We start from the raw sequence: 57,671 nt of genomic DNA, 5'->3' as shown, positions 1-57,671 counted from the left end.
CGCGATCCGGTGGAGCGGTTGCAGTCGATGGTGCGGATGAGCTTCCGCGACCGCAAGATCCACCCCAGCTATGAGCAGGAAACCAGCATGATGCGGCGCAAGCTGGCCACGCCGGGCGAACAGCTGCGGTCGGACTATGCCCATACGATCCGCATGCTGGATACGGTGTTCGGCACCGAGGCGTTTTACGAATTCTACGAACGGCTGTTCGCGGATGCGTCGATCCGGCGGTTGTGCGACCATCTGGGCATTGCCTGGCGCACGGCGGATTTCGACACCCGCAAGAATGTCAGCCGCACCGAGAACGACCTGACGCCGGAAGACCGGCAGGTCTTTGCCCACCGCTATCGCAAGGTCTATGGCTTTTGCGGCCAGCGTTTCGGCCAGGGTCTGATCGACATGGTCTGGCAGCCGCCTGAACCCGGCGCGGGCAAGCGGGCCGGGCGGCTCAGGCAGGCAGCAGCCGCAGAAGATAGCGGCCATAATCGTTCTTCTGCAACCTGAGCGCTTCGGCGCGCAGGGATTCGGCGGTGATCCAGCCTTTCTGAAAGGCGATCTCCTCGGGGCAGCCCATTTGCAGGCCCTGACGGTCCTGCAAGGTGCGCACGAAATTGCCCGCATCCAGCAGGCTGCCATGGGTGCCGGTGTCCAGCCAGGCATAGCCACGGCCCAGCCGTTCCACCGCCAGCGCGCCCTCGTCCAGATAGCTTTGCAGCAGGTCGGCGATTTCCAGTTCGCCCCGCGCCGAGGGGCGCACGGCGCGGGCGCGGTCCGGTGCGCTGGCATCAAGGAAATACAGCCCCGTCACCGCGAAATGCGACGGGGGGCGTTCGGGCTTTTCCACGATGGCGCGCACCGTGCCATCGGGGGCGAAATCGACGACGCCATAGCGTTCGGGATCGGCCACGCGATAGCCAAAGACCGTGCCGCCCGTGGCCCGCGCATCGGCCGCCGCCAGCGCATCGGGCAGGCCATGGCCGAAAAAGATGTTGTCGCCCAGCACCATGGCCGACGGGGCCCCGGCCAGGAAGTCTTCGGCCAGCAGATAGGCCTGGGCCAGCCCGTCGGGGCTGGGCTGCACGATGAAGGTAAAGGACAGGCCCCAGCGCGCGCCATCCCCCAGCAGGCGGCGGAACTGCGGCTGATCCTCGGGGGTGGTGATGATGGCAATCTCGCGGATACCGGCCAGCATCAGCACCGTGACCGGGTAATAGATCATCGGCTTGTCATAGATCGGCAAAAGCTGCTTGGACACGCCCAGCGTGATCGGATGCAGCCGCGTGCCGGTGCCCCCGGCCAGGATGATCCCCTTGCGTGTGGTCATGCGCGCAACTCCTGTAGTACCGCGGCCAGCCCGGCCTGCCAGTCGGGCGGTGTAATGCCGAAATCCGCCGTCAATGTGGCACAGTCCAGCCGGGAATTCAGCGGACGGCGGGCGGGCGTGGGGTAATCGGCGGTGGCGATCCCCTCGACCGCGCAGGACACATGCGCCAGGCGGAATGTTTCGCGCGCGAAACGCGCCCAGGTGGTGGGGGGCTGACCGGCAAAATGGTAGGTGCCGCCTGTCACGCCATCGGCCAGCGCACGGGCGGCCCCCAGCAGCGCATCGGCAATGGCCGCCGCCGGGGTCGGCCCGCCCCATTGGTCATCGACCACCCGCAGCGCGGGACGCTCTGCCCCAAGGCGCAGCATGGTTTTCACGAAATTCTGGCCATGGGCCGAATAGACCCAGGAGGTGCGCAGGATCAGATGCGCCCCCCCGGCGGCCCGGACCGCCTGTTCGCCCGCCAGTTTGGACCGGCCATAGGCATTGAGCGGCGCCACCGCATCGGTCGGCTGCCAGGGTGCATCGCCCGAACCGTCAAAGACGTAATCGGTCGAGACATGCAGGAACGGCAGGCCAAGATCGGCACAGGCCTGTGCCATGGCACCGGGGGCCGCCGCGTTGATCGTGGTGGCCAGCGCCTCCTCGGTCTCGGCCCGGTCCACGGCAGTATAGGCGGCGGCATTGATCACCGCCGCGCAGGGCGTTGCAGCAATGGCCGCGGCACAGGCGGCCGGATCGGCCAGATCAGTCTCTGTTCGGCCCAGTGTCACGATATCCAGCCCCGGCCCGGCCCGCCGCGCCAGTTCGGTCGCCACCTGCCCGGTCCGGCCGAAAACCAGAACCCTCATGCCTTGATCCCCAGCCGCTGGCCCACGCCCTGGCGGTCCAGCAGCGGGCGCCACCAGTCCTCGTTGTCGAGATACCAGCGCACGGTCCGCTCCAGCCCCTGTTCCACCGTCACCGAAGGGCGCCAGCCCAGTTCGGCGCCGATGCGCGACGGGTCGATGGCATAGCGCGCATCATGGCCCGGCCGGTCGGCGACAAAGGCGATCTGGTCGGCATAGCTGCCCGCCGCCTTGGGGTGCAGCCGGTCCAGAATGGCGCAGAGCGTGCGGACCAGATCCAGATTGCTGCGCTCGTTCTCGCCGCCGATGTTGTAGCTGCGCCCCAGCGCGCCCTGCGTCAGCACCAGCAACAGCGCATCGGCGTGATCCTCGACATAAAGCCAGTCGCGGATATTGGCGCCGGTGCCATAGATCGGCAGCGGTTTCCCGGCCAGCGCGTTCAGGATCACCACCGGGATCAGCTTTTCGGGAAAGTGATAGGGCCCGTAATTGTTGGAACAGTTCGACAGCACCACCGGCAGGCCATAGGTTTCCCCCCAGGCCCGCACCAGATGGTCCGACGCCGCCTTGGAGGCCGAATAGGGACTGCGCGGGTCATAGGGCGTGTCCTCGGTGAACCGCACCGCCGGATCGGGCGGCAACGAGCCGAACACCTCGTCGGTCGAGACATGGTGAAAGCGGAACTCCGCAGGCTTGCCCTGGCCAGTCCAGTATTTCCGCGCGGCCTCCAGCAGGTGAAAGGTGCCGGTCACATTGGTGGATACGAAATCGCCCGGCCCGTCGATGCTGCGATCGACATGGGATTCCGCGGCCAGATGCATCACCGCATCGGGGGCATGGCGGGCAAGGATGCGGTCCAGCGCCGCGCGGTCGCGGATGTCGGCCTGTTCAAAGGCATAGGCCGGATGGCCCGCCACCATGGCCACATTGGCCAGATTGGCCGCATAGGTCAGCGCATCCAGGTTCACCACCTGATGCCCGCGCGCGATGGCCAGCCGCACCACCGCGGATCCGATGAACCCCGCGCCACCCGTGACAAGGATCTTCACGCTCCGGCCTCCATGGTGAAGGGCGAGGGCCAGTCGGCCAGCCGGGGTGCGGCGGCATCCTTGGCGGAAACCACCGCCCGATCGGGCGCGATCCCCCAGTCGATGGCCAGATCGGGATCGGCGAAATGCACCGCACCTTCGGTGTCGGGGGCATAGATGTCGGTGCATTTGTAGGCGATTTCGGTCTCGGCCTCGCGGGTGACAAAGCCATGCAGGAATCCAGGCGGGATCCACAACTGGCGGCCATTCTCGAAGCTGAGCTCGACCCCGACCCATTGGCCAAAGGTCGCCGAGCCGCGCCGCACATCCACCGCCACATCCCACAGCCGCCCGCGCCCGCAGCGCACCAGCTTGCCCTGCGCATGGGGCGGCGCCTGGCAATGCAGGCCCCGTATCGTGCCGGGAACGGCGCTGAAGGAATGGTTGTCCTGCACGAATTCGGGCAGATGCAGCCCCGCCGCCTGCAAGGTGGCGCGGTTCCAGGTTTCGGCAAAGAAGCCGCGCGCATCGCCAAACCGGCGCGGCGTAAGGATCAGCACACCCGGCAAGGCGGTTTGTTCAATCTGCACGTCCTGCTCCCTGGATCGACCGGCATTGCGCCGCCCAAGCTACGGATCCGCCGCCCTGTTCACAATGCTTCAACAGACACCGGCGGGGGCTTTTTCGGCAGCGTGGCGCGGCCCCTGGCGGCGCGGCCCCTGTCCCGAGGGGGGGCACCGATACAGCCGGGCGGCGCCATGGCCCTGCACGCTCAGGGCCTCTCCTCCTGGGTGGTCCGGTCCGGCGCCCCGCCAAGATGCCGCAAGACCCTGTCGAGGTGATGGCGCAGCCTGTCCCCTCCCGGATCGGCCCGCAAGGCCTGTTCCAGCGCCCCGGACAGGCCCGGATCCTCCGTCAGGCGGCGCGCGGCCGAGCCCGGATCCCGCAAAAGCTCTGCCGCCAGCCACAGCGGCAGGCCGGGGCCGTGCACCGGGGCAGGCAGGTCGCGCAGCAGCAGGCGCAGCCGGTTGCGGCCATCGGGCCGCGCATCGGCAGGCACGAACGGCAGGCCGAAACGCTGCGACCAGCACTGCGCCAGATCCGCCGAGGCCACCAGCCGCCGCGCCGCCAGATGCAGCATGTCAGCCAGCAGGGTCGCCGCGTCGTCCGGCGGTGGCCCCTCCAGCCACAGGACAAGCGGCAGATCACAGGCGCGGGCCATCGCCAGATCGGAGGCCGCAGGCTGCACGCCGGCCGGCAGGTGCCAGACCAGCATCTCGGCCCCTGTACGCGCTGCGGCCCCGGCATCCTGCGGCGCCAGCCGCACCAGCGCCGCCTCGGGCCAGGGGGCCGGCAGGCCGGGCCCGATCAGCGCCAGCCGGGGAAACCCCGCCCCCTCCCCTGGCAGGGGCAGGCGCGGGTCCAGCGCCGCCAGCGCCGCCTGCTGGGCCGGGCGGCAATGCAGGATATGGGTGTCGGGGCTGTCCCGCCGCAGCCGGTCGGGCAGGTCGGGGTCAGGCCGGGCCAGATCGCGCCTTGCCGCGATATTCTGGATGTAATCGCTGTACCGGAAGCGATGGGCGCTGCGCTTCCACAGGGCAAGGCTGTCGGCATCGGTCTCGAGGTTGGTGTCGGAAAACAGGATCTCCAGGATGCAGTCATAGGCCAGGCGCTTGTCGCGCACGCGCACCAGATGCCAGGTCTGGGGCTCCCAGACATCGGCGGCAAAGGTCTGGAACCCCGGATCCCCCGCCGCATAGACCGCATTGCCGTTGATATGGCGGATATAGTCGCGCGCCAGCCGCACCTCGCCGCGATAGGGGCTGCCCATCACCCAGAACGGCTCTGCCCCCGCGACGATCGCCTGCAACCGCGACAGCCAGCCCCGGCGGATCGGCAGGCAATCGGCCTCCATCAGAAAGGCATAGCGGCCGAACCGCGCCACGCGGCGCAGCGCCTCGAACACCTGGGTGTTCGGCCCGGCCTTGTAGCCCAGATCCCCCACCGGCAGGGAATGGTCGCGGATATAGACATCCCGCGCGCCTTCCAGGTCGAGGCATTCGAACTGCACCCCGTCAAAGAACCGCGCCATGCCCGCCTCGGCAAAGGCCGCGGCGATCTCGGGGGCGCGGGCGGCGGCGGTGGCATTGTTGAACACCACCGCCAGCACCGGGGCGGGCTCGGCGACCGGACCATCGCATGGCAGGCAGGCCGCCGTGGCCCATAGCCGGAAATTGCCCAGGATGTCGTCGATATCCCCTGCCGTGCAGGGTATGAACACGCATCCCAGCGGGCTGAGGCCCAGCACCCGGTCCGGATCCGCCTGGCCCAGGATCCCCCCCGCCGTCAGCGCCTCCTGCGGCCCCAGGCTGTCCACGCGGCAGGGCAGATCCTGCGCGGCGCGGTCCAGCAGCGGGGCCAGGGCCGGATCGGCCAGCCCCGCCAGCACAACCCGCGCCGCCCCCAATCCCGCCGCCCAGTCCAGCGCCGCAAGGGCCGAGGGCCGGGCCACCGGGGACGCCAGGAACCGCGGATCGGTCCGCCGGTGGGGGTACAGGTCGAAAAAGGCCGGATGCACCAGAAAATCCTGCACCAGACCGCAGGCGGCCAGCCGTTCGATCCCGGCATGACAGGCCTGTATCAGCACCGGATCGGTGCAGACATGGCGCCACGGATACCAGCCCGCCCCGTCCCAGACACGGAACCCATCGTCCAGCCCGATACAGTCCTGCGACCGCAGACGCCACAGATCGACGCCCGCAGGCAAGGGTCCGGGACCAAGGACGACACAGGCCGCGCCCTGCAACGGCCGGGAATCGCGGGCGACGGACACAGGACGGCGCAACACGTTCCCCTTCATGGCAGGGTGCCGGGCGCGCCTTGCGCCCGGACCGTTGCGGGGCCGCTCAGCGGACCGGCGGCGCCATCAGATAGGCCGGGTCATACCCAAGCGCCCGGCATTCGTCGCCCCGGTACTTCAGGAAGGTGGCGATCTGGTCTTCGCGCAGGAAGTTGTAATAGTTCTTTTCTTCCTGCCGCCAGTAGAACTTGCCGTCCTTCTTGGTGCCCTTGCCCGCCCGCTCCAGCATGGTGTTCAGATCTTCGTCGGTGATGCCGATCCAGTCCTTCAGGAACCCCAGCGTGGGCAGCGGCGCGTTCAACAGATCCTCGTAGCGCAGACGCACGATCGGCTTGGCGTTGAACTTCATCCAATAGGCATTGTGGGCAAAGTAATCGCCCGTCTCGAGCGAAAAACGCGGCGCGATATGGCCCGTGATGGTGAAGGAGCTGAAATAGAGATCGAACAGATCCGTTCCCACGATGGATTCGACCGAGTCAAAGGGGATCGACGCGGTATTCGTCACATTGGCGGAAATGAAATTCAGATAGGACAAGAACACATCCAGCGGGTTGCGGCGGATATGTATGATATGGGTCGAAGGCACATCCTGCCCCTGCCACTTCGTCACATCACGCCCGCCATGATGCTTGAAGAACCGGAAACCGCGAAATTCCTTGGCCTCGCTCAAGGGTTGCTCGTGCAAATCGGGAATGGCCTTTGCAGAGGCATTCATGGCACCGGCAATGATCCCGCGCACCCAGGTGTTGCCGGATTTCGGGTAGGAATAGACACCAACGAGAGCCAAGTTATATCCTCACAGTCCTGGTTGTTCTTGAAAGCCAAAATATGTCTTGCGGAGATCGGGGCACTGTCGGGCCGCAGCGCGCACGTGCCGACGATGGCGCCGGACCGTATCCGCACACCAACATCTGCTGGCACACAGGGCCTGCATCAAGACCATTCGTCGTCCGACCATCGCCACCTAGGAAGTGATCCCTGAACATATGGCAGGGCCACGATCACGCCTGCTGTTTCAAGGCTGCTCATGTATCCTGACTATGACTGTCCCTGTCAACGAGGAAACCGCCCGGCCTGTCGGTCGAGAAACCCTGTGACATTCCTCCGGGCCTTTCCTATGTAGAGGGCAGCAAACCCTTTTCGGGCCCTGGCCCCAGCCGATCACCACGGAACGTTTCATGACCGGAACCGCATCCTCGTTCACCCTGCTGCATATCGGGACCGGAGGCGCCGGGCGGCTGGAGGACTATCTGGCAACCGCGGCACAGCGGATCGTGCTGGTCGAGCCCGACCCCGCCGCGGCCGCCGCGCTGGACGAGGTGGCCGCCGGGCAGCCCCGGCTGCGGGTGCTGCACGCCGGGCTGGGGGCCCAGGCCGGAACCGCCGAATTCCGCATGGCCAACCTGCCGGAACTGAGCAGTTTTCATCCGGCCACCCCCGATCTGCGGGCCTTGTTTCCCGGCCTGCGGGTGACCGCCCGTCACGATGTGCCGATGCTGGATGCCGCCGGGCTGTTCGGCCGTCTGGGCGGCGTGCCCGAGGCGCTGTGGCTGGTGCTGGAGGCCGCAGGCTCGGAAGCCGCGATCCTGGACAGCCTGCAGGCCTGCGGCGCGATGGACCGGGTGGACCGGCTGGAACTGCACTGCGGCGAGGAGATGTTCTTTGAAGGCGCCCAGCCCCGGCAGGTCTTGCAGGACCGGCTGAGCGCCGCCCATTTCACGCTCGACCGGCTGGATACGACCGACCCCGACTGGCCTGTCCTGCATATGCGCGCCAATACGGCGCAACGCGGCCTTGTGGCCGCAGCGGCGCGGATCGCCGATCTGGAATCCGCCCTCGAAACCGCCCGGACCGCGACCGGGGCCGCAACGCAGCAGGCTCAGGCCATGGAGGCCCGCGCCACACAGGCGGAAACCGCCCTGGCCGAAGCACAGGCCCGGATCGCCGAAGGCGACCGCGTGCTGAACGACACACGCCACCACGCCCAGGCCATGGAGACCCGCGCCGCACAGGCGGAAACGGCGCTGGCCGAGGCCGAAGCCCGGATCGTCGAACGCGACCAGGCGCTGGACAGCGCGCGCCACGACACCCGGATCGCGCAAGACCAGGCAAAGGGCCTGGAGGCGGCCCTGGCCGAAACACGCCAGTTGATCGGAGAGCGGAACCGCGCGCTGGAAGAGGCCAAGCTCCAGCTCCGCGCCGCCCAGGACAGCGCCGCACAACTGGAAACCACGCTGACCGAGGCACATGTCCAGGTTGCCGAACGCGACCGCGTGCTGAAAGACACACGCCACCACGCCCAGGCCATGGAAGACCGCGCCGCACAGGCGGAAACCGCCCTGGCCGAAGCACAGGCCCAGATCGCCGAACGTGACCGCGTGCTGAACGACACACGCCACCACGCCCAGGCCATGGAAGACCGCGCCGCACAGGCGGAAACCGCCCTGGCCGAGGCACAGGCCCGGATCGCCGAACGTGACCGCGTGCTGAACGACACACGCCACCACGCCCAGGCCATGGAGACCCGCGCCGCACAGGCGGAAACCGTCCTGACCGAGGCGCAAGGTGTGGCCGAAAGTGCCCGTACGGCCCTGGCAACCGCCACCGCCGCACAGGAACGGGCGCAGGCCGATGCGGGGATCGCGCTGCGCGGCCAGCTTCTGGCCCGCAACGATCTGCAAGAGCTTCAGGACCGCTTCGCCCGCAGCGAGGCGCTGTGCCGCAGGCAGGACGACCTGCTGCGCAAACTTGCAGCGCGTTTGCAGGATGCCGCCGCCCATCTGCAGGACAGCGCCGCAGAGCAGGCGGCCAGAACCTTGCCGGTTCCGGCGGCCACACCCCTTGCCGCCCCCGGCAAGACCCCGAAAAAGAAAAAGAAGAAATCCTGAGGGGCGCCCAGATGCAGAACAGGACCGGGATCGGCCCCCTTCAGTCCGCCATCGACGAGGCGCTGGATCTGCTGGCCGGCGATCCCCGCCCCCTGCCCGAGGCCGCTGTGGTCGAACCGCTGCCCAGCCTGCTGGCGCAATGCCAGGATCTGATCGCGGCGCTGCCCGCCTGCCCGGTGATCCGCACGCTGCACCACTTTGCCTGTACCGGCGGTACGCTGATCGCCAAATGCGTCGCCGCCCTGCCCAACACGGTCCTGCTGAGCGAGATCGACCCGCTGAGCACACTGGTCATCCCGCAGGACCGCCCCGTCTTTGCCCCGACCGATGTGCTGCTGAACATGCGCCAGACCACACGCCCCCTGCCCGAGGAGATGCTGGCCGATGTGTTCGTGGCGGCCATCGGGCGGCTGGCCGCGCGGCTGGCAGACCGGGGCCAGCATCTGGTGCTGCGCGATCATGCCCATTCGCACTATTGCACCCACCGCGATCCCAGCACCCGCCCGAGCCTGCGCCGCATCCTGGCGCCCGAATTCGACATCCGCGCGATCGTGACGGTGCGCGACCCGGTGGAATCCTATCTCTCGCTGCGCGCCAATGGCTGGCATACCCATATGGCGCCCCAGACCCCTGCGGAATATGCCCGCCGCTATCGGCTGTTCCTGGACGACCACCGCGACCTGCCCGTGCTGAAATACGAGGAGTTCACCCAGGATCCGGAACCGGCGCTGCGCCGGATCGCCGATGCACTGGATCTGGGCTGGAGCGACGATGCGCTGCACCTGTTCCCGATGATGCGCCTGACCGGCGACAGCGGCCGCAAGGGCGACAGCATCGCGCCGCGTCCGCGCAAACCCGTGGCCCCCGCCTTGCTGGACCAGTTGCGCGACTGCCCCGATTTCCTGTCGCTGCGCGCCGGGATGGGCTACGAAGACACGCTCTGACACCTGCTTGCGCCCGGATCGCCGGCCCTGCGTGACAGCCGCAGGGTTTCATGACACAGCAATGACACGGCACCGAAATCCTGGGAGGGGGCACCGGACGATGACAGACAAGGGCGCGGATCCGGGCAGCATGATCGAGCTGCTGTCCCGACAGATCGTCGAGCTGGAAACCACGCTGACCGCCTTGGCAGCGCGGGCCGAGGCGGCCGAAAGCCGCGCCCGGCGGCTGACACCCGCCCCGGCCACGCCCGATCAGGCCGACCGTCTGGCCCTGCTGCTCCATGCCTCGGATCTGCTGCTGGGTGGCACGGCCCCCGCACCCAAGGCGATCGGCGCCACGGCGAAACGGCTGGGCCCCGACGATCCGGTGGCCGCGCATCTGGCACGGGTGCGCAAACGGCTGAAAGCCGGTGGATCGCCGCCCGCCTGATCCCCGCATGGCCTGATCCGCTGGCCGTCCCGTCTTGTGCGCCATCTGCCGAAAGTCGCTGCACCGGCACGTGGATGTGCTGCCGGACGGAACAGTCCCGGCCCCCCGGTTGCGCGGCCTGGCAATGCGCACAACTCTGCCTTGAAGCGGTTGCCGGGATCGCTCACGATATCGTCGGCCCCCGGCCAGCCCCGTGCAGGATGCGCACGGCGTGCCCCTTGCGTAAATGGAAAGCTCTCCCGATGACTGCCCCGAATGCGGAACTGCTGCGCCTTGGCGAGCTTCTCAGGCTGCAAAAGCTGGACGAGGCCAGGGCATTGGTCGACCGCCTGCTGGACACCGCCCCAGAGGCCCCTGCCGTTCTGCTTGCCGCGGCGGATCTTGCGCTGCGAAGCCGGAAAACGGCAAGCGTGCCCGCACTGCTGGCACGTGCCGAGACGGCCGGTGCGAACCGCTTCGAGATGCTGGTGCTGCGCCGCCGCCATGCCGAACAGTCCAGGGATACCCCCGCCCTGATCGCCTGCCTGACAGAACTTGTGGCCCTGCGCCCCAACCGTCACGATCTGCGCGCAGCACTTGCTGCGGCGCATTGGCAGGCAGGAGAGGCGCCCCAGGCCCGGACCCTGGCACAGCTAGTCCGCAGCCGGGCGCCGGATCTGGCCCTGCCCTATCGCGTGCTGTTCGAGATCGCCTATGCCGAGCGGGATCTGGAGGAGATGCGCCGCATCGTCGAGGCCGCCATCGCCAGTGCCGCCCCCTTTCCCCGCTTTCCCGAGCTTGTCGAGTTCAGCTTTCTGATCCCGGCCCATGAACGGGCGGGGTTCATCCGCCGCCTGTGCAACAGGTGGCCGGAATATCTGCAGGATGCCGGGGCGCAGGGGCTGCGCCCGGTGGCCGACACCGCCGCCGAAGAGGCCCTGCAACACGAGGCCATCACCCTTGCCATCCAGGGCGATGCCGTGGCGGCCCAGGCCGCGATTGCCAGACTTCCGGAGGGAAATGCGGTTGTGCGGGGGATCCGCAAATCCGAATTGCCGGACATGCTGGCCAAGGTTCCCGCAGCCGCCGACCGCAAGAGGCCGGTGATCCGGGACACGCCCGACGACATGCTGTGCAGCGCGCCAGGGGAATCAGGGTCACGGTCCTGTTCTTCACCGGGCTGATCGACCGGGCCATGGGCGATGTCGCCCTGACCGATTGCTTCGTCGCGCAGGCCGGGGCCACCAGCGTCTTTCTGCGCGATTACCAGCGGAGGTTCTTTCTGCTCGGGGTCGAAAGCCTCGGGGCGGATATGGACAGCACCCTGGCCAGCCTGCGCATCCGGCTGGCAGAACTGGGAACCCGGCGGCTGATCTGCATCGGATCCTCGGCCGGGGGCTATGGCGCAATGATCTATGGCCTGGCCCTGGGGGCCGAACGCATTGTCTGCCTGGCCGCTCCGACCTGCATGACCGAGGAATTCGCCCGCGAGCACGGCGACACCCGCGGCCCGATGGTCCGGCGCAAGATTCTGGAAATTCCCGACCCTTTCGGCCATGATCTGCGCAACCGGCTTGTCCGGGCCCATGTGCCACAGGGGGTCTGGATGTATTTCGGGGCCCAGTCGCCCATCGACCGTGCCCATGCCGAACATCTGGCGGATCTGCCCGATGTGGTCCTGAAGCCGCTGGAGAATTTCGACCGGCACAATCTTGTCGTGCCCCTGATCCTGCGCGGAGAGCTTGCCGCCTGCCTGAAGCTGCCATGAGGATGCCCCAGGACCGTTCCGCCCGATCGCATCGCCCCTTGCCGGAGACGAGACAGGCATGAAACACGTGCTCAGACAGGCCCGGCTCAGCCATGGGGCGCTGGCGGAAAACGAACGGCACGGCTTTGCCGCCCGCCATGCCCTGTGCATCTATCGCAGCAATGCGGTCTACAGTTTCATCCCCAAGAATGCCTGCACGACCCTGCGCTATTCCCTGGCGCTGGACAACGGCGCCATCGCCGGGCCAGAGGATTTCGGCTGGATCCACCACAACAACTGGACCTTCTCGGCCAGCCTGCGCGATCTGGTCACCGCGCACAGCAGCTTTGTGCTGTTGCGCTGCCCCTTTGCCCGGCTGGCCAGCTTCTATCTGGACAAGATCGTCGGGCAGTTGCCGCCGGCGCCCAGACTGCTGCCCCTGCTGCCGCATGTCGCAAGCCTGCGCCATCTCAGCTTTCGCCAGTTTGCCCTGGCGATGCTGGATCCCGCGATCCGCGGACACAACAACCACTGGTGCCCCCAGAGCGATTTTCTGGTCTACGAGACCTATTCCGCCTATTTCTGCCTCGAACGCTTTGCCGAGGCCAGCGAGGGGATCGAACGCATGACGGGGCTGAAGGTCCAGGATGCCCGCGCTCTGGGCCGACACGATCTGTCGCGCTTCACACGCGACGGCAGCGCGCGCTATTGCGATGTTCCCGCCCAGGAGATCGCTGCCCTGAAGGCCCGCAACCTGGTGCCCGCAACCGAGGCGCTTTATGATGACGAGATCGTGGCGGCGGTCTGCCAGGCCTATGCCGAAGACCTGGCGCTGTACCGCGACTGCTTCGGATCCGGAACGCTGACCTTTCCATGAGGCACCAGGATCCCAGCCCTCCGCATGAAACACCGCCAGAGCTGTTGTCGACGCGGCTCTTTCCCAAAGGCGCGGGGGCGGCCGCCTATGTGCTGAGCGGCATCGCGGCCCGATGCGACTGGGCCGTGCTGTCGGATCACAAACCGCCGCAGCTCGATCTGCGCGGTGCCGGGCGGACGGACAGCCCGCGCCATGTCTTTCTGTCGCTGCGGGCGCCCTTTGTGGCACTGCGGGGGTTCCACGACCGGATCCTGCCCCGGATCCGGGGCAGGTTCGTGCTGGTCAGCGGATCCGAGGATGTGACGATCCCGCGCCAGACCGACCGGCGCTGGCGGGCCTTCGACGCCGAGGAACGCGCCATGATCGCGGCCATTGCCGATGATCCCCGCCTGGTGCACTGGTTTGCCGAAAATCTCGACAGCCCGTTCCATCCCAGGGTCTCGGCCTTACCGCTGGGTCTGGTGACGCCGGCGGGGGCCGCGCCGCCGCCGGTTCCGGCGCGGGTTCCGGCCTTTGCCGCCCGCGATCCGCGGGCCTTCTGCTGCCACCGCCTGCGCGAGGGGCCGCAGTGGCAGAACCGCCATCGGACCAGCGCCCTTGCCCGGACCGCCTGGGCGGATGTCTGCGTGCATCAGGACGAAGGGCTGGACGAAGCGGCCTATCGCGCGGCGCTGCACCGGCACGCCTTTGCCATCTGCGTCGAGGGCGGCGGGCTGGATCCGTCGCCCAAGGCATGGGAGGCGTTGCTGGCCGACTGCATCCCGATCCTGCGCAGGACAGCGACAAGCGCCGCCTATCGCGACCTGCCGGTCGCCTATGTCGAGGACTGGACCCCGGACTGCCTGGACAGGGACCGCCTGCGGCACTGGGCGGCGGATCTGTCCCCCTTTGTCGACGATCCGGCCTTGCGGGCCGGCGTGCTGGAAAAGCTCACGCTGCGGCACTGGTGGGCCCGGATCGCGGCCTGCGCAGAGACCTGAGGGCGGCGTGGGCTCAGCCCCCGGCCGCGCCGCGCAACACCTCGACATGCCGGTCGATGGCAACCTTCGGCTCGTGATAGCTCCGGGCAAAGACATGGCCGCGCAACCCGCGTTGCAGGCTTTCGGCCGATTTGGGATTGTCCAGCGCCCAGGCCAGCCCATCGGCGAAATCCGCCGCATCGCCATAGCCCGCGATATAGCCGGTCTCCAGGTGCCGGATCAGATCGGGGACATTGCCGACCGGAAAGCCCACCACCGGCGTGCCCGACAACAGCGCCTCGACCGGGGTTTGCGGCGCATTGTCCTCCAGCGAGGGAAAGGCGAACACATCGGCCGCCGCATAGATCAGCGACAACCGCGACGGATCCGCGACATAGCCCATGTTATGCGCCGGGATCCCCGCCTCCAGGCTGGACGAGCCGAAGAACAGCCCCTCGACCCCCTCGGCCAGGCCCCGCTCCTTCAGCAGCGCCAGGCTGTCGGCCAGGATCTGCCCGCCCTTGCGGGTGTTGTTCAGGCTGTCGGCCCCGAAGACGATATATTTGCGGTCCAGCGGCAGCCCCAGCGCCAGCCGCGCCACCAGCCGGTTGGTGGGCACGAAACGGTCCACCGGCATCAGGTTGGGCACCACATGGATATCCCGGTCCCCGAACAGCGAGCTTTCGCGCGCGCAATCGGCCAGCCATTGCGAGGGGCAGATGATCTGGAGGTTCTTCAGCTTGTCATAGGCCGCGCGCTTGGCCTTCCAGGCCTCGTGCGCCAGGCTCTTGTCGCCTTCCAGCAGCGGACAGTCGCGGCACTGGTCACGATAGCCGGTGCAGCCTTCGGAATAATGGCAGCCGCCGGTAAAGGCGTTCATGTCATGCAGCGTCCAGACCACCGGCTTGTCGCCCAGCAGGTCGGAAATGCGCGGATAGTCGATCATGCCGACGGTCCAGTGCAGATGGATCACGTCGATCTTGGCCAGTTCGCGCCCCAGCGCCACCGGATCGACGATGCTGTCGGTCCGCGAGAACAATTCGCGCGCGCGCGATTTCACCGGCCCCTTGCGGCCGACCGATACGGTGGACAGCCAGTGGTTCCACAAGGCCTCGCGGTCGCCTTGCAGGGCGGTGGCCGCACCGCTGAGCGGCGCGGTGAACACATTCGGATCCTGCCCGCTCTTGAAGATGGTGATGCTGAAGGCGCCTTCGCCCGCGGCCCGCAGCCCGGCCATGCAGCGCTGGCTGGCAATGCCCGCGCCGCCCGAATCCGAACTGGTCAGGATGGCGATCTGCAAGGGGGCGGGCGGCGGTTCAACCAGCCCCAGGCGGGCCATGTTGTCCAGAAAGATCGGCCGCAGCACAGGCGAGGTGCAGCGCGCCAGATCGGCATTGCCCGCAAAGCAGAACGCCTCGTACAGCGCCTGATAAAAGGCGCGGTGCTGTTCGGGCGACAGATCCTGCTCCAGCGTGGCAAAGAACGGCGGGTTCCAGTAATCGAACAGGAAGTAATCGCCCCGGTCGCGCTGGCCGATCGCATCCAGCACCCCCCAGGCCATGCGGCGCCACTGCACGTCCTGCATATACTTCTCGAAGGTATAGGTGTTCATCGCGCTGCCGGCGCTGTCCTGATAGACATAGACGACATCGGGGATCAGCGTCACCACCGGCGCAAAGGCCAGCGCCTTGATCAGGAACAGGCTGTCCTCGCCCATTCGGAAACCCTCGGGATAGAGGATCGTCTCGGCGAAATCGCGGTCGTAAAGCCCGGCCCAATGCCCTTCGGTGCTGGACAGAAGTCCGGGCATGTCCGCCAGGCTGGTCTTTCCGACCGTTCGTTCGGAAACCCCGGCCGGGTATTTGACCGTGCGCACCATCTCGCCATGGATCGGGCGTTCCACCCGGAAGGCCCCGCGCACGATGGTGCTGCCATGGGCGACCGCCGCCTCGTGCAGGCGGCGCAGGGCACCGGGCGGCAGGTCGTCATCGGCATCAAGGAAAAAGACGTAATCGCCCCGCGCGGCCCGGATACCCGCATTGCGCGACCCGCCGGGCCCCAGGTTCTGCGGATTGTCCAAAAGGCGGATGCGCGGATCGCGCGCAGCAATGTCCGCGATGATCGCGGCGCTGTCGTCGGTGCTGCAATCGTTGACGCACAGGATCTCGAAATCGTCCAGATCCTGGGACAGGGCCGAGTCGAGCGTCGGCACGATGGTGGCTGCGGCATTGTAGACCGGCATCACCACGCTGACCTTGGGATAGCGCAGCGGGCCGTCCTTGGCCAGCCGGTGCAGCGGCGCCGCGGCCCAGGGGCCGCCCCAGAGACGGCCGAAATCACGGATCATCGCCCGCACGGCGCGCACGAAACCGGGCTGGTCGGCATGGGCATTGGCCACGTCGATGAAATCGTCGGGCGTCGCCACCGAATGATCGCCCAGGCGGTGGACCTCTTCGGGGGTCAGAAAGGGAAACACCCGCGCCAGCAGCCTGCGGTGTTCGTCATGCAGCCGGTCCAGCGCGGTGTTCGACACCCCGCTGGTGCGGAAATTCAGCAGCGGCTCGCGCAGTTCGTAATAGGTGGCCCCGGCCTGATACAGCCGCACCGTCAGGTCGAAATCCCCGATGATCGGAAAGCCGGTATCATAGCGCCCGATCCGGTCATACAGGGTGGCGGGAATCAGCATCGTCTCGTGCCGCAGCGGCATCCGCAGCAGGACCGAACTGTCATAGCTCATGCTGGGCAGCACATGCGAGCTGCCATCGGCATTCACGTATCGCGCCAGACAGCCGGTGAAATCGCAACCGCTGTACATCTTGGCCTCGACCAGGCGGCGCACGGCATCGGGTTCGTACCAGTCGTCGGAATTGAGCAGCAGGATGAACGCGCCCTGGGCCAGTTCGATCCCCTTGTTCATCGCGTCATAGATGCCCTTGTCGGGCTCCGAGACGAAATAGTCGATATGCTTGGCATGGTTGCGGATGATGTCGAGCGTACCATCCGAGGAATTGCCATCGACAATGACATATTCGACGTTGTCATAATCCTGGGCGATGATCGAACGGATCGTCTGGTCGATCGTGGCGGCGGAATTCCAGCAGACCGTGACAACGCTGACCAAGGGGCCCCTGGCGCCGTCAGGGCGCGGCACATCCCGGATCCGGCGCCCGCCTTCGGCCTGCCGTTTGCCTGTCAGATCGGGGTAGGTCAGAAAACACCCGGCAAAACGGTCATGCAGTCGCATACAGCAAATCCCTGTATATTCTATCGAAACAAACCGTTGAATAATCTGGCACCATTATGGGCGCGGTGTAGATCATCAACGGTCAAAGTGCAACACACAGGGGCCTTGCGACCCGGTTCCCGGCACTGCGGATGCAGGTTCCCACGCCGTCTGCCAACGTTCCGCAAAGCCCTGCCAAGGCCCCATACCATCACCGGACACCACACAGCATCACCCCTGTCCCGGCTGCACGGGACCAAGGGCATTGCACGACAAAGTTGATCGCGCGCGGCGTGAAAACAGGCAGTTCTCATGGTGCCTGCCTATCATTGCATCGCAACGGGAGTACGACAGCGCCGCACCCCGTCCGGGCCACGAATCCGGTCGGCCGGGGATCCGGGACGGGGGGAGTATGGGGCGGGGTCAGCCGGCCCCGCCCCCCTCCTCGTCCCAGGCTGGCAGGCTGACCGGGCCATCCTGCAAGATCACCACCGGCGCCGGATACAGCACCGCTGCCGCCTCGGGCGGGGGCGGGAACGGCACCGGGCCATGCGGCAGCGTCAGCGTCAGATGCAGCGCCTCCCCCTCGCGGCGGATATCCCCGGCAAGCCAGTCGCAGCCGGCGGTCGCCGCCGCCAGCGGGCTGTCCTCGGTCACCCCCGACAGATCCAGCACCTGATCATTGATCGCCAGCAGGGGGCCCCTGCGGTGCAGCTGCAGCCTGTCGTCGCGCCGCATGGGGGACAGGGTGACGATCATCGGCACGGCACCGGGGGCAGGACCGGCAGGGCCGGGATCGACAGGAACGGATTCGACAGGCATGGGATCAACAGGCATGGACATCTCCTCAGAACCACCGGCCACGGGCGACAAGGTGCATGGTATCGGCGCGGCGGCCGCTGGCATCGCGGGCGCTGACCGAGGCACTGATATGGCTCGGTACGGCCTCCAGACACATGACAGACAACGACGTCGCCACCACGGATCCGGTCACGACCGGCGCCCCCGCAAAGGCGGCCGGAAAGGTCCACAGGCTGGCGGCCCCGACCGTTCCGGCCAGGCTGCGCCAGCATTCCTGCGTGCCATCGGCAAAGCGCAGATACTCGCCATTGGCATTGCTGCCCCGTTCCAGCAGCGCGCCGGTCGGCTTGCCGCCGGACTGGCTGGCCGGACCGACGACGGTGCCCTGATTGTAAACCTGTTTCCACTCGGTCCAGGTTCCGTTGGCATGGCGGCGTTCCCAGATTTCCTCGGGGTTGCTGGCGGCGGCGCGGCTGGCGGATTGCTTGAAGAAGTCGTTGTTGAACCGCTCGATCCGCACGATCCCGAAATTGCCTGGGGAATACCCCGGCGGACGCGCCTCGGGCGACAGGGTGGTCGCCCCAAAGGCATAGACCCCGCTGGGGGCATCGGTGCGGTTCCAGTCGGCGATATTGGCCAGCCCGCTCGAGGCCAGGCCCCAGCCGAAATCGCCAACCTTGGTCAACCGCCCGGCCGTGCCATCGACGCTCGATTGCGTCACCGCCGTGCCGGTCAGGCTGCCGCCCAGATCCAGCCCGTTCGGCACCGCGACCACGCCGGTGGTGCGGTCGGCGCGCAGCGCATCTTTCCAGACCGCCCCGTCGGCGCTGACCTTCAGCGTGAAATTGTCATCACCGATGGCCCCCAGTTCCGCCCGGCCCGACCAGTTCGACTGGAACAGCACCGATCCGGTTTCGGCGGCGTCGGCCTTGTTGATCTTCAACTGGTGCCCGGCCCCGGCATGGGTCAGCAGGGCAGCCGGGGCAACCACGGCCAGCCGGTTGGTGGCATCATGCGCGGTACCGATGCCCACCCCGGCCAACCCGTCGGTATCGACCGGCAGGGCCACCCAGGCCGTGCCGTCCCACAGGCGCAGGCGGTTGTCCGCCCGCCCCCAGGCCCGCCAGCCCGGCCGCAGCGCGACAAAGCTCCAGGCCCCGTCCAGCCATAGCGCCAGATGCCCCTCCTGCCCGGCCCAGGACCCGGTGGCGCCGGGGCCGGGGGCATGGACCTCGCCTTCGACCGGCGTATCGGGGGGCAGGGTGGCGCCGAAACTTTCCACCACCGTCTGGACCAGAACGTCCAGCCGCTGGAGCGCCTCGTTGTGGGTGACATGCTTTTGCGCCTGCGCCGGCATCAGATAGGGCAGGGCCAGAATGGGGGATGTGTCGGACATGGGGCCTCGGCGGGTTGACGGAGGCCAGAGCCTGCCGCGCAAATCTGAAAAACCGCCAAATCCGGCGCGCGCAGGCGCAACCCTTCGTCAACCGGGGCCGGTCAGAGCCTGTGCCGCACCGCCTTGAGCGCATAGCGCGCGAATCCGGTCGCCGCACGCCAGGGGCCGACCCCCGGTTCGTCGCGCAGGATCGACCAGGTGGCGCGCGCGGCGCGCAGCTTCTGGCCCGAATGCGACCCGGCCCCCACCCGATAGCGCGCCAGAACCGGACGCAGGCCCACCGCACAGGCACCCGTGCGCAAGAGCTGCAACCAGAAGGCATAATCCTCGTGCAAAGGCAGGGCGGGAAATTCGGCGCCCGCAAAACGCTGGCTGTCCCAGATGGCGGTCAGGCAGCCGATCGGATTTCCGGCCAGCATGTCGGCATGGCACAGATGGGCCCGCGCCTCGACCACCCGCAACACCCGGCCCGCCGCATCGACCCGCGCATAGGAGGAAAACACCAGCGGCGCCCCCTGACGCAGCACCGGCAGTTGCAGGGCCAGCTTGTCGGGCAGCCACAGGTCATCGGCATCCAGACAGGCGAGCCAGCGGCCCCGCGCGGCCCGGATCCCGAGGTTGCGCGCCCCTGCCACCCCGGCCCGCGCCCCGGTGCGGATCAGCCGGAACCGCGGATCTGCCGCCACCCGCGCCGCCGCCAGCGCCGGGCCTGCATCCTCCGAGGCATCGTCGATCAGCAGCGCCTCCCAGTCGGGCAGGCTCTGGGCGGCCAGACTGTCGAGCGTGGCCCCCAGCGTGGCCGCGGCATTGCGGAACGGCACGATCACCGAAACAGCGGGCACCGGAACGGTGGGGGCAGCGCCGGTCATGGCCTGGACATGTTGAACTCGTGATGCGCGATCGCATCGTTGACATCGTCATGCCAGGTCAGCCGCCCGCCTTCCAGCACCGCCCCATGGGTGCACAGCCGCCGCACCGCCCCCATGGAATGCGCCACAAAGATCGCCCCGCTGCGCGACATGCGGTCCATGAAGAACGCCTCGGACTTGCGCTTGAACCGCGCATCGCCCACCGCCGTCACCTCGTCGACCAGATAGGTGTCGAAATGGATGCCCATCGACAGGCCAAAGGCCAGACGCGACCGCATCCCCGAAGAATAGGTGCGGAACGGCATGTGGAACTGCGGCCCCAGCTCGGCGAACCCTTCGACGAACTCGACCAGCGCCCCGGTATCGACCCCATAGACCCGCGCGATGAAGCGCACATTCTGCGCCCCGGTCAGATCGCCATGGAAACTGCCCGCATAGCCCACCGGCCAGGAGATCGACCCGGTCGAGACGACGCGCCCCGAACTGGGGTTGGTGGTGCCCGCGATGATCTGGAGCAGGGTCGATTTTCCGGCCCCGTTGCGCCCCAGCAATGCGACCGAGGCTCCAGAGGGGAAGGTCACGCTGATATTGTCGGCCACCACCTTGCGCTGGCCTTCGGTGACATAGGATTTGCTCAGATTCTCCAGCCGCACCATGCGCTGCCCCCTAGCGGCGGTCGCGGACGGAATAATAGACCAGAACGCCCACGCTCCAGAACACCAGCAGGAAAAACCCGGTCAGCGCGAACAGGATCACCCGTTGCGGATACAGCGCCTGTTCGGCCACCGTCGGGCGGATATGGGCGGCCAGATAGCGCGATTGCCGCTGGGCATTCGACAGGGCGGAATCATACGAGGATTGTGCCGAATTATAGGTCGCCTCGGCGAATTCCAGTTCGACCTTCAGCCGTTCGAATTCGGCGGCGATCCGGGCATAATCCTCGCCCCCCGGCCCCTTGCCGCCTTCGCCGAACTTGGCGCGTTCGGCGGCGATCCGGGTCTCGATCACCTCGATGCGCCGTTCGGCCTGGCGGATGCGCAGATCGCCGGGCTGGGCGGTCTCGTTCAGCAGGTCCAGTTCGATCAGCACGGCGGCGAGTTGGGCCTGCAAGGTGTTCAGCAGGCCCATCTGCCCTTGCAGATCGCTGTCGATATCGACGATCTGGGTGCGCAGCCGGAAGGTGGTCAGCGCCTGGCGGGCCTCCTTGAGCCGTTCAAAGGCCAGTTCGCGTTCCTCGCGGGCATGGCGGGTGGCATCGGCGCGCGCCTCTTCGGACAGGGCATTCACCATGCGGCTCGATTCCGCATAGATCGCGGTGGCGATGCGGTCGGCATCACCCGCATCAAAGGCCAGCGCCCGCACCGTGATGATGCCGGTGCCCCCGTCATAGGACAGTTTCACCTTGCGCAGCCAATGGGCATGAAGATCCTCGATCGTGCCCGACGGATCATAGGCAAAGACCGGATCGGCCGGCCAGGCCCGCGCCCACATGGCGCGCAGGTTCAGATCGGCATCGACCCGTGACACCATGTCCTGGCTGCGGATGAATTCATACAGGATGTCGCTGTCCGAGGTCGACGACCCGGCCAGCTGGGTGATGCCGCCGATGATGTCGAACGAGGATTGCGCCTCTTCCTTGCGCACCGAGAAGGCGACCGTCGAGGCATATTGATCGCGCGCCACCGCCCACAGATACAGCCCCGACAGGGCGAAGGGCAGCAGCACCAGCACCAGAAAGCTCCACAGCATGATGCGGTGGCGGCGTTGCGGGCGCGCGGCAGGCAGCGGATCGGGCCGGGCGGGGGGGGCCGGGCGGTCGCGCCCGGCAAGGGGGGCCGCCTGAAGCGCCAGACGCCCGGCAGGACGGGCCACGAAAGACCGCCGCACCAGGGCCGGCAAGGGCGGACCGCTGCGGGGAACCGGAGCTGCCGGGCCCGGCAACGGCCCGGCATCGGGGGCCGCGGGCACCACGCCGGGGGCGGCCTCGGGGCGGACCCCCGGCAAGGATGGCGCAGGCCCCTGGGGCAGATCGGCAGGCGAGGGCACGCCCGGCGGGGGCACCGGCGCGTCAGCGGCGCCTGCCTGGGCCTCGGCCTCGGTCTCGGGGGTCTCTTCGGCCTGTTTCCGGCGTCGGCCGGTCTTCTGGCGCAGGCGGTTCAGCGCCCGGCTGCCCAGCCCGTCCAGCTTGCGCCGCCCCTTGCCCCCGCGCGTGCCTTCGGCCTCGCTGTCATCGGCAGGATCGGCCGCGCGGCGGTTGCGCTTGCGCAGGCGGGCCTCGGCTGGGGTTCGGGGGGTTTTTGCCAAGAGGTCACCTGCTGCTGCCCGGCGGCATTTGCCTGTCCTTGCGGCTTCATACATAAGGGGGAACGCAACTTCCAGCAACGATTGCGAGACGGTCGATGGCTGCCAGAGACACCACCACCCTGCCCCCCATCCCGACGCCGCCCCCCGCGCAGCCGTCGCGGCGCTGGCGGATGCCGCGCACCATCGTGGCGCTGATCCTGCGCGAAATGGCCACGACCTATGGCCGCAGCCCCGGCGGGTACCTGTGGGCGGTCCTGGAACCGGCGATGGCGCTGGCCGTGCTGACCACGGCGTTCAGCCTGGTGCTGAAAACGCCGTCGCTGGGCAACAGCTTTCCGCTGTTCTATGCCTCGGCCTATCTGCCCTTCACGCTGTTCAACGACATCTCGAACACCATGGCGCGGGCGATCCGCTTTTCGCGCCCCTTGCTGAACTATCCTGCCGTCACCTTCATCGACGCGCTGATCGCCCGGTTCGTGCTGACCACCATGACCCATCTGGTGGTCGGCCTGCTGATCCTGACCGCGATCCTGGGGCTGATGGACACCCATACGCTGCTGAACGTGCCCCGCATCCTGGAAGGCGTCGCGCTGGCGGCGGTGCTGGGCCTGTCGGTGGGGGTGCTGAACTGCTATCTGATGACCTCGTTCCCGATCTGGGAAAGCGCCTGGTCGATCGCCACGCGGCCGCTGTTCCTGATGTCGGGGATTTTCTACATCTACGAGGATCTGCCCTTGCTGGCCCGCGAGATCCTGTGGTGGAATCCGCTGATGCATATCACCGGCATCACCCGGACCGGGGTCTATTCCACCTATCAGGCCGATTATACCAGCGTGCTCTATGTGCTGACCATCTCGGGGATCACCCTGCTGACGGGGTTGCTGCTGCTCTATCGCTACAACCGCGACCTGATGGAACGCTGACCTAGATCAGCAGATCGCCCGGTTCGGGCCAGGCCAGACCGTCGATGCGGATGACCAGATCGGCGCTGCGGTCGCCATCCAGATCCAGCAACAGGCGCAGATGCTCGGCCTGTGCCTCGATCCGCGCCTCGGCACCGCGCCCGGTGAAGGCGCGGGCCTCCAGCACATGGGCAAGGCCAAAGGCGGTCAGGTCGATACGGTCAAGGCCGGGCTGGAAATCGGCGATGCGCCCGGCCATCGCCCCCGGCCGTGCATCGCCGGGGCGAAAGACGAACACATCCGCCCCCGCCCCGCCATACAGCAGATCCAGCCCCGGTCCGGACAGCAGCCGGTCCTCGCCCGTCCCGCCATACAGCGTATCGTCGCCACGCCCGCCCAGCAGGGTATCGTTGCCCGCGCCACCCTCCAGCCGGTCCTGGCCGCCTTGCCCTTCCAGCCGGTCATCGCCGCCCTGGCCCAGCAGCCGGTCATCGCCAGCCCCGCCCGACAGGCTGTCGCGGCCCTTGCCCCCCGACAGCCGGTCGGGGCCGCGCCCCCCGTCCAGCCAGTCGTTCCCGGATCCGCCGACCAGCCGGTCGCGCCCCGCCCCGCCATAAAGCGTATCCTCGCCGGCCCCGCCCTTGAGCAGGTCATCGTCCTCGCCGCCGCGCAGCACATCATTGCCGCCCTGCCCCAGCAGCGTATCGGCCCCGCCCCCCCCGGACAGCGTGTCGGCCCCCCGCCCGCCGGTCAGCCGGTCGCCCGCCGCCATGCCTGCCAGCTGTTCGCCCTGACGTCCGGCCTTGAGCACCAGCGCGATCCCGCCGATGGGCAGCCGGGAAAAGCCGCCCAGACTGTCCTCGGTCACATGGGCGACGGTCAGTGGCACCGGGCCTGCGCGCACCAGTTCGATCACCGTCTCGCCATGGGTCAGGCGCAGGCCCCAGGGGGTGGTGGCAATGCCCAGTTGCCCCAGGCTGCGCAGCATGGGAAAGGCCGACAGATCCAGCCGGTCCTCGGCCGGGTCGAAATCGGTGATCCGGGTCAGCGCGCCATTCGGGGCCAGCACGAACAGATCGCGCCCCGCCCCGCCGGTCAGGGTGGCCGGGCCGCTACCGGCGACCAGAATGTCATCGCCTGCTCCGCCCGACAGGCTGGCCGCCCCCGCCCCGGCCAGCAGCAGGTCATTGCCCGCCCCGCCGGTCAGCGCCCCCGCCCCCGCCAGGGCCCGCGGCGGCGCCAGCACCCCCAGATCGATGCTGAACTGCGCGATCCCCGCCGATTGCCCGGCGGCAAAGAGTTGCAGCACACTGGCCCCGCCATCCCCCGCCATGGCGCGCACCGCCAGCGCCCCCAGCCCCGCCAGCGGCACCGCCGCCGTTCCGGCCAGACTGTCCAGATGCACAAGCCGCCCCGTGGGCAGCAACAGCAGCAGCGACAGCCCCTGATCGCCGCCCCCTGCCAGCACATAGGCGCGGCCCGCCACCTCGACCGTCTCCAGCGCCGAGATCCCGGCAAAGCGGGTGCCCAGACCATCGACCACATGATCCACCGCCACCATCCGCCCGTCGGTTGCGATGCGAAACACCGTGATCGAGGAACTGCCCGCCCCCGCCACCAGAACATGCAGCCCGCCTCCTGCCTGCACCACGGACAGCGCCGAGGGCAGCGCAATGCCGACCCCGCCGTCCAGCACCGGCATCGGCTGCAACCGCCCTGCGGCATCCTCCCGCAGCGCCATGATCCGGTGGGTGGCCTGATCGGCGGCCAGCACCAGCAGCCGCCCCCCCAGATCGGCCAGGGCGATCCGGTCCCAGCCCGCCTCGGGCAGGCTGGCCTTGCGTCCGGCGACCAGCGCCCCGGATCCGTCCACCGGCCAGATCTGTGCCGTCTGCCCGGCCGCGTCCAGCGTGACGACCAGATGTCGCCCGTCCGCCAGCAACAGCCGGTCCAGCGCGCGCAGATCGGCGGGCACCCCGCCCTCGTCCAGGGCGATCCGGCGCCCCGGCGCCCCGGTACTGCCCGACACCAGGATCCCCGACGGCGCGGTGTGCAGGAATCCCGCCGTCAGCACCAGCGCATCCGCCCCCCCGGACTGCCAGCCGGTCAGCACGGCCAGTTGCGGCAGATCCCCCGCCCGCGACACGCCGGAATGGCCAAGCCGCCCCAGAAACGTGGCCGCCCCGCCCCCCTCGGCATCAAAGGCGGCGACCCCGCCCCCCGCACCGGGCCGCGCCGCCGAATAGAGCCGGACCTTGCCACCGACCTCGACCAGATCAAGATCGCCGATGCCGGTGACGAACGGCAGGATGCCGTCGCCCAGCATGGCGACATGCCGAAACATGGACATGAGCAGACTTCCCTTGCACCCCCGTGCAAGGCCAGCCTGCCCCGGCATCCCGCCGCAGGACCGGACCGGACCATGGCCAAACTGCGGCTTTTGGAAACAATCCGATCCATCCTTGCGCGCGCGGCGGGGTTGCAATTTGCGCCCACACAGGCTCACGCTCTGCAGGATATTTACCGGGCGTGGAGCCAGACCATGAAGATTGCAGTTGCCGGCCTTGGCTATGTCGGCCTTTCCAATGCCATCCTGCTGGCGCAGAATCACGAGGTGACGGCGATCGACATCTCGCAAGACCGGGTCGATCTGGTGAATGCGCGCCGCGCGCCCATCATCGATGCGGAATGCGAAGACTATCTGGCCAACCGCCCGTTGAAGCTGCGCGCCACCACCAACGCCGCCGAAGCCTATGCGGGGGCGAATTTCGTGGTGATCGCCACCCCCACCAACTACGACCCCGAGACCAACCGCTTTGACACCTCCTCGGTCGAGGCGGTCATCGCCAAGGTGCTCGAGGTGAACCGCAATGCCGCCATCGTCATCAAATCGACCGTGCCGGTGGGCTTTACCCTGCGGATGCGGGTGCAGGCGGGCTATGACAACATCCTGTTCAGCCCGGAATTCCTGCGCGAGGGGCGGGCGCTGCACGACAACCTGCATCCCAGCCGGATCATCGTGGGGTCGGACAGCCCCTCGGCCCGGCGTTTTGCCGCCCTGCTGCGCGAAGGCGCGATCAAGGGCGATTGCCCGATGCTGTTTCCCGGCTCGACCGAGGCCGAGGCGATCAAGCTGTTCGCCAATACCTATCTTGCGCTGCGGGTCGCCTATTTCAACGAGCTGGACAGCTATGCGCTGATGCATGGGCTCGACAGCCGGATGATCATCGAAGGCGTGGGCCTCGACCCCCGCATCGGCACCCATTACAACAACCCGTCCTTCGGCTACGGCGGCTATTGCCTGCCCAAGGACAGCAAGCAGTTGCTGGCCAACTATTCGCAGGTGCCCCAGAACCTGATTGCCGCGGTGGTCGATGCCAACCGCACCCGCAAGGATTTCATCGCAGACCGCATCATCGCCGCCCAGCCCCGTGTGGTGGGTGTGCACCGGCTGGTGATGAAGGAAGGGTCGGACAATTTCCGCGAAAGCTCGATCCAGGGCATCATGAAGCGGCTCAAGGCCAAGGGGATCGAGGTGATCATCTATGAACCCGCGCTGGAAGGCGACGAATTCTTCCGCAGCCGCGTGGTGCGCGATCTGGAGGCCTTCAAGGCTGAAGCCGATCTGATCATCGCCAACCGCCGCGCGCCCGAACTGTCGGATGTGGCCGACAAGATCTTTACCCGCGACCTGTTCGGCGTGGACTGAGCGGGCTGGCCTGGCGCCCTAGGCCTGGGCGGCGAGCCAGTCCTCCAGCCGGGCGCGGAACGCCGCGTCCACCGAGGGGCCGCCCAGGGTGATGCGGCCCTGTTTCGCCTCCAGCCACAGGCCCGGCCCCAGAACCTGCCGCGCAGGCGGCGGGGCACGGCGATGCCCCGACAGCACGGCAGAAATGCGGCTCTGTTCGGCCTCTGGCGTCGCGGGGGGATCGGCCTGCAAGGCCGCGCGCAGCCGGTCTGGCAGGGTGGGGTCGGCCTCCAGCGCGCGGGCCAGTTCCAGGCCGGCGCGTTCGGGCAGGGCGGCGGGAAAGGCCAGGATCCCCTCCAGCGCCGTGACCAGCCCCAGAAAGCTGCCGATCTTGGACCGCTTGGCCCGGCTGGCACTGGCGAACAGCCGTTGCAGCGCGATCCTGTCCGATCCGAACACACCACCGGCCACCGCACGGGCCACCACGCGGGCACGTTCCCAATAGGACAGGCCGGCGCGGATCTCGTTTTCCTCGACCATGGCGACATAGGCCTCGGCCGAGGTTTCGGGCGTGCGCACCAAGGCCAGGACGCTGGCAAACCGGGCATCCTCGGGTGCCAGCGACCGCAGCGCCACCATGCGGCGCCAGCCGGAGATCAGGCCGAACCGGCCCGGTGCCAGTTCGGCCACCTCGATGGGGGTGCGCTGGCCATGGGCGCGCAGGCTGTCGGTCAGCGCCGCCATATCCTCGGGGTCGGTGGCGATGCGGTCGCGGATCAGCCAGCCATCCTCGATCACCTCCAGCGGCAGGCGCAGCACCATGCGCCCCTCGGCCCGCAGGCTCGCCAGTTCGGCGGACACATCGCGCAGCGCGGATTCGGCCGCACTTTCGGCGGCCACCCGCGCCACCGGAGGCCGGTTGAACGCCGGAGCCCCCCCCAGCGAAAACATGGATTTGGTTTCAAGTTCGGGGGTCATCGCGGCCTCGTCAGAAACCGGGGGCGGCGGCAGGCGACGGCGTGCCATCAGACGACCCTCCGGGACAGGCAGCATGGGGCAGGGGGGTAAACCGCAGGAAAACCCGCCGAACGCTGTTTCGCATGCGAAACAAAAATGACGTAACCCATTGATTTCATGTCATTCCCCTTTGCGCGCCAGATCGTCGCGCCGCCAGATGCCCAGGATCAGCCGCTTGAAGGCGGCATAGGTGGCATCGAATGTCTCGCGCCCGCGGATATAGGTTTCGCGGTTGAAATCGCGGTAATCCGCCTCATAGATGCCATGCACCTGCTCGCCCGCCTGGCCGATCAGCGCAGTGAATTCCTGCCGCTCGGGCGTCATGGTGCGGCCCAGCCAGGCCTGCATCAGGGCCGCGAGTTCGGTTTGCTGGCTGGCATCATAGCGCGTCAGCATCACCCGCACCGCATCCCATTCAAAGCGCAATTCCTCGCGCCCCAGGGCACGGGCGGCGATGTTTTCCGACTGTTCGATCGAACCGAAGGTCGAATGCAGCATGTCAAAGAACCGCCCCGTGGAATCGAATTCCAGGAAAGAGGCCCCCGTCGGCACCAGCAGCACATCCGCCGCCGCCAGCCCGTTGATCGTCAGATATCCCAGCGCGGGCGGCGTATCGAGAAAGATCAGGTCATAGCGGTCCAGCACGCCATCTTCGGCCAGGCTTTCGGTCAGCGCCTCCCACAGCTTCCAGCCGCGCGCCGCCATGCGCCAGACGGGGATCTGGAATTCCGCCCAGTACAGGTTGAGCTGCGCCCCGATCAGGTCGATGTTGGGCCAATGGGTGCGCTGGACCAGGTCCGCGCTGCCGATCTTCAGGGCCTCCGACAGCGTGTCGTCCAGGGGTGCCGGCGCCTCGCCCCGCCCGGCACGCAGGCGGTTCTCGGCTTGCAGGTGCCGGGCGTAATGGCGTGCCAGCAGCGGGAACACCGTCTGCCATTCATCCTCGACCTTGCCCCCGAAGATCGAGGTCATCGAGCCCTGGCTGTCCAGATCCACCACCAGCACCCGGTAGCCATCCAGCGCCGCTGACATTGCCAGATGGGCGGCGGTGCTGGTCTTGCCCACGCCGCCCTTGAAATTGGCCACGGCCACGATCTTGGCGGGCAGCCCTTCGGGGCGCCAGGGCAGATAGGGTTTGGCCTTGGACCCTTCGGACCCGAAATGCGCCCGCAGGCGCAGCACCTCGTCGAGCGTGAACCATTTCGCGCCACCTTCGGTTTCGCTGGCGCCCTGGGGCAGATCGGGGTTGGCCTTGAGCACGCGGCGGAAATGCGCCTGGGCCACGGGGATCAGATAGCGCGTGATCTCCCAGGTGGAAAACAGCCGCAGCGCCCGCGCCCCGGTATCGTCCAGACCGCGCGCGGCCAGATCGGCCCGGCCCTTGGCACAGGCGGCGGCCAGCCGGGCAAAATCGCCGGTGCCGGTCGGATCGCCCAGATCGGCCAGCGCGGCATCTGGCGACAGGCCCATATAGGGGGGCAGACCCGGCGCATCGGCCCCTGGTTTGCCCGGCGCCTTTCCCGGTTTCGACCTGACTGTGACCATGGGCGATTCTCCATATCCGGGCGGGGCGGCCAATGCATGTGCCGTGTTTTTTGCAATATACCCCAAAAGACGGCATATCCAACAGTTTTGCGCATGTGTCTGAATTTTCTTTTTTATTCAATGCATTGCGCGGGTCTGTTCTGGGGGCGTCAATCGGGGGCTGGACGGCGCTTTCCTGTTATCTTGTGTTATATATAAGTTACGGCAGGCGTGACTTCCTTGTTTTTCCTTTTATCTCATGGGATTACGCCAGGGTGGTTCTGGCCTGGGCGACTCCGGAACCACGTTAGGCCGACTCTGGAACCCCGAAGCGGTGACTCCGGAACCACGTTGCCGCGCTTTACGGCTGGGGCCTGCTCGCGTAGCTTGGGTGTCAATGAAACCACGAAAGGGCAGTGGGCATGTCAGGCATGGTCGCGGCGAGCGGCGGAGGGCTGTTGCCCGACCGGCACCCCACGGCCGATTTCTTTCTGTGCGACTTTCTGGATGCCCTGCCCAAGGACGATATGGCCAGCATGGAACATCCGGTGTTCTCGCTGGCGACCCGCCCCGACCTGCGCATCCTGCGCTATGCCCATAACGGGGTGGAGCTGACGGTGACGCCCTCGGTCAAGGGGCTGGCCACGCTGTTTGACAAGGACATCCTGATCTATTGCATCAGCCAGTTGATGGCGGCGCTGAATGCCGGTCGGCCGGTGTCGCGCCATGTGTCCTTGCGCGCCCATGACCTGCTGGTCGCCACCAACCGCGAGACCAGCGGCGACAGCTACCGCCGCCTGCGCGAGGCGTTCGAGCGGTTGGCCGGCACGCGGATCACCACCAATCTGATCACCGACGGGATCGAGGCGACCACCGGCTTTGGCCTGATCGAGAGCTGGCAGATCCTGCGCCGCACCAGGGGGGGGCGCATGGTGCAGGTCACCGTCACCCTGTCGGAATGGCTGTACCGCGCGGTGCTGTCGAAATCGGTGCTGACGCTGAGCCGCGATTATTTCCGGCTGCGCAAGCCGCTGGAGCGGCGCATCTACGAACTGGCGCGCAAGCATTGCGGGCGCCAGCCCGAATGGCGCGTCTCGGTGGCCACGCTGCATCTCAAGTCGGGATCGGCCTCGCCCTTGCGGGTGTTCCGCCAGATGCTGCGCGAGATGATCGCCACCGATCATCTGCCCGATTACGCCCTGGCCGAGGAACCCGGCGACATGCTGCATGTCACCCGGCGCGGCGCGGTGCTGGAGCCCGGCGAGGGCCCGGCCCTGAAACCCGCCACGCTGGAGCGCGCCCGCGCCCGGATGCCGGGCGCCGATGTCCATGCGCTGGTGGCCGAATGGCAGGCGGTCTGGGCGCGCACCGGGCGCCAGCGGCTGCGATCGGCGGATGCGGCCTTTCTGGGCTGGCTGGCCCGGCGCGCAATGTGACGAAAGGGGCTTTTCCTTGCCCGCCCGCTGGTCCAGAAGCGCACGAGCCAGATCGGAGAATGCCCATGCCGGGGCTGATCGCCAGCCTGATCGTGCCCTGCCGCAACCAGCCCGGTGCCGACCGGCGCGGGATGATCGACGCCTTGCTGGCCGGTCTGCCCGACCGGCCGGATCTGGAGGTGCTGCTGGTCGATGACGGATCCTCGCTGCCCTATGATCCGCCGGCCTTTGCCGCGCTGCGGCTGCGCCGGGCGCATCTGGCGCCGGGCCAGTCGGGGGCGGGGGCGGCGCGCAACCTCGGGATGGCCGAGGCGGCGGGCGACTGGCTGATCTTTGCCGACAGTGACGATCTGCTGGACCGGGCCGGTCTGGGCCGGTTGCTGGACGGGCTGGCGGCGGGCCGCTGGCAGGGCTGCGATCTGATCGTGCCGCAGGCGGCCTCGTTCCGCGATGGCGATCCGGCCCGGAGGGGGCAGCGCCATCTGTTTGCCAACCGCCGTGTCGCCCGGGCGCGGGCCCTGGGCGACACGGGCATTCTGGTGCGGGTGCCGGCCTGCTGGATGCGGGTGGTGCGCCGGGACTTCGTGCAGGCACATGGCCTGCGCTTTGGCCCGGCGGCAATCGGCGAGGATGTGGATTTCGCCGTCGATCTGGGGCTGGCGCGGCCGCGCACCGATCTGGTCGATCTGGTGCTGCCGCATATCCGCGATGGCCACAGCTCGCTGACCTCGGACATGGGGGCGGCAGCGCGCGAACAGGTGCTGGCGGTCAAGATGGCGGCCAATGCCCGGCTGCGCGCCGGGGGGCTGGGGCGCTGGGACTATCCGCTGTTGCTGGACCTGATCGGGCTGATGCGCCACGACCTGCGGGCGGGCCTGCGCTGGTGGGGCCGCGCGCTGGCCGCGCGGTCACGGCTGGTGCCGCCCCTGGGCGATCTGGCCGATGCGCTGCGCGCGCGGCTCAGGACGCCCTCTGCAGGCGATGGCGGTTCCTGAACAGGAACAGGGCAAAGGCCGGGCGCCAGTACCACCCCAGCGCGCGGCGGAACACCGCCCGGCGCCAGCCCAGCGTTTCGGGCCCGAAGGCCAGCCCGGAACTGTGGGGCGGATGCACCCCCAGCCCCAGCGCGACATGCCGCCCGGCCAGACCCGCGCGGCGGCAATCCATCAGGAAGACATATTCATCCCCCAGCGGCACCTGGGCCCCGGCGCCAAAGCCTTCGTCAAAGGCGACCCCGGCCGCGCGCACCCGTGCCAGGCGCACGGCGATTTCCGGTGTGCCGACCTTGGCCGCATTCCAGAACCGCAACGCCCGGCCTGCGGCGCCATAGGCCTTGTGCGGGCGCCCGTCGGGCCCGTGCAGCCGCCCGCACAGGATATCGAGCCGCGGATCGGCGGCAAAGGCGGCGCGCACCTGGTCTTGCGCGGCCGGATCCTGCACCATGTCGTCATCGGCAAACAGCAGGATCTCGCCCCGCGCGGTGGCCAGGGCGGCATTGCGGCTGCGCGCCGCCCCCCGCCCGGCACAGGGCAGGATCCGCACATCGGGCCGCGCCGCCAGCGCCGCCAGCGCCGGGGGCAAGCGGTCGGGCAGCCCCTGCACATGCAGATCCTGCATCACACCGGCCACGGGCGGCGGCAGGACCGGCACCGGGCCATGCCCCATCATCGCCGTGGCAACGGTCAGGCGGGGCAGCGCCCCGGCGGCATCGGGGTCGGCGGGGGGGCCGATATGCGGATCGGGCAAGGGGGCCTCTTGGCTGGCAGGGCAGGGCCTGTCTGTCTTAACCGTGCGGCGCATGGGCGGAAAGGCCCGTCCAGCTTTGACAGCCGCCGCCGAATGCGCCAGATAGGGCCGACAGTTCAACGAAAGGCATTCCATGACCCTGCAAGCGCTTGTCCTGCATCTTGGCGCCCACAAGACCGGTACCTCGCTTGTCCAGAAATATCTGCGCGACAAGGACACGGCGTGTCAGAAGGCAGGTATCTGGCCCATGCCGCGCGGCGATGGCGACGAATTCATCGGCTGGGGCCGCGCCGCCGAGGTCGAGGCCGGGGCCAAGGGCCTGTGCGCCAAGATCGCCGAGGCCGAAAGCCGCCGGATGCGCTGTGTCGTGCTGTCGCATGAAAACGCGCTTGGCCGCCCGTTCCGGCAGGATGCGCCGCATCTTTACCCCGATGCGGCCCGCCATGGCGCCAATCTGAAAAAGGCCCTGGGCGAGGACCGGCCCTGGCGGGTGGTCTATTACATCCGCAGCCAGGCCGCCTTTCTGGAAAGCTATTACCTGCAAACCGTGCATGAAGGGGCCTGGCACGATTTCGACACCTACATGATGGGGCTGGGGCTGCACGGCTTTTCCTGGCGCCCGCTGTATGACGCGCTTTGCGGGCTGTTCGGGGCGGAAAACGTCGTGCTGCGCTCGTTCGACGAGGATATCGCCGCCGGGCAGGCCGCCTATCTGGAACGGTTCCTGACCTCTGCCACGGCGGCGGATCTGCGCCCCTTCGGCCAGTTCGACTACAAGCCGGTGCGCAATCCCAGCGTGGGCGACCGCGGGCTGGAGCTGGCGCGCGGCATCAACCCGATGCTGCGCAACCCGGCGGAACGCAAGCTGTTCCGCAAGTTCCTGCAAGAGCATTTCTCGAACCGCGACTATCCGCGCCCGGCGCTGTTGTCCGAGGCCGCGCGCGAGGAAATGCGCGCCCGCTATGATGCCGAAAACGCCGAACTTCTGGCGCAATCGGCCCGGACGGCACGCGCGCCGTCCTGAGGCCCTGCCGGGGGCGGTCCCCGCCCCCGTCCGCCTCAGCCCTGGTTTTCCCAGGCCGCCGGTTTGGGAAAGCGCGTGTCCAGAAAGGCGCGCACAGCTTCGTGCCAGCCCGAAGGTGCGGCATCGGCGCCGCCTTCGTTGATGCAGATGAAATGGTATTTCCGGTCTTCGGCCTGTTTGAGTCGCTTGGTCCAGAACAGGTCGTTTGACTTGACCAGGATGCTGTCCTTGCGGGTGGACACCGCCTGCCCGCTGCCCATGGCATAGTGGTGATACAGAAAGCTGGGAATGTTCAGATCGGTCGGCCGGCGAAAGCGGTTGACGCGGAATGCCGCGATCTGCGCGGCGAACCGCGTCTCGATCTCGTCCAGCACCGGGCGCAGCAGGGCATAGGGCACATGCTGGTGCAACTGGGTCGGGGCAAAGCCGAAGGTTTCGCGCACCAGGGCGGCGGAATTGCGCGCGGCATTCAGGTAATCGGGATCGCCTTCGCGCACCGGGCCAGACACCACGCCATAGCCTTCGAGCCGGGACTGCGATTGTCCGGTCTCGGTAAAGAATTCCAGCTTTGTCATGGGCCGCATGACAAAGAAATCGTCATTGAGATAGATGAACCGCTCGGCCAGCCCTGGAATGCGGTGCAGGAAGGATTCGATCACATGCGAGCTGAAGGTGGGCAGCACCTCGGGGGGCATCACCTCCTCGTGGCGCACCCAGGTCAGGCGCGGGTGATCGGTGGCCAGCCAGGCCGGCGGGGCGCAGTTGGAAAACACGAAGATCCGCCGCAGCCAGGGCAGATTGCGCTCCAGCGCCCGCAGCGAATAGCGCAGCTCGTCATTGTTGTGGAACCGTGACAGCGCCTCGGCATCCTCGCTGCGTGCCAGCGCGGTCTCGGGTTCGGGCGCGCCCGACCATTGGCGGTACATTGCCTGCCAGTCGGGATCTTCGTGGTTGACCCAGGTATAGACCGCATCCACCGGCATCGCCGCAGAGCGGGCGGCCAGCGAGGGCGCCCCCAGGACCTCTGTGGCCGTGACAAGGCCCGGACGGCCCAGCTGGTCGCCGTAATACGCCCGCATGACCCGGTTGGAGCTGTTGGGCGACATCCATTTTCCAGGCTCGGTCTCGTGGTAGCTTTCGAGCACGATCTGCATCGGATCGAGATCAGGGCCGTTGAAGGTGATTTCGACCGATTGGGCCGACTGGATCCGGGCCTTGATCTTTTCCATCCCCAGATGGACCTTTTTGCCATCCAGCGTCAGGTTGGCCCCTGGGGTGCCGGTGGCCAGAAAGGTGGTGGCCGACAGCAGATCGACATCGCCGACCCCGATCTGCAGGTCCCGTTCGCTGCGCTCCAGTTCCAGCACGCCGACCTGGCTGGCCAGCCGGGCCAGCAGCGCATCGAAGGATTGCGGCAGCTTTGGCGTGGGATCGCGCAGGATCGGATTTTCGCTGGCGCGCACCACCGCCTCGACCATGCGCGAGCGCCGGTTCAGATAGCGCCGCACGGCGCGGGAGAATTCCCTGGGATTGGCAATCGCGGCAAGCAGATAATCACGCAGCCGGAGCCCCTTGCTTTTGGGCAGAGGGTTGAGGCGGCGCAGAAAAGTCTTGAGGCGTGAAAGCAAGGAAAAACCTTTCCGAGGAGATATGCCGTGCCCTGCGGGACGTCATGCAACTGTCACAATGCGGATGACCGATGACTAAAGCACGGCCTTGCAGGCATCAAGGCCAGACGGCCCGCACCTGGCAGGCGAAGGCCCCCCGCAAGGGGGCCGGACGGGGGCGGGCGGGGCGCGCTGGACCGGGGCGGGGCGCAGGGGGCAGGCGCCGGTGCGCCTTGGGCCCCAGGGCGCGCCGGGCGCGGGATCAGGCCGTCCGGCGGCGGCGGCGCATCCAGGCCAGCCCGGCCAGCGTTCCCGCCAGAAGCAGGCCCGAGGCGGGCAGGGGGACGGGGGCGATGGGCACGGCGGCATAGGTCTCGCTGGTGGTCAGCCGCAGCCGCTGCGCCTCTGGTGTGCTGTCCCCGGAATCGCTGCCCCCCGGTGTCAGCGGCAGGATGCCAGGGCCGGACGGCGGGGTGCTGCTGCTGGTCCGCAGGGTGCCGGGCGGGGTCACCGGCAGTCCGGGGATGCCCGGCGCCTCGGACAGGGCCAGAAGCTCTGGGTCGGGCAGGCAGGGGCCCAGCCGCAGGCTGCCATCATCCAGCGGATGGCTGCATATCTCGACCGACCGCATCCCGATGCAGCCGCTGACCTCATGCGGGGTGCCGGGGATATTGCCATCGGCGGCCCGGCTGATCCGCGCGCGGCCCTGGCCGTTTTTCAGGCCGGTCTCGAAAATGCCGGGGATCCAGGCATGGGACACCGTGCCTGCCGCGTCGAAGGCCACGAACATCCGGTCGGTATGGCTGACAAAGCCGGTGACAGAGCGGATGCGCCCCAGATACAGCGTTTCGGGCACTTCGGGCATCCCGCAGGCGCGCATGTCCCCCGGCGTTGCGATCCGCTCGGGGTCGGGGGCGGCGTCCACGATGACCTGATGCAGATGGGTCGGGGCCTCTGCCGGTGCCGCATCGGGGCTGTCGCTGGCCAGATCGGCCAGGCATCCGGCCAGGGCGGTCTGGTCCGGGGCGGGCAGCCGGTCGGTCACCTGGCGGCCGGTATCGCGCGAGATGGCGGTCAGATGCAGTGTCTCGCCGCTGGCAAGGCTGCTGGCCACGGTCGCGGCCAGCGCCCCGGTCAGCCGCAGGCTGTCGCCAGAGGCTTCGCGCAGATAGTCGGGCAGGTCGATCGGGGCCGCATCGCCGATCTGCAACTGCACCGGCTGGCCCGGCGCGAGCGCATATTTCAACTGGATGCGGATCTCGGGCGCCTGTCCGGCGGCTGCGGCCATCTGCACCGTGCTGGCCGGGCTGCGCAGCACATCGGAAAAGGCCACCGCCTGGCCCTCGGGGGACAGATAGCGCGACTGCGCGATGTCGATCCGGGCGGAAACCAGACAGACCGCGCCGTCGGCCGTCCGCAGCACCGAACTGCCATCGGGGCGAAAGCTCTGGCTGACGGGGATCCCGCGGAACCGCGCCCCGTCCTCGGGGCCGATCCGCACCGGCGCCGCAGCAAGGATCGTGGGGCAAAGCCCGGCCAGAACCAGTGTGATGGCCCCGGCGGATCTGGAAGAGGGGAACGGGAACACTCGCATGGCAGTCTCGATGAGCACGTGTAAAAACAAACACATCGCAGATTTTTACCCGCTGGTCCACAACAGCCTGAGGATTGTTCACCCAGGCGCGATAGTCCTGTTGCAGGGCGGTTTGTTGTTCGCTTTTGCCTGTAGTCTCTGCCGGGGGTTGCGGGATCGGGGGCCGGGCCACCTGGGGCAGGCCGGGCGATTCGTGCCCGGTGGCGGGCGGTTTCGTGCCCGGTCGCTGCGGCCTTGCCGGGCCGGAAACGGATTGTTCACGAATTGGCATCAAGAAAAAGGTCCGTTGCCGCCCCGCTTTCGCCCTCATTCTCGACAATCTTGCCACGGATCGGGGGCGCGATCCGCCCCACCACCTCCAGAATACCAAGGGCCCGTCCGGGCCGGGCAGGATGCGCTTGCGACCATCAGACCAGACACGCGCGGGGATCGGCGGCAATGCCTATGAGTCCGTGCTGCGCGGCTTGCGCGGGGGGGTGCTTGTCGTTGCCCTGCTCAGCGCGGCCATCAACGTGCTCATGCTGACCGGCTCGGTCTACATGATGCAGGTCTATGACCGGGTGCTGTCCAGCGGGTCGGTGCCCACCCTGGTCAGCCTGTTCGCCATCGTGGTGGTGCTCTACGGGTTTCTGGCGCTGTATGATTTCCTGCGCGGGCGCCTGCTGGGGCGCATGGCCATCCGGCTGGACCGCGGCCTTGGCACCGCCACCTTCCGCGCCTGGATCCAGGGCGGCACCGGCACGACCGACCACGAGGCGCAGCCGCTGCGCGATCTGGAAACCCTGCGCGGGGCGATTGCCAGCCCCGGCGCCCAGGCGCTGTTCGACCTGCCCTGGCTGCCGCTGTTCCTGGGAGTGCTGTTCGTGCTGCATCCCTGGCTGGGCTGGCTGACGGTGGGCGGGGCGCTGACCGGGCTGGCGCTGACGCTGGCGAACGGGGCCATCCTGGGCAAGTCGCTGTCGCGTTCCGGGGCGCTTGAGGCGACGGCGCGCAGCTTTGCCGATGGCAGCCGCCGCGATTCCCAGACACTGGTGGCCATGGGGATGGAGCCGGCGGTCAACCGGCACTGGCGGCGCCTGCAGGATGCGGCGCTGGCCGCCGGGCAGATCGGCAAGGATCCGTCCGAAGGGCTGGCGGCCGTGTCGCGCGCCTTTCGCATGTTGCTGCAATCGGCCATCCTGTCGCTGGGCGCCTATCTTGTCCTGCAAGGCGAGATTTCGGCGGGCAGCATCATTGCCGCCACCGTGCTGGCCGGGCGTGCGCTGGCGCCGGTCGATCAGATCACCGGCCAATGGCGGCTGATCGGGCGGGCGCTGCATGCCCATCGCCGTCTGGCGGCCTTCTTTGCCGATCCGGCGGCGCGCGATCCGCAGGCCAGCGTCGATCTGCCCTTGCCCAAGGGCGAGCTGATCGTGTCGCAGGTCACGAAATTCGCGCCTGGCAGGCCGGGCACCGACCGGCCCCGCCTGCTGACGCAGATGAGCTTTCGGCTGAACCCCGGCGACGGGCTGGGGGTGATCGGCAACAGTGCTGCCGGAAAATCCACCCTGGCGCGCGTGCTGGTCGGGGCCTGGACGCCGGATGCCGGCGAGGTGCGGCTGGGCGGTGCGCTGTTGTCGCAATGGAGCGCCGAGCGGCTGGGCCGGGTGGTGGGCTATCTGCCCCAGCAGGTCGATCTGCTGCCGGGCACGGTGCGGGACAATATCGCCCGCTTTGATGCGGGTGCCAGCGATGCCGACGTGATTGCGGCGGCGCAGATGGCAGGGGTCCATGACATGATCCTGGCCTTGCCCGAAGGATATGCCACCCGCGTGGGGGACCACTGGACCCCGCTGTCAGGGGGCCAGAAACAGCGCATCGGCCTGGCGCGGGCGGTCTATGGCACGCCCGCGCTGGTGGTGCTGGACGAACCGAATTCCAATCTGGATGCGGCCGGCGATGCCGCGCTGGCGCGGGCCATCCTGGCGCTGCGCCAGGCCGGGTCCATCGTGGTGGTGATGGCCCATCGGCCAAGCGCGATCGCGGCCGTCAACAAGGTGCTGATCCTGCATGGCGGCATGGCGGCGGAATTCGGCGACAAGGAGACGGTGCTGTCGGCGGCCATTGCCCGCGATACCGCACCACCGCCCGCCCCCGCCGTGGTACCCGCCCCGCCCGCCCCGCCGCCTGCCGAGGGGCAACCGGCCAGATCAGGGGCCAATATCTGGTCCGCATCGCAAAAGCGGCCGCGCCCGGCACGGGCCGTGCGCGCAGCCTTGCGGGAGGCATGACCATGACACGGCAAACTGCACCGGCCCCCGTGCTGAAGGATGGCCTGCGTTCGACGGTGGTGGCAGCCCTGGTGGCCACGGGCCTGCTGTTCGGCGTGCTGCTGGTCTGGGCCAGCCAGACCATGATCAACGGCGCGGTGATCGCCGCAGGCCAGGTGGTTGTCCATGGCAAGCCCAAGGTGGTGCAGACCGTCGATGGCGGCGAGATTGCCGAAATCGCGGTCCGCAACGGCGAACGGGTGCAGGCCGGTCAGGTGCTGGTGCGGCTGGACCCGACCATGCCGCGCATCAATCTGGAAATGGCCACCGGCCGGCTGGCCGAGGCGCTGGCCCGCCGGGCCCGGCTGGAAAGCGAACAGCTGGGCCTGCCGGCGCCGCTGTTCCGCTACCCCGACCTGCCGTTCCCCTTGCCCGAACTGACCCGGCAGGAAGCCGGGCAGCGCCAGATCTTTCTGGCCCGCGCCGAGGTGCTGCGCGGCCAGCGCGAACAGATGGTCGAACGGCTGGGCCAGCTTGCCAGCCAGATCGTCGGGATGGAGGCGCAGATCGCCGCCCGCCGGGATCAGCTTGCCTCGCTCGAGGATGATCTCGACAAGCTGTCGCGGTTGCGCGCGCAGGGGCTGGTGCGGCAAGGCCAGATCAGCGAATTGCAACGCGCGGTCTCGGACATGCACGCCCAGATCTCGGTTCTGGGGGCCGATCTGGCCCGCAGCGTCAACACCCGCCGCGATATCGAGCTGGAAACCCTGCAGGCCGAACGCAGCTTTCAGGAAGAGGTGGTGACGGAACTGCGCAGCGTGACCGCCCTGATCGACGAGCTGACGCTGGAAATCGTCACCCGCCAGGCCCAGTTGAAGCGGATCGAGATCCGCGCCCCGACCGATGGCACCGTGCATCAGTTGCAGGCCACCACCACGGGCGGGGTGCTGGCCCAGGGCGCCACCGTGGTGGAGATCCTGCCGCTCGAGGAAGGCATGGCCTTCGAGTTGCGGGTCGAGCCGCGCTCGGTGTCGCAGGTCTATCCGGGGCAACCGGCAACGGTTGTCATGGCGGCCTTCAACAGCCGCACCACGCCCCGGCTGGAAGGGCAGGTCGTGTCGGTCTCGCCTGCGGCGATCACCGATCCGGCCACGCGGCAAAGCTATTATCTGGTGGAACTGACCATCCCGCCACAGGAACTGGCGCGGCTGGGGGCGGTGGATCTGGCCCCCGGAATGCCGGTCGAGGCGTTCATGGGCACGGCCGAACGGTCGGTCTGGTCCTATCTGGTGGAACCGCTGGCCGCGCAACTGCGCCGCGCCTTCCGCGAGGCCTGAGCCCGCCCCGGCCCAGTTGCGACCTGCAAGGCACAGATCGCCGGGCAAATCCGGCGGTTCCTGCCTTGCGCCTTGTGCGGTACGGGCATCGCAGGCATCCTTTGCGGCAAAACACCTGGCGCGACCCGGCCCTTGGGTCCCGACCAGATATCACGAGCAGAGCACGGCAGGCGATTTCATGACCCGATCGGCAAGGACCGGCCGCCCGGCCCCTGCGTTGGCGTTCCTTGTGGCGCTGGCTCTGGGGGCCTGTACGCCGTCACAGGATCCGACCGCGCCGACCTTTCCCTTTGCCAAGGGCTGGCGCGGGGCCTCGGCGGGTGCGCCGGTGCTGTTGGCCAATGACCGCTGGTGGCTGCGGTTGCAGGATCCGGCGCTGAACCGGCTGGTGGATCTGGCGTTGCGCGAAAACCTGACGCTGGTGGCGGCCCGCCACCGGGTCGAACGGGCCGAGGCCGAACGCGCCGCCGTGCCGGGGCAACTGTCGCGCAGCGGGCAGGTCGAGGCAGGGTTTGGCGGGGCGGATACCGGCCCCGGCCAGCGCCGGGCCGATGCGGTGCTGGGGCTGGAATGGCTGTTCGATCCCCATGGCGGCCAGCGTGCAGGGCGTCGCGCGGCCGAGGCGCGTCTGCTGGGCGCCGAGGCCGACCGCGATGCCGCCCGCCTTCTGGTGCTGTCCTCGCTGGCCGAGGCCTATCTGGATCTGCGGTTGCGCCAGCAGCTTCTGGTGCAGCGCCGTCAGGAACTGGCCAGCCGCCGCCAGACCCTGGCCATGGTGCGCACCATGGCCGATGCCGAGGCCGCCACCCGGATCGACATGGCGCGCACCTCGGCCCGCGTCGCCGAGATCGAGGCGCAACTGCCCGGAGCCCAGGCCGCGATCACCGCGCGGATCAACGAGATCGCCGTGCTGGCCGGTCAGCAGCCGGGCCAGTTGCCGCTGGATCTGCGCCCGGTGGTGGCGGTGCCGCGTCCGGGGCTGCGCCCTGATGTGGGCATTCCGGCCGATCTGTTGCGCAACCGCCCCGATATCCGCGGCGCCGAACAGGCCTATTATGCCGCCCTGGCCGAGGTGGACATGGCCCGCGCCGCGCTGTACCCGCGCCTGTCGCTCAGCGGGACGATTTCGCTGTCGGCCCTGCCGGTGGCCACGCGGCGGGCCGAATATTTCATCGGTCCGGCGCTGCAACTGCCGGTCTCGGGCGCTGCAACCGGGCAGGCCACGCTGCGCGCCCGGCAGGCCGCCGTGCACGAGGCCCATGCCGCCTGGACCGCCCGCGTGCTGCAAGCCGTGCTCGAGGTGGAAAACGCCCTGATCGACTATCGGGCGGTGTCGCAATCGCTGGGACCAGCGGGCCGTGCCGCCCAACTGTACCGCGAGGCCCGTGGCCTGACCCGGACGGTCTTTGAAAGCGGGGATGCGACGCTGAGCGAGATGATCGAGGCCGAAACCGCGCTGGCCCAGTCCGAAACCGCGCTGGCCGAATTGCGCCACCGTCAGGCCCAGGCCTTTGTGGTGCTGAACCTGCGTCTGGGGGCGGGGCATGGCGCCGAGCCCGGACCGGCGGGCCAGATGCCGAAATGACAACAGGGCGCCCGAAGGCGCCCTGGTATCGAAAGCGGGTCTGCGACCGGCTCAGGCCGATTTGCGGCGGCGCGTCAGGGCCAGACCACCAAGGGCGGTGACCAGCAGCAGGCCACCGGCCGGCAGCGGGATCGGCGCCGGGGTCACGCCGACGGCATCGACGTCAAAGCCGTTGACGCTGCCACCGGCCATGGGCGAGATGTCGACGATCTTGATCTGGTCGAAGATGCCGGCAAAGGTGAAGGTCGCACCGGCCACGCCTGCGGCCGAGCTGTTGTCGATCGTGGCGACCGACTGGAACACACCGCCGAACCCGGCGAAAATTTCCGCGATCTCGATGTGGTTGTCGGTCTTGCCGAAGGTGATCTCGAACAGTTTGCCGGGGCTCTGGAACAGACGGCCAAAGCTGACGACCAGTTCGCCGCCGAAGCCAAGTGCCACCATTTCCCCATCCGGCGCGCCCAGGGCATTGAGCGGGTCGGCGCGGTTGACCGGGATCGGTCCGGTGCCTGCGGTGAAATCATCCACCTGGGTTGCCCAGATGGTTGCCGCCTGGGCACTCTCGACAGCAAACCCGGCGGCCAGAACGGCCGCAGCACAGGTTACCGAAATCTTTTTCATGTAAGACATTCCGTACTCCTACCACCTGATCAAACTCCGGATGCACATCCGGCCGACGGCAATCGCCGTCTTTTTCACCTGTAATAATTGGGGCAAAAACATGGCAAACTCAAGGCAAATCTTTACGAAGGTTAAGATGCGCGGCTTCGCGGGGCGGTCTGTTTCGGAAAACAGGACAATCTGTCCCGATTCGCAGGCAGTTGCTGAAATTTCCTGTAAATGTTGACAATTCCGGGCCCGCGACGGCTCCGTGGCTCACGCCCTAGCGGCCGCAGTGATTCGTACGTGACGCGCCTTGCGTGGCGACCGTTCAGATGCGATGGGGCGGGCTGCGCGTCGTGGGCTCTTGCGGATCCCACCCGGTTTCCCCGATCCTTGGGTGTGGTTTCTGGAACGTAACTCAAAGGCAGGTATTCTGGTCATGTATGTGCTTGCAGAAGTCGCCAGAGGTCGTGACAATAACTTGAATCTTATACGATTTATTGCGGCATCCGCAGTTCTGGTCTCTCATGCCTGGCCGATAGCGCTAGGGCCGGATGCCATACAGCCCTTGTCTGGTGTGACCGGGCATGCCTTGGGGTCCATTGCTGTCTACATTTTTTTCGCCATTTCCGGCTTTCTGATCGCAGCAAGTTTTGAGCGCCGCTCCTCGCTACGCGCCTTTCTGCTGGCTCGGACCTTGCGGCTTTTCCCAGGGCTACTGGTATCTCTACTGCTCGTCGCTTTGATCATGGGCCCTGTTGTCACGGAGCTTCCGCTATCACAGTATCTGTCGCACCCTGATGTGATGGCCTTTTTGGTACGCAACACGACCCTTGTGTTTCCGCAGTACACATTGCCGGGTGTATTCCAAGGCAACCCTTACCCTATGGTCGAGGGGTCGATCTGGACGTTGATTCATGAAGTTCTTTGCTATTGCTTGGTTTTCTTCATCGGAGTCCTTGGATTGCTTCGACGCCAGCGGGCCATGGTGGGCGTTCTGATCCTATATGCGGCGATCTGGGTGCTGCCTGAACTCGTCGAAGTGAAGGTTCATCCAAGACTCATGGCGGCCCGCCAACTTTCTCTACCGTTCATGATCGGGGTGGCCTTTTGGGTCTGGCGTGACCGGCTAGTCCTATCGATGCCTCTTGCTATCGCGCTTGTGTTGGCCGCGAGCACTCTGCGCTCCGGAGTCCTTGCGTACCCCGTATTCGTGCTTGCCGTTAGCTACGTTACATTTTGGATTGCCTATGTACCGAGGGGGGGGCTACGCCATTACAACCGCGTTGGGGATTACTCATATGGTCTCTACATCTATGCGTTCCCCATTCAGGGGTTGGCTGTCTGGTTGGTGGGCCCTCAAGAACCTCTGACGAATATTGCCATTTCTTTTCCTGTGAGCCTGGTTTTGGCGATCCTCTCATGGCATTTTATTGAGGAGCCTGCCCTGCGTGTTACAAAGCGGGCAGCCCCGCTGCGAACGGATTTGGGCTGAACAGATGACTGGCGGTGCGTGAGGTGCTCCACCTCATGTCTCGTGTCGCCGATCCACGTAGTCGCGGCTACCACGGAGTCGCCCAAGTTCTTCAGGATGGGTAGCCAGACCTCCGTTACCCATCGGCTGATGGCGCACGATCTGCATGTTGGTCGTAAGGACGAAAGCTTGCAATCATACGGGCCCTGACCTGTCGCCTGCCGGATACAGGCACAGTTTTCTTTCGCATTCCAGCCTTTTGCCACAGTTCTGCCCATCGCCCGCCCCAGCGGGACCGGATTCATTGCCGATCTGTGGGGCAAACCAGTCTTGCGCTTTCCGCCGGAGTCCCACATGTCTGCAACGATCCTCGTGTCGACCCTTGAACAGCTGCACGCGGCCCTGGCCAAGGCGAAGGGCGGCGAAACCATTCTGCTGGAACCGGGGCATTACGAACGGCTCACGCTCAACAGCAAGTCGGGCTACGACATCAAGTTCCCCTCGGATGTCACCATCACCTCGGCCGATCCGGACAATCCGGCCTCGTTCGGCAAGATGAACCTGGATGGCGCCGAGAATGTCGTCTTGCAGGGGGTGGTGTTCGACTACCGCTTTGCCGCCGGCGACACGATCAAGAACAGTCCCTTCGTCGTGCAGAACAGCAGCAACATCCAGATCCTCGACAGCGAATTCCGCGGCGATGTGGCCCAGGGCATCTCGGAACTGGCGGATGGCTTTGGCACCGCGGTCGGCCTGACCGTCACCAGCACCACCGGCATGACCCTGGATGGCAACGAATTCCACAGCTGGCACCGCGGTCTGGTCGTCAGCTATTCCTATGATGTCGCCATCACCGGCAACGAGGTGCATGACATCCGCTCGGACGGGATGAACTTCGTCGCCGTGCAGGGCGTGGAGATCGAGGGCAACCATATCCACAGCTTCCGCGCCTCGCGCGATTCCAAGGATCATGCCGACATGATCCAGTTCTGGACCAACGGCACCAAGCGGCCCTCGACCGACATCGTGATCCGCGACAACATCCTCGACATCGCCGACGGATCCTGGACCCAGTCGATCTTCATGCGCAACGAGGTGGTCGACAGCCAGGGCGGCGGAAAGGACATGTATTACAAGAATGTCCTGATCGAGAACAACACGATCTACAACAGCCATATCCACGGCATCACTGTGGGCGAGGCCGATGGGCTGACCATCCGCAACAACTCGTTGATCCGGGTGTCGGACAGCGGCAACACCAAGGACACCGGCAGCGGCCTGTGGACCCCGGCGATCAACGTCAAGCGCACCGCCGAGAATGTCGAGATCACCGGCAACATCACGTCCAACATCTCGGGCCATGATGCGCAGCCTGGCTGGGTGGTGAAGATGAATGCCTTCATCCAGGACAGCAATCCCTATGCGCCGGGCTATTATGGCGATGTCTTCATCAACTCGACCCTGCTTGACACCGGCAGCGCCCATGCCTTCGTGGCCAAGCCCGGCGGCATGGTGGATCTGCTGGGGGCCGGATCGTCGCTGACGCAGTTCGACCCCGCGCTGGCCAAGTCGCAGCCGCTGTTCGATGTGGCCAAGGTGGAGGGCGACGGGTCGGCGCGGCTGTTCGACGCCAGCCTGGCGGCCGATCTGCTGGGCAAGGCGGCGGCACAGTTTCTCTGGACCTTCAGCGATGGCACCACGGCCTCGGGGCCGGTGGTGGCGCACAGCTTTGCCGAAGGCGGGCAGTACACCGCCACCCTGACCATCAAGCTGAGCGATGGGCGCAGCCTGTCGTCGGATATCGGGCTGGGCCTGTCGGGCAATGCCATGCTGTCCTTCGACGCGGCCAAGGGGGCCTTCACCGCCTTTGGATACGGGCAGGAAACCACATTCGATCCGCTGGCGGCCAGTCTGGACGGGGCGCTGAAACTGGGCAGCACCGGGGTTGCGGCACGGGTCGCCTCTTCGGCCACGCGCGAGTTGCGCGGCTCGGACGATTTCGAGATCGCCTTCAGCCTGCAAGCCGACAAGGCCGGAAACTTCGGCGAGGTGTTCCGGATGCATGGCGCCATGGTCACCACGGTGAACAGCGCGGGCCAGATCAATTTCCAGATGTCGAACACCGAGGGCAAGGCCGTCATCCTGCGCTCCGATACCGGGGTGAATGTCAGCGACGGCAAGGCGCATGATGTCGTGATCCGCTTTGTCGACGGCAAGCTGTCGGTCACGGTGGATGGCAAGGCGACCACCTCGATGGCGGTCGACGGCACCCTGCCCACCGGCGTCTTCGAAGGCCTGGCCTTTGGCAATGCCTGGGGCAAGGCCAATTTCGTCGGCAAGATCACCGCCTTCGACATCATGGTGGATGTCGAGGATTATACCGGCCAGTCGGACAGCGTGGTGGTGCCGCGCCCCCTGGATCCGCCAACCTCGGAATCGCCCGACCGGCTGGTGCTGACCTCGTCTGTCACCTTCGAACCGGACCAGCCCGAGGACGAGGCGGTCGTGACCCCGACGCCTGCCAAACCCGCGGACCCGCCGCAGGTGGAACCGCCGGTGACCGGGGGCAACGCATCGGCGGCCCCGCTGCACGAGGCGGGCTGGACAGGCCATGTCGTGGATATTGCCGGGCTGAAAGGCAGCGCCCTGCGCGACGATGCCAGGGTGGCCAGCGATGCCTCTGGCGCCTGGCTGGTGCTGGATGGCGACAAGGACTATGCCGTCCTGCAACAGTTCGGCGACCTGAAATCCGCCACCGCCATCGGTTTTTCGGTGGATTTCTCGCGCGATCCCGAGGCGGCGGGCGAACAGCGGCTGATCTGGAACCACCAGAAGATCGGCCTGACGGTGAACGAAGATTCGCTGATGGTCACGGTGGCCACCGCCGACAACGGCTTCAGGAACTTTGCGGTCAAGGGGCTGGAGATCGACGGCGCGCCGCACCGGGCCACGGTCCTGCTGGATACGGTCGATGACCGGCTTCAGGTCGTGCTGGACGGCGCGGTGGTGATGGATCTGCAGGATGTCGATTTCACCATGGCCGCACCCGGCGCCAGCGGCAGCTATGCCTCTGGCTGGACGATCGGCACCGCCTGGAACCGCTTCTTCGATGGCGAGGTGCATGACTTCCGCCTGGGCGACCAGTTCAGCTTCCTCGAGGACTATCAGCCGGTGCCGACGGCCCTGCTCAGCTGATCCAGGCCCGGCCCTGTGCGCAAGACCGCACAGGGCCGGGTCAACTTGACGGGTGCGGGCAGGCTGCCTATCAACAGGCGGGGCGCATCCAGGCCAGTTCTGCCTGACACGATGGACAGGCCCCGGTTTTTTCAAGTGGAGATTGAAGATGAACACCGCCTCCAGCATCGTGGCGCGTCGCATTCTGGTCACGGGCGGGGCAGGGTTCCTGGGCAGCCATCTGTGCGACCTGCTGGTCGAGGCCGGGCACGAGGTGCTGTGCGTCGACAACTATTTTACCGGACGGCGCGCGAATATCGCCCATCTGCTCGACCGTTCGAATTTCGAGCTGATGCGCCACGATGTGACCTTTCCGCTCTATGTCGAGGTGGATGAAATCTACAACCTGGCCTGCCCGGCCAGCCCGATCCACTACCAGTTCGACCCGGTGCAGACCACCAAGACCAGCGTGCATGGCGCGATCAACGTGCTGGGCCTGGCCAAGCGGACGCGGGCCAAGATTTTCCAGGCCTCGACCTCCGAGGTCTATGGCGATCCGTCGGTGCATCCGCAGACCGAGGACTATTGGGGCAACGTCAACCCGATCGGCCCGCGATCCTGCTATGACGAGGGCAAGCGCTGTGCCGAGACGCTGTTCTTCGACTACCACCGCCAGCACAAGGTGCGCATCAAGGTGGCGCGGATCTTCAACACCTATGGGCCGCGGATGCATCCGCAGGATGGCCGCGTGGTGTCGAATTTCATCGTCCAGGCGTTGAAGGGCGAGGATATCACCATCTTTGGCGACGGGCAGCAGACGCGGTCGTTCTGTTTCTATTCCGACCTGATCCGCGGCTTTCTGGCGCTGATGGACAGCCCCGACGAGGTGACGGGGCCGGTCAACCTGGGCAATCCGGGCGAGTTTTCCATGCTGGAACTGGCCGAGGCGGTGCTCGAACTGACCGGCTCACGCTCGAAACTGGTGTTCATGCCGCTGCCGCAGGACGATCCGCGCCAGCGCCGCCCCGACATCACCCAGGCGCAGGACAAGCTCGGCTGGACCCCGCAGGTGCCGCTGCGCGAGGGGCTGACCGAGACCATCGCCTATTTCGACCGGCTGCTGTCCAGCAACGAGAGCTGAGCCATGGGGCGGTTGCGCGTTCTGGTCGTCGCCTTCGGTCTGGATGGCGACGATGTGGGGGAAACCTATTCCGCCTTTCAATGGGTGCAGGCCCTGTCGCGCCATGCCGATGTGACGGTCCTGGGCACTGCGCGCCGCACGCGCCGCCCGCTGGCTGATCAGTTGCCCGGTGTCGAGGTCGTGACCTGGCCCGAACCGGCGGTTCTGTATACCACCCGACTGGAACGGCTGAATGCCATGGCCAAGCCCTGGATGCTGGTGTTCAACCGGCAGGTGGCGCGCTGGATCGCGGCCGCCCTGGCGCAGGGCCGCCGGTTCGACATCGCCCATCAGATCGTGCCGCAGGCGATGCGCTATGCCACGCCGCTGCGCCGGTTCGACATTCCTTATGTTCTGGGCCCCCTGGGCGGCGGGCTGGACACCCCGCCGGGATTTTCCGCCGAGGTGGATCAGGGCAGCGGGCTGATGCGGTTGCGCGGGCTGGATGGCTGGCGGTTGCGCCATGACCGCGCCTTGCGCGACGGGCTGAACCGGGCGGCGCTGATCCTGGGCGTGGCGCCCTATATCCAGGACCGGCTGCGCGTGGCGGGGCTGGGGCATCTGCCGTTCCGGGCGGTGCTGGAACGCGGGCAGGGCGCGCTGCCCGACCTGCCCGTGCGACAGGCCCGGCCGGGGGCGCTGAACCTGCTGCATGTGGGCCGGGCGATCCGCACCAAGGGCCTGCGCGACACGGTGCGCGCCATGGCCCATCTGCGCGACCTGCCGGATGTGCGGCTGGTCAGCGCCGGGGATGGCCCGGATCTGGCGGCCTGCAAGGCCGAAGCCGCACAGCTGGGCGTGGCCGACCGCATCACCTTTCTGGGCCGCATCCCGCGCCCCGAGGTGGACCGCGCCTATGCCGCGGCCGATGTCTTCTGCTTTCCCAGCTTCCGCGAACCGATGGGGGGCGTGTTCTTCGAGGCGATGGAATGGGGCCTGCCGGTGATCACGGCGGCGCGCGGGGGGCCGGATTTCATCGTCGATGACCAGTCCGGCCTGCGCTTGCCGGTGGAAACCCCCGAACAGTTCGCCCGCGCCATTGCCGAGGCCGCCCGCCGCCTGGCCGATGACCCCGGCCTGCGCCTGCGGCTGGGGCAGGGGGCACGGGCGCGGGTGCAGGGCTTTGGCACCTGGGACGACAAGGCCCGCGACATGATCGAAACCTATCGCGGCCTGATCGCCACCCGCAGGGGGGCGCCGCAATGACGGCCCCGGCGCCCGACCTGTCCATCGTCATCGTCAACTGGAACACCGTGCAGATGCTGCGCGAGGTGCTGGAATCGGTCTTTGCCCATGCCGGGCCGCTGGCCTTGCAGGTGATCGTGATCGACAATGCCTCGGAGGACGGGTCGGCCGATATGGTGGCCGCCGAATTTCCCCAGGCCGATCTGATCCGCAACACCGAGAACCGCGGCTTTGCCGCCGCCAACAACCAGGGGTTCGAGATTGCGCGGGGGCGGCATATCCTGCTGCTGAACTCCGACACCCTCGTGCTGGGCGGGGTGCTTGCCGCCTCGGTCGCCTGGCTGGAGGCCCATCCCCGTGCGGGGGCCATGGGGTGCCGGGTGCTCAACACCGACCGCACGATGCAGCCCACCTGTTCGATGTTTCCCGGCCCGCTGAACCTGGCCCTGCTGGGATCGGGGCTGTGGAAACTGCGCTGGCCCGCCTGGCTGGGGCGCTACCGCATGACCGGCTGGAACCGCGACAGTTTCCGCCAGGTCGAGGTGATCTCGGGCTGCTATCTGATGCTGCGGCGCGAGGTGCTGGATCAGGTCGGCCCGCTGGACGAGGATTTCTTTTTCTTCGGCGAGGAAACCGACTGGTGCCAGCGGATGCGCGATGCCGGATGGGAGCTGTGGTTCGCCCCGGTGGGCGAGATCATCCATCATGGCAGCGTCTCGGCCAAAAAGCTGAACCACCGCCGCGACGTGATGCTGACCGGCGCGCTGGTGCGGCTGAACGGCAAGCATGGCGGGCCGCTGCGCCGGGCGCTGGCCTGGACCATCCTCTTTGGCTTCAACCTCAGCCGGGCGGCATTCTGGGGGCTGCGGGCTGCCCTGGGGCGCCGACCCGCCGATGCCGACCGGGCCCGGCATTTCCGTCAGGTTTCGGCCAGCCTGATCGGCCGGGGCTAGCCGGGCTGACGCCGGCGCGGCGGTGCACCTGGGCAAAGCGGCTGTAGGGCGACAGGCCCCCGGTCTCGGCATCGGCGGGGGGCGGGGCGGTGCCCTCGCGGCTTTGCGGCTCGGCGGTGGCCAGCCAGACCCCGGCGCCGAACATGAAGAACACCACCGAATAGATCGTGTGCCAGATATGCACCGTCACCAGCGTCAGCGACAGGCCGATGAAGGCAAAGACCCAGGCCCGGCGGAACTGCCACAGCACCGGGTCGGCGCTCAGATCGCGGCGCATGATCGTCCACAGGATCGTCGCATAGCCCCCGGCCAGCAGGAAGAACCCCGGCAGGCCATAGCGCATGGCGTTCAGCAGCCAGAAATTGTCCACGCTGCCCGACCGCATGTAGCTGGGCCGGATCCAGTCGTTCAGCCCCAGGCCGAAGATCGGGCTGCCGGTGATGCCGCGTTCGGCATCGCCGATCACATTGGCCAGCCCCCAGTCGAAGATGATCGAACGCCAGAAGGCGGTATGGGCCGAAAAGGTGGCATAGGTCATGAAGACCCGGATCGGTGAGCGGTTGGACAGCAGGTCGATGACCACATAGGCCAGGCAGCACAGCCCGATCAGGATCAGCCAGCGCCGGTCGGTCTTGCGAAAGGCCCAGGCCCAGCCGACCAGGAACAGTTGCAGCAGGATCGCCAGCAGCGCGCCGCTGGACAGGGCAAAGAACCCCGACAGCATCACCACCAGCGCGGTCATCACCCGGCGCGTATCGCTCCAGATATTGGTCATGCCGACAAAGACCAGCGGCAGCAGCATGGAAAAGAACAGCCCCGAATGGATCGGATGGGCAAAGACAAGCTGAGCCCGGTCAAGGCCCAGCCGCTTGCCGATCGAGATGTCGCGCAGGCTGCTCAGCCCCGGCACGTTGCGCAGCAGGTTCAGGAGGATCGCATTGCCGGTCAGCACTTCGTAGATGACAAAGGGGAACAGGCACAGCGCCGCCGTGGCCAGCAGCCGGATCAGCGCCAGGAAATCCTCGCGCGTGCGGATGCAGGCCCGGCCCAGCACATAGCCGCCGATGAACTCGATCCCGGTCGAGCCGGCGTTGGACACCACCCGGTCGGGGTTGTTGACCGCCAGCGCCACCGTCATCCAGGCGACATGCAGCAGGAACAGGATGTCCACCGCATGGACCTTGCCATAGCGCCCCATCAGCAGCCGGAAGGTCATCGGCACGATGGTGACCAGCAGCACCAGCCGGACCCCGTTCAGGAAGATGCCCGCCACATTGGTCCCCAGCGGCAGCAGCACCGCCAGCCAGTACAGCAATGCGGCAATGGCCAGCCCCTTGCGGCTGGACGCAAGGCTGGCAAAGGCGGCGTCCAATGCCCCGCCGGGGCGGTGGAACCCGGCCGGACGGGCAAGGGCAGGGGCGGAATCGGTCAGGGCCACGCGGTCGATCCATAGCTGTCGGGTCGATCTTATAGTCCGGGATGCCCGCAGATGCGACGTCATCGCGGCTTTTTGACGGCAGGGCCGGTGCGGACTGTTGCGAATCCCCGCGGCTGGCTAGGCTGGGGGCCTGTTTTCCCAGCGTTGCATTCCACAGGAGGCCCCATGTTTGCCCGACAGATCCGTTTTCGCAGCCTCGCCTGTGGCCTGACCCTGCTTGTCGCCCCGCAGGCCATGGCGGCCACATTCACCTATGAACCCTATACCTACTACGCCTACAGCTATGTTCCAGCAAAGCCGTCAGTGCATATAGAGCCGGTCTGGGATGCCGATGGCAGCTATACCGGCAGATACGCGATCTCTGACTGGGGCGAGACCACCGGCTATCTTGATGATCCCCTGCCAGGGTGGGAGTTGCAGCCCGGCTTTGGCTTCGGGTTCTTCTTCTCGGGCCATGGCACGCTTGATCTGTCCGGCCAGACGCTGGAATTCGGGCCGCAGATGTCCGCCGCCCTGGCAAGCCAGGTCGACGACCATGGCGGGCTTTACCTGGAGGCTTATTATTATTCTACGGCGACCTTTGCGTATTATGACCCCGTTCGCGGCATGTTCCGATACGGCGGCAACATGGTCGGCAGCTTTTCCTTTGGCGACGGCAATCTGGTGACTGGCTGGCAGGCGCATGCCTCGCTCTATGGCAGTCCGGAAGACGATGGCGAGGATGAAATCGCCATTTCCAGCACGGGCCGCCCGTTCGACACGTTCCGCGACACCTACGAGGCGGGCACGGTGTTTCCCGACCGGCCGATCCATGATTTCTACGGGTCCGACACCTGGGGTGGCCTCGCGGTGGCCACGCGTCCGGGATACTGGCGGCTGAATGTTCAGGAAGGCTGCATGATGCGCTATGACTCGGGCCTGGACTATGAACTGTTCGCCTGCCCCGACGCCCCCCCGCCTGCCCCCGTCCCGCTGCCTGCCTCGGCGGTTTTCCTGATCGGCGCGCTTGGGGGGCTGGGGTGTGTGGCACGGCGGCGGCGGGCCGGGTAAATCCTTGCCGGAGGGATGCTTTTCCGGCGGGAATGCGCTATAGCCCCGGATCATGGCCCGAACCTTGCCGCTTGCTGCCCTGATGTCGCGCGGAACCCGCCAGCTCCGGCTGACCGGCCGGGGCCTGGGCAACCTTCTGCGCGGCCCGCAGCGGGGCGGGCGGGTGTTCGGGGTGGGGGCGGCCAAGACCGGCACCCATACCATTGGCGAGATGTTCGCCGACCGCGTGCCTTCGGCCCATGAGCTGGATGCCGAACGGCTGATCCGGCTGGTGCTGGACGACGGGCCGGGCAGCCCGGCGCTGCGGCGCCATCTGCTCTGGCGCGACCGATGGCGCGGGCTGCAGATCGACGCCTCGCAGGTCAATATCTATCTCATCCCCGATCTGCTGACGCTGTTCCCCGAAGCGCGGTTCATCCTGACGGTCCGGCCGCCCGCGCTCTGGCTGCGCTCCATCGTGGATGACAGCCTGCGGCGCGATACTTCGGCGATCTGGCACAGGTTCCGCGATTTCCGCTTCGGGGCGCAGGCATCGGCGCAGGGCCCCGAAAGCGTTCTGGCCAAGGCGGGGCTTTATACGATCGACGGCTATCTGTCCTATTGGGCGCGCGCCGTGACCGAGGTGACGACACGGGTTCCACACGAGGCGCTGCTGATCCTGCCCACCGGGGATATCGGCGCGCGGGCCGCCGACATCGCCCGCTTTGCCCGCGTGCCCGATCCCGACCGCCCGCCGGTGCAGACCCATGCCTTCGGCAATCCCGTCCGCTCGGGCGTGCTGGCGCAGCTTCCCCCGGCCTATCTGGCCGGGCGGATCGAGGCGGTGGCAGGGCCAGTGGCGCGGGCCGTGCTGCCGGGCTGGACGGTCGAGGCCGATCTGGCCACCGCCCTTGCCGATCCCCCCCCGCCGGGGCAGGCCCGATGAGCGCCGCCGCGCCGCCGGTCTTTGTGCTGGGTGTGGGGGCGCAAAAGGGCGGCACCACCTGGCTGCACCGCTATATCGCCCAGGCGCCGGGCACCGATACGGGCCGGTTGAAGGAATACCATGTCTGGGATGCCCGCTACTTGCCCGATTGCGCGCGTTTCCGGGTGCCGCTGTGGCAGGTGCCACATCCCAAGGCCTGGCTGCGCTGGCGGATGCAGCGGTCGGATGCGGCCTATTTCGACTATTTCGCCCACCGTCTGGCGCGGCCCGGCGTGCATCTGACCGCCGATATCACGCCATCCTATTCGGGGCTGCCCACCGAGGCCCTTGCCCGTATCGCCGAAGGCTTTGCCGCCCGCGGCATTGCGGTGCGGGTGGTGTTCCTGATGCGCGATCCGGTCCAGCGTTGCTGGAGCGCGATCCGCATGACCCGCCGTCAGGGCAAGCCCCAGGGCGGCACGGCGCAGGATCTGTCCGAGGAACAGGCGCTGGAGGCCCATGCCTTTGGCGCATATGCGGGGCTGCGCACCCGCTATGATCTGACCCTGGCGCGGCTCGAACAGGTCTTTGCCCCCGAGGCGCTGCATGTCGGGCTGTATGAAACCCTGTTCCAGCCCGACAGCCTGGCCCGCCTGTCCGGCTTTCTGGGGCTGCCGCCCGATCCGGATTTTGCCCGGCACAGGTTCAATGTCTCGGACAAGACGGCGCCGGTCTCGTCCGATCTGCAAGCGCGGATCGCGCGGCATTATGCCGATGTCTACCGCGATTGCGCCCGCCGCTTTCCGGGGATCGAGGCGCATTGGCCGGGCTTTGCCCATCTCTAGCCGCGCCTGTCCGCCGGGGCGTCAGTCCGCGGCAAAGCCCGCGCCATTCACCCGGACCGACAGATCCGACAGCACACCCTGAAAGCTGTGGCCCCGGTGCGGATGGCCCAGGCTCAGGCCATCGCGCCCTGGCGGGGCCATGCGGCCCGGCGCGGCCTGTATCCGGGTTTCCAGCCGGTCATCGACCAGCAGCAGCACCTCGCCGCTGGCCGCATCATGGCGCAGGCCGATCCGGTGCCAGCGCCCGTCATGCAGCCCCAGGGGGCGGCTGCGCAGCACGACCGGCTGTTTCACCCCGGCCAGATGCAGCGTGGCCTCGGCGCTGCCCGTGGGGGTGACAGCCAGCGCCAGGCTGCCGCGCAGCCCCAGCAGCGTTCCGGCTGCATCTGGCCCCGCCCCGGCGCGCAGCCGCAGGTCGATGGCCAGATCGCGGGCCTGCCGCAGCCCGAGCGTGGCGGCCACCGGCAAGCGGACTACCGGATCATCGCCCAGCCGCAGGGCCGGCGTGCCATCGGGCAGGCGGATCACCGGCATGTCGGGGATTTCTTGCAGGCTGTCCCCGCGCAGCGCCAGCAGGCGCCCGGCGTCCAGCCGCAGGATTTCGGGGGTGGGCAGCAGGATTTCGGCCATGGTCTGCGCCTCGATGCCCGAAGGCCCGGCCTGCAACACCACCTGCCAGCGGCCGGGGGCGGGCAGCTCGATCTTCTGGACCGGCCCATCGGCCTGCGCGGCCACGCGCCCCTGCGGATCAAGGATCGTCCAGGCCGCGCGGGCCCCCGGCGCCAGGCGGCTGGCCGAGGCATCAAGGCCAAAGCGGTTCGCCCGGCCCGGTGCCTGTTCCAGCCGGAACAGCGCGCGGGCGCCGTCCTGCGCGGCGGGCTGGCCTGCGAACCCGCCCAGCAACACCGGCGGCAGCGGCGCATCGGGGCGCAGCAGCGCCGCCCCCAGCCGCCGCCCGTCAGCCGGCCCGCCGGGGCGATAGCGGAACGGGGCCAGCGTGGCCGGATCGCCCTGGCGGGGGGCCAGAAAGACATGGTCGTAATAGCCGGGGCTGGCCGGATCGCCATCCTGCAGATCCAGATTGCCCTCTACCACCCAGTCCCGCCCGCCGCCGCGTTCGGCCCGGCGTTCCGGCCCGGCCACGGTGCGGGCCAGATTGCCGGTGATCCGCACCCGTTCGGCATTGCGGCTGACATTGATCGCGGGATAGCGGATCGGGCCATCGCGCTCTGGCGTCGGGGTGAAGGGGCTGCGCAACAGGGTGTTGTTGCAGATCACCAGCCCGTCCGCTTCGCCCACGGTGATGCCATGCAGATGGGCGTTGACGATGACATTCCCGCAGATCTCGACAGAGCGATAGAACATCTCCGGCCCGGCGCCGCGGCTGTCGACCATCTCGTTGCGCATGAAGATCGACTGGGTCCAGGATCCGCGCCCGGCATTGAGGATGTTGTCGCGGATCACGATGTCGGTCGAGGGGCGGGTGGTGCCGCTGGTCCAGAACTGGATCATGTCGGCATGATCCTTCGAGGCGGTCGAGGCGCGGAAGCCGTGGATATGGTTGCCTTCGATCCGCACCCCTTGCACCGCGGCAAAGTTCATCCCGTCCGAGCGCAGGTCGTGAAATTCGTTGCCCAGAACGGCAATGTCATAGGACCAGCCGACGACCAGCGCCCGGTGCCAGCGGTGAAAGCGGTTGCGCTCCAGCACGACGCCGCGGGCATTGCGGATCCCCAGGCCGATGGCAAAGCCGAACCCGTCGGCGGTGGCCGAGATCCCGCGCGCCACATCGCCACGGAACTCGCTGTCCAGGATGCGGATCGCCTCGCCCCCGACGATCTGGAAGGGGCGCAGCCGCAGATCGTCGCCAGGGGCAAAGCGGTAGTCGAAGACCAGATGCCGCAGGGTCAGGCCAGCCGCCCCTTCCAGCATCATGCGCCCGATTTCGGCAGGCCGTGCCGGATCGGCCGAGGCGAGGGTCAGGTTGCGCGCCAGCCCCGCGCCCAGCCGCAACCGCGCGTAGCGCCCTGGCCCCAGCAGGATCGTCGCGCCGTCCTGGGCCTGTTCCAGTGCCTGGACCAGGGCGGGTTCACTGGTCACCACAGTACCGGCCCGCACCGGAGCCGCCCATGCCAGCAGGGCCAGCAGCGCCATGATCCTCAGGGCAAAGCGGTGCCATCCTGTGCCAGTGCCTGCCATTCCGGCCTCCTTTCGGGGGCAGTATGCCCGGCGGGCCCGCATCCCGAAAGCCGCAATCGGTTGCGCAAGCGTAAGCGGTGCGGCCGCTGCCCGGCCCGTCGCGGCAACACCCTGCGGCGCCGTGATATGCAGGCGCCAAGGCAGGATCCCATTGCAGCAACAAGGAGAACGGGCATGAATCTGATGATCGGCCTTGGCCTGACAGGCCGCAACGGGGGCACGGCGCCGGTCGCACCCCCCCCGCCCGCCCCGGCCTCCGATCCCAATGTTCTGGCGGTGTGGGCCGATGGCTGGACGGCGGATTACCGTGTCGCAGGCGGCGCGGTGCCCGAGGTGTGGGGCAACCGGCTGCCGTTCGACCCGAACACCGACGCCAATTCGATCTACGTCCAGCGCCCCGGCTTTGATGCCACGGCGGCGGCGGTGACGGTGACGGACAGGCTGCGCATCCATACCGAATTGCGGGTGCCCTATGATGCG

At 67.6% G+C, this 57,671-nt stretch carries 45 protein-coding genes and 1 pseudogene (1 of these 46 running past the window's edge); 25 read left to right on the top strand and 21 right to left on the bottom strand.

The annotated features are described in order from the left end of the window. A protein-coding gene (locus BW970_RS17785; RefSeq protein ID WP_076533952.1) for a sulfotransferase family protein crosses the window boundary here: on the top strand, positions 1-504 show its 3' portion. It extends 414 nt beyond the left edge of the window; only the last 504 of its 918 coding nucleotides appear in the window; the start codon falls outside the window, past its left edge; the stop codon is at positions 502-504. Here the strand turns inward: BW970_RS17785 and rfbA are convergent. From rfbA to BW970_RS17755, 6 genes are all read right to left on the bottom strand, one after another. After that, positions 449-1,324: a glucose-1-phosphate thymidylyltransferase RfbA gene (gene rfbA, locus BW970_RS17780; protein WP_076533950.1), complete on the bottom strand. Its 876-nt coding sequence runs from the start codon at positions 1,322-1,324 to the stop codon at positions 449-451. The genes BW970_RS17785 and rfbA overlap by 56 nt on opposite strands. Continuing rightward, complete coding sequence (rfbD, locus tag BW970_RS17775; RefSeq protein ID WP_076533949.1) at positions 1,321-2,175, bottom strand: dTDP-4-dehydrorhamnose reductase; 855 nt, start codon at positions 2,173-2,175, stop codon at positions 1,321-1,323. Before rfbD ends, rfbA begins: the two co-directional genes overlap by 4 nt. Next, positions 2,172-3,221, bottom strand: a complete 1,050-nt coding sequence (gene rfbB, locus BW970_RS17770) for a dTDP-glucose 4,6-dehydratase (RefSeq protein ID WP_076533947.1) — start codon at positions 3,219-3,221, stop codon at positions 2,172-2,174. Before rfbB ends, rfbD begins: the two co-directional genes overlap by 4 nt. Further along, positions 3,218-3,790, bottom strand: coding sequence for a dTDP-4-dehydrorhamnose 3,5-epimerase (rfbC, locus tag BW970_RS17765; protein ID WP_076533946.1), 573 nt, complete (start codon positions 3,788-3,790; stop codon positions 3,218-3,220). The genes rfbB and rfbC overlap by 4 nt, the downstream gene beginning before the upstream one ends. Positions 3,791-3,972: 182 nt before the next feature. Continuing rightward, a complete protein-coding gene (locus BW970_RS17760; protein ID WP_144039012.1) occupies positions 3,973-6,045 on the bottom strand; it encodes a hypothetical protein in 2,073 nt (690 codons plus the stop codon). A 61-nt stretch (positions 6,046-6,106) separates the two neighbouring features. After that, positions 6,107-6,847 (bottom strand): sulfotransferase domain-containing protein, encoded by a 741-nt coding sequence (locus BW970_RS17755; RefSeq protein ID WP_076533943.1) that lies wholly within the window; start codon positions 6,845-6,847, stop codon positions 6,107-6,109. A 391-nt stretch (positions 6,848-7,238) separates the two neighbouring features. Here BW970_RS17755 and BW970_RS17750 point away from each other — a divergent pair, with 391 nt between their 5' ends. From BW970_RS17750 to BW970_RS17720, 7 genes are all read left to right on the top strand, one after another. Beyond that, the gene (locus BW970_RS17750; protein ID WP_076533941.1) at positions 7,239-8,948 is read left to right on the top strand and encodes a coiled-coil domain-containing protein; all 1,710 of its coding nucleotides are present in this window, start codon (positions 7,239-7,241) and stop codon (positions 8,946-8,948) included. A gap of 11 nt (positions 8,949-8,959) precedes the next feature. Next, on the top strand, positions 8,960-9,892 hold the full coding sequence (locus tag BW970_RS17745; RefSeq protein WP_076533940.1) for a sulfotransferase: 933 nt from the start codon (positions 8,960-8,962) through the stop codon (positions 9,890-9,892). Positions 9,893-9,992: 100 nt separating this feature from the next. Beyond that, entirely contained in the window at positions 9,993-10,322 is a 330-nt protein-coding gene (locus BW970_RS17740; protein WP_076533938.1) for a hypothetical protein, read from the top strand. A 242-nt stretch (positions 10,323-10,564) separates the two neighbouring features. Next, positions 10,565-11,485, top strand: a complete 921-nt coding sequence (locus BW970_RS17735; protein ID WP_076533937.1) for a hypothetical protein — start codon at positions 10,565-10,567, stop codon at positions 11,483-11,485. Next, complete coding sequence (locus BW970_RS17730) at positions 11,434-12,069, top strand: hypothetical protein (protein ID WP_076533935.1); 636 nt, start codon at positions 11,434-11,436, stop codon at positions 12,067-12,069. The genes BW970_RS17735 and BW970_RS17730 overlap by 52 nt, the downstream gene beginning before the upstream one ends. Before the next feature lie 58 nt (positions 12,070-12,127). Continuing rightward, entirely contained in the window at positions 12,128-12,925 is a 798-nt protein-coding gene (locus BW970_RS17725; RefSeq protein WP_076533934.1) for a sulfotransferase family 2 domain-containing protein, read from the top strand. Next, the gene (locus BW970_RS17720; RefSeq protein WP_076533932.1) at positions 12,922-13,905 is read left to right on the top strand and encodes a hypothetical protein; all 984 of its coding nucleotides are present in this window, start codon (positions 12,922-12,924) and stop codon (positions 13,903-13,905) included. The genes BW970_RS17725 and BW970_RS17720 overlap by 4 nt, the downstream gene beginning before the upstream one ends. 13 nt (positions 13,906-13,918) lie before the next feature. Here the strand turns inward: BW970_RS17720 and BW970_RS17715 are convergent, their stop codons facing one another. The 6 genes from BW970_RS17715 to BW970_RS17690 form a co-directional block, all read right to left on the bottom strand. Further along, positions 13,919-17,128 carry a glycosyltransferase gene (locus BW970_RS17715; protein WP_076533930.1) on the bottom strand — a complete coding sequence of 1,070 codons (3,210 nt, stop codon included), beginning with the start codon at positions 17,126-17,128 and terminating at the stop codon, positions 13,919-13,921. Positions 17,129-17,530: 402 nt separating this feature from the next. Next, positions 17,531-17,944: a hypothetical protein gene (locus tag BW970_RS17710; RefSeq protein ID WP_083701360.1), complete on the bottom strand. Its 414-nt coding sequence runs from the start codon at positions 17,942-17,944 to the stop codon at positions 17,531-17,533. A gap of 10 nt (positions 17,945-17,954) precedes the next feature. Continuing rightward, positions 17,955-19,304, bottom strand: a complete 1,350-nt coding sequence (locus tag BW970_RS17705) for a DUF2793 domain-containing protein (RefSeq protein WP_076533929.1) — start codon at positions 19,302-19,304, stop codon at positions 17,955-17,957. Positions 19,305-19,405: 101 nt separating this feature from the next. Further along, a complete protein-coding gene (locus BW970_RS17700; protein ID WP_076533927.1) occupies positions 19,406-20,173 on the bottom strand; it encodes a glycosyltransferase family 2 protein in 768 nt (255 codons plus the stop codon). Next, entirely contained in the window at positions 20,170-20,829 is a 660-nt protein-coding gene (locus tag BW970_RS17695; RefSeq protein ID WP_076533925.1) for an ABC transporter ATP-binding protein, read from the bottom strand. Before BW970_RS17695 ends, BW970_RS17700 begins: the two co-directional genes overlap by 4 nt. Positions 20,830-20,839: 10 nt before the next feature. Then, positions 20,840-22,477: a KpsE/RkpR family capsule polysaccharide export protein gene (locus BW970_RS17690; protein WP_229740551.1), complete on the bottom strand. Its 1,638-nt coding sequence runs from the start codon at positions 22,475-22,477 to the stop codon at positions 20,840-20,842. Between the two features lie 95 nt (positions 22,478-22,572). Between BW970_RS17690 and BW970_RS17685 the strand changes: the two genes are divergently transcribed. Next, positions 22,573-23,400 carry an ABC transporter permease gene (locus BW970_RS17685; RefSeq protein ID WP_229740550.1) on the top strand — a complete coding sequence of 276 codons (828 nt, stop codon included), beginning with the start codon at positions 22,573-22,575 and terminating at the stop codon, positions 23,398-23,400. A 1-nt stretch (position 23,401) separates the two neighbouring features. Here BW970_RS17685 and BW970_RS21265 read toward each other — a convergent pair whose 3' ends face one another. Further along, complete coding sequence (locus tag BW970_RS21265; RefSeq protein WP_076533924.1) at positions 23,402-25,729, bottom strand: calcium-binding protein; 2,328 nt, start codon at positions 25,727-25,729, stop codon at positions 23,402-23,404. Between the two features lie 192 nt (positions 25,730-25,921). Here BW970_RS21265 and BW970_RS17675 point away from each other — a divergent pair, with 192 nt between their 5' ends. Further along, positions 25,922-27,088 (top strand): nucleotide sugar dehydrogenase, encoded by a 1,167-nt coding sequence (locus BW970_RS17675; protein WP_076533967.1) that lies wholly within the window; start codon positions 25,922-25,924, stop codon positions 27,086-27,088. Positions 27,089-27,106: 18 nt separating this feature from the next. Here the strand turns inward: BW970_RS17675 and BW970_RS17670 are convergent, their stop codons facing one another. Continuing rightward, positions 27,107-28,093, bottom strand: a complete 987-nt coding sequence (locus tag BW970_RS17670) for a ParB/RepB/Spo0J family partition protein (RefSeq protein ID WP_076533922.1) — start codon at positions 28,091-28,093, stop codon at positions 27,107-27,109. A gap of 111 nt (positions 28,094-28,204) precedes the next feature. Beyond that, positions 28,205-29,629, bottom strand: coding sequence for an AAA family ATPase (locus BW970_RS17665; protein ID WP_083701359.1), 1,425 nt, complete (start codon positions 29,627-29,629; stop codon positions 28,205-28,207). A 401-nt stretch (positions 29,630-30,030) separates the two neighbouring features. Between BW970_RS17665 and BW970_RS17660 the strand changes: the two genes are divergently transcribed. Together BW970_RS17660 and BW970_RS17655 are read left to right on the top strand one after the other, a co-directional pair. Further along, positions 30,031-31,044 (top strand): replication initiator protein A, encoded by a 1,014-nt coding sequence (locus BW970_RS17660; RefSeq protein ID WP_076533921.1) that lies wholly within the window; start codon positions 30,031-30,033, stop codon positions 31,042-31,044. Positions 31,045-31,109: 65 nt separating this feature from the next. Continuing rightward, positions 31,110-32,039: a glycosyltransferase family 2 protein gene (locus BW970_RS17655; protein ID WP_159441466.1), complete on the top strand. Its 930-nt coding sequence runs from the start codon at positions 31,110-31,112 to the stop codon at positions 32,037-32,039. Here the strand turns inward: BW970_RS17655 and BW970_RS17650 are convergent. Next, complete coding sequence (locus tag BW970_RS17650) at positions 32,005-32,790, bottom strand: glycosyltransferase family 2 protein (protein WP_159441465.1); 786 nt, start codon at positions 32,788-32,790, stop codon at positions 32,005-32,007. The two genes, BW970_RS17655 and BW970_RS17650, sit on opposite strands and share 35 nt — an antisense overlap. A 133-nt stretch (positions 32,791-32,923) precedes the next feature. On the opposite strand from BW970_RS17650, the gene BW970_RS17645 reads away from it, so the two are divergent. Continuing rightward, positions 32,924-33,814, top strand: a complete 891-nt coding sequence (locus BW970_RS17645; protein WP_076533915.1) for a hypothetical protein — start codon at positions 32,924-32,926, stop codon at positions 33,812-33,814. A 35-nt stretch (positions 33,815-33,849) separates the two neighbouring features. Here the strand turns inward: BW970_RS17645 and BW970_RS17640 are convergent, their stop codons facing one another. Both BW970_RS17640 and BW970_RS17635 read right to left on the bottom strand, forming a co-directional pair. Then, complete coding sequence (locus BW970_RS17640; RefSeq protein ID WP_076533914.1) at positions 33,850-35,442, bottom strand: stealth family protein; 1,593 nt, start codon at positions 35,440-35,442, stop codon at positions 33,850-33,852. A gap of 241 nt (positions 35,443-35,683) precedes the next feature. Further along, the gene (locus BW970_RS17635) at positions 35,684-37,015 is read right to left on the bottom strand and encodes a VPLPA-CTERM sorting domain-containing protein (RefSeq protein ID WP_159441464.1); all 1,332 of its coding nucleotides are present in this window, start codon (positions 37,013-37,015) and stop codon (positions 35,684-35,686) included. A 398-nt stretch (positions 37,016-37,413) separates the two neighbouring features. Here BW970_RS17635 and BW970_RS17630 point away from each other — a divergent pair, with 398 nt between their 5' ends. From BW970_RS17630 to BW970_RS17620, 3 genes are all read left to right on the top strand, one after another. Further along, entirely contained in the window at positions 37,414-39,285 is a 1,872-nt protein-coding gene (locus BW970_RS17630; protein ID WP_229740549.1) for a type I secretion system permease/ATPase, read from the top strand. A gap of 2 nt (positions 39,286-39,287) precedes the next feature. Beyond that, the gene (locus BW970_RS17625) at positions 39,288-40,601 is read left to right on the top strand and encodes an HlyD family type I secretion periplasmic adaptor subunit (RefSeq protein ID WP_076533908.1); all 1,314 of its coding nucleotides are present in this window, start codon (positions 39,288-39,290) and stop codon (positions 40,599-40,601) included. A 178-nt stretch (positions 40,602-40,779) separates the two neighbouring features. Next, entirely contained in the window at positions 40,780-42,186 is a 1,407-nt protein-coding gene (locus BW970_RS17620; RefSeq protein WP_076533907.1) for an efflux transporter outer membrane subunit, read from the top strand. A gap of 51 nt (positions 42,187-42,237) precedes the next feature. Here the strand turns inward: BW970_RS17620 and BW970_RS17615 are convergent, their stop codons facing one another. Beyond that, positions 42,238-42,816, bottom strand: a complete 579-nt coding sequence (locus BW970_RS17615) for a VPLPA-CTERM sorting domain-containing protein (protein WP_083701357.1) — start codon at positions 42,814-42,816, stop codon at positions 42,238-42,240. A gap of 412 nt (positions 42,817-43,228) precedes the next feature. On the opposite strand from BW970_RS17615, the gene BW970_RS17610 reads away from it, so the two are divergent. The 5 genes from BW970_RS17610 (at position 43,229) to BW970_RS17590 (ending at position 50,755) form a co-directional block, all read left to right on the top strand. Then, complete coding sequence (locus BW970_RS17610) at positions 43,229-44,284, top strand: acyltransferase family protein (RefSeq protein ID WP_076533903.1); 1,056 nt, start codon at positions 43,229-43,231, stop codon at positions 44,282-44,284. Between the two features lie 333 nt (positions 44,285-44,617). After that, complete coding sequence (locus BW970_RS17605; protein WP_076533902.1) at positions 44,618-47,458, top strand: right-handed parallel beta-helix repeat-containing protein; 2,841 nt, start codon at positions 44,618-44,620, stop codon at positions 47,456-47,458. A 148-nt stretch (positions 47,459-47,606) separates the two neighbouring features. Then, complete coding sequence (locus tag BW970_RS17600; RefSeq protein WP_076533900.1) at positions 47,607-48,578, top strand: UDP-glucuronic acid decarboxylase family protein; 972 nt, start codon at positions 47,607-47,609, stop codon at positions 48,576-48,578. A 3-nt stretch (positions 48,579-48,581) separates the two neighbouring features. Next, entirely contained in the window at positions 48,582-49,823 is a 1,242-nt protein-coding gene (locus BW970_RS17595; protein ID WP_076533899.1) for a glycosyltransferase, read from the top strand. After that, the gene (locus BW970_RS17590) at positions 49,820-50,755 is read left to right on the top strand and encodes a glycosyltransferase family 2 protein (protein ID WP_076533897.1); all 936 of its coding nucleotides are present in this window, start codon (positions 49,820-49,822) and stop codon (positions 50,753-50,755) included. The genes BW970_RS17595 and BW970_RS17590 overlap by 4 nt, the downstream gene beginning before the upstream one ends. Here the strand turns inward: BW970_RS17590 and BW970_RS17585 are convergent. Further along, positions 50,643-52,256, bottom strand: coding sequence for an O-antigen ligase family protein (locus tag BW970_RS17585; protein WP_144039010.1), 1,614 nt, complete (start codon positions 52,254-52,256; stop codon positions 50,643-50,645). The two genes, BW970_RS17590 and BW970_RS17585, sit on opposite strands and share 113 nt — an antisense overlap. 102 nt (positions 52,257-52,358) lie before the next feature. Between BW970_RS17585 and BW970_RS17580 the strand changes: the two genes are divergently transcribed. Genes BW970_RS17580 through BW970_RS17570 form a run of 3 tightly spaced genes read left to right on the top strand, consistent with a single transcriptional unit; the run spans position 52,359 to position 54,992 of the window. Next, entirely contained in the window at positions 52,359-53,243 is an 885-nt protein-coding gene (locus tag BW970_RS17580; protein ID WP_076533894.1) for a VPLPA-CTERM sorting domain-containing protein, read from the top strand. Positions 53,244-53,295: 52 nt separating this feature from the next. Beyond that, positions 53,296-54,168: a sulfotransferase gene (locus BW970_RS17575; protein ID WP_076533893.1), complete on the top strand. Its 873-nt coding sequence runs from the start codon at positions 53,296-53,298 to the stop codon at positions 54,166-54,168. Then, a complete protein-coding gene (locus tag BW970_RS17570; RefSeq protein WP_076533891.1) occupies positions 54,165-54,992 on the top strand; it encodes a sulfotransferase in 828 nt (275 codons plus the stop codon). Before BW970_RS17575 ends, BW970_RS17570 begins: the two co-directional genes overlap by 4 nt. Positions 54,993-55,013: 21 nt before the next feature. Here the strand turns inward: BW970_RS17570 and BW970_RS17565 are convergent, their stop codons facing one another. Then, entirely contained in the window at positions 55,014-57,191 is a 2,178-nt protein-coding gene (locus BW970_RS17565; protein ID WP_076533890.1) for a right-handed parallel beta-helix repeat-containing protein, read from the bottom strand. 174 nt (positions 57,192-57,365) lie between these two features. On the opposite strand from BW970_RS17565, the pseudogene BW970_RS20805 reads away from it, so the two are divergent. Further along, positions 57,366-57,671, top strand: a pseudogene (locus tag BW970_RS20805) (hypothetical protein); the annotation flags it as partial.

Source organism: Gemmobacter megaterium, assembly GCF_900156815.1.
Lineage (GTDB): Bacteria > Pseudomonadota > Alphaproteobacteria > Rhodobacterales > Rhodobacteraceae > Wagnerdoeblera > Wagnerdoeblera megaterium.
This window is presented reverse-complemented; position numbering and strand designations above follow the sequence as displayed.

Bases quoted from the DNA above. Each gene is read 5' to 3' on its own strand.
- BW970_RS21265 (WP_076533924.1), bottom strand. From the start codon at position 25,729: ATGTCCATGTTTCGGCATGTCGCCATGCTGGGCGACGGCATCCTGCCG.
- BW970_RS17675 (WP_076533967.1), top strand. From the start codon at position 25,922: ATGAAGATTGCAGTTGCCGGCCTTGGCTATGTCGGCCTTTCCAATGCC.
- BW970_RS17710 (WP_083701360.1), bottom strand. From the start codon at position 17,944: ATGCCTGTTGATCCCATGCCTGTCGAATCCGTTCCTGTCGATCCCGGC.
- BW970_RS17595 (WP_076533899.1), top strand. From the start codon at position 48,582: ATGGGGCGGTTGCGCGTTCTGGTCGTCGCCTTCGGTCTGGATGGCGAC.
- BW970_RS17600 (WP_076533900.1), top strand. From the start codon at position 47,607: ATGAACACCGCCTCCAGCATCGTGGCGCGTCGCATTCTGGTCACGGGC.
- BW970_RS17625 (WP_076533908.1), top strand. From the start codon at position 39,288: ATGACACGGCAAACTGCACCGGCCCCCGTGCTGAAGGATGGCCTGCGT.
- BW970_RS17725 (WP_076533934.1), top strand. From the start codon at position 12,128: ATGAAACACGTGCTCAGACAGGCCCGGCTCAGCCATGGGGCGCTGGCG.
- BW970_RS17700 (WP_076533927.1), bottom strand. From the start codon at position 20,173: ATGACCGGCGCTGCCCCCACCGTTCCGGTGCCCGCTGTTTCGGTGATC.
- BW970_RS17620 (WP_076533907.1), top strand. From the start codon at position 40,780: ATGACCCGATCGGCAAGGACCGGCCGCCCGGCCCCTGCGTTGGCGTTC.
- BW970_RS17665 (WP_083701359.1), bottom strand. From the start codon at position 29,629: ATGGTCACAGTCAGGTCGAAACCGGGAAAGGCGCCGGGCAAACCAGGG.
- BW970_RS17740 (WP_076533938.1), top strand. From the start codon at position 9,993: ATGACAGACAAGGGCGCGGATCCGGGCAGCATGATCGAGCTGCTGTCC.
- BW970_RS17570 (WP_076533891.1), top strand. From the start codon at position 54,165: ATGAGCGCCGCCGCGCCGCCGGTCTTTGTGCTGGGTGTGGGGGCGCAA.
- BW970_RS17580 (WP_076533894.1), top strand. From the start codon at position 52,359: ATGTTTGCCCGACAGATCCGTTTTCGCAGCCTCGCCTGTGGCCTGACC.
- BW970_RS17610 (WP_076533903.1), top strand. From the start codon at position 43,229: ATGTATGTGCTTGCAGAAGTCGCCAGAGGTCGTGACAATAACTTGAAT.
- BW970_RS17685 (WP_229740550.1), top strand. From the start codon at position 22,573: ATGGCTGCCAGAGACACCACCACCCTGCCCCCCATCCCGACGCCGCCC.
- BW970_RS17660 (WP_076533921.1), top strand. From the start codon at position 30,031: ATGTCAGGCATGGTCGCGGCGAGCGGCGGAGGGCTGTTGCCCGACCGG.
- BW970_RS17655 (WP_159441466.1), top strand. From the start codon at position 31,110: ATGCCGGGGCTGATCGCCAGCCTGATCGTGCCCTGCCGCAACCAGCCC.
- BW970_RS17635 (WP_159441464.1), bottom strand. From the start codon at position 37,015: ATGCGAGTGTTCCCGTTCCCCTCTTCCAGATCCGCCGGGGCCATCACA.
- BW970_RS17670 (WP_076533922.1), bottom strand. From the start codon at position 28,093: ATGGCACGCCGTCGCCTGCCGCCGCCCCCGGTTTCTGACGAGGCCGCG.
- BW970_RS17645 (WP_076533915.1), top strand. From the start codon at position 32,924: ATGACCCTGCAAGCGCTTGTCCTGCATCTTGGCGCCCACAAGACCGGT.
- BW970_RS17720 (WP_076533932.1), top strand. From the start codon at position 12,922: ATGAGGCACCAGGATCCCAGCCCTCCGCATGAAACACCGCCAGAGCTG.
- rfbD (WP_076533949.1), bottom strand. From the start codon at position 2,175: ATGAGGGTTCTGGTTTTCGGCCGGACCGGGCAGGTGGCGACCGAACTG.
- BW970_RS17750 (WP_076533941.1), top strand. From the start codon at position 7,239: ATGACCGGAACCGCATCCTCGTTCACCCTGCTGCATATCGGGACCGGA.
- rfbA (WP_076533950.1), bottom strand. From the start codon at position 1,324: ATGACCACACGCAAGGGGATCATCCTGGCCGGGGGCACCGGCACGCGG.
- BW970_RS17585 (WP_144039010.1), bottom strand. From the start codon at position 52,256: ATGACGTCGCATCTGCGGGCATCCCGGACTATAAGATCGACCCGACAG.
- BW970_RS17735 (WP_076533937.1), top strand. From the start codon at position 10,565: ATGACTGCCCCGAATGCGGAACTGCTGCGCCTTGGCGAGCTTCTCAGG.
- BW970_RS17590 (WP_076533897.1), top strand. From the start codon at position 49,820: ATGACGGCCCCGGCGCCCGACCTGTCCATCGTCATCGTCAACTGGAAC.
- BW970_RS17745 (WP_076533940.1), top strand. From the start codon at position 8,960: ATGCAGAACAGGACCGGGATCGGCCCCCTTCAGTCCGCCATCGACGAG.
- BW970_RS17715 (WP_076533930.1), bottom strand. From the start codon at position 17,128: ATGCGACTGCATGACCGTTTTGCCGGGTGTTTTCTGACCTACCCCGAT.
- BW970_RS17575 (WP_076533893.1), top strand. From the start codon at position 53,296: ATGGCCCGAACCTTGCCGCTTGCTGCCCTGATGTCGCGCGGAACCCGC.
- BW970_RS17565 (WP_076533890.1), bottom strand. From the start codon at position 57,191: ATGGCAGGCACTGGCACAGGATGGCACCGCTTTGCCCTGAGGATCATG.
- BW970_RS17705 (WP_076533929.1), bottom strand. From the start codon at position 19,304: ATGTCCGACACATCCCCCATTCTGGCCCTGCCCTATCTGATGCCGGCG.
- BW970_RS17605 (WP_076533902.1), top strand. From the start codon at position 44,618: ATGTCTGCAACGATCCTCGTGTCGACCCTTGAACAGCTGCACGCGGCC.
- BW970_RS17695 (WP_076533925.1), bottom strand. From the start codon at position 20,829: ATGGTGCGGCTGGAGAATCTGAGCAAATCCTATGTCACCGAAGGCCAG.
- BW970_RS17615 (WP_083701357.1), bottom strand. From the start codon at position 42,816: ATGTCTTACATGAAAAAGATTTCGGTAACCTGTGCTGCGGCCGTTCTG.